Consider the following 56443-nt stretch of genomic DNA (forward strand, 5'->3'; position numbering starts at 1 on the left):
ACTCTGCGCCCAGGGCGGTGCCTTTCGGCGTGTCGCCGCCCTGGACGCAGAATCAACGCCGGGGGCTGGATTACTGTGTCGGGGCTGCGAACCGGTCGGTGTCGGCCACCGGCTCATCGTGTGGCGTGTGTGCCGCGATCCCGCGGATGTTCTTGTTGGGCCCCCACGGCCGGACCACCTGAGGCCACCAGAACCACTTGCCCAGCAGCGTCGCGATCGACGGCATGAAGAACGCGCGGACCACGAAGGTGTCGAGCAGCAACCCGATCGCCACCGTGGTGCCATACATGCCGATCGCCTTGAGATCGCTGAAGAACATGATGCCCATGGTGGCGGCGAAGACCATACCGGCCGAGGTCACCACGCCACCGCTGCCGGCCATCGCCCGGATATAACCGGTCTTCAGCCCGGCGTGGATCTCCTCCTCGAAGCGGGAGACCAGCAGCAGGTTGTAGTCCGAGCCGACCGCCAGTAGCACGATCACCGCCAACACCAGGGTCACCCAGTAGATGTGCTGACCGAAGATGTGTTGCCAGATCAGCACCGAGATGCCGAAGGACGCGGCGATCGAACTGGACGCGGTGCCCAGGATCACCACCGCGGCCACCAGACTTCGGGTGATCATCATCATGATCAAGAAGATCAACGTCAGCGACGCCACCACCGCGATCATCAGGTCGTATTTGGCGCCGTTACTCATGTCTTCATACAGCGCCGCCATTCCGCCGACGTACACCTTGGCATCCGCGAGAGAGGACTGCTTGAGGGCCTCCTGGGCGGCGATGCGCTCCGGCTCCACGCGGGCAATGCCCTCCTCGGTAGCCGGATAGGTCTGGTGGGTGACGAAGAAGCGTGCCGACTTGCCGTCCGGTGACATGAACAGTCGCAGACCGGTCTGGAAGTCCTTGTTGTCGAAGGCCTCCGCGGGCAGATAGAAGAAATCGTCGTTCTTCGAGTCGTCGAAACTCTGACCCATCATGATCTGGGTGTTGCTCAGATCCTCCATCTGGTCGACGAACGCCGAGAACGTGGAGTGCACGGTCAGCACCAGCCCGCGCATGATCTTCATCGTGTCGACCACGGCCGGCAGCAACTCGACCGCCTGCGGCAGCAAGCGGGCCGTCTTGGTGATGTCAGCGGACAGGTGGTGCAGTTGCTCGGTCAGCTGGTCGACGCCGTCGGTGGTGTCGAAGGTGCTCCGCAGCGCCCAGCACATCGGGATGTCGAAGCAGTGCGGCTCCCAGTAGAAGTAGTTGCGCAGCGGCCGGAACTGGTCGTCGAAGTCGGCCAGGTGGTCGCGGATCCGATCGGAGACCTCTACGGTGCGCTCGGTGACCTCGGCGGTGTCGTCGAAGGTCCGATCGACTTCCTGCAGGTAGCCGTACATCTGGATCAGCAACTCGATGTCCTTGTCGAGCTGCTGGGAGATCGTGTCGATGTCCTTGATCCGGTCCTTGAGCGTCTTCATGTTCTGGATCATCAGCTGATTGGACGCACTGAGCTGGAAGGGAACCGAACTGTGCTGCAGCGGAATCCCCAACGGGCGGGTGATGTCCTGGATCATGGCGATGCCGTGCACCCGCATGATGTTCTTGGCGACCCGGTCCAACACCAGCATGTCGGCCGGGTTTCGCATGTCATGGTCCGAGGTCACCATGGTGATGTCCGGGGCCATCCGGGCGGCTGAGAAGTGTTTCTCGGCGGCGGCGTAACTGACGTTGACCGGGGTGTCCTTCGGCAGGTATTTCCGGTCGTCGTAGCCGGGTTTGAAACCCGGCAGCGCGACCAGCCCGATCATGACGACCGCCAGGCTGGCCACCGCGATCGGAGCCGGCCAGCGCACCACCGAGACCCCGGCGCGGCGCCAGAATCCGCCCCGTTTGGCCGCTTTGGGGTCCAGCAGCCCGAAGCTGCTCACCACCACCAGCAGGGCCGGTCCCAGGGTGAGCGCCGCGGCGACCACGACGATCATGCCGACCGAGACTGGGATGCCCATGGTGTGGAAGTAGGGCAGCCGGGTGAAGTACAACACCGCCGACGCTCCGGCGATGGTCAGCCCGGACCCCAGCACCACAGGGGTGACGCTGCGCACGGTGGTGTAGTAGGCGTCGATCCGGTCCTCGCCGGCCAGCCGCGCCTCGCGGTAGCGGCCGATCAGGAAGATGCCGTAATCGGTGCCGGCGGCGATCGCGAGCATCACCATGATGTTGACCGCGAACGTGGTCAAACCCATCACGTTGTTGAACCCGAGGAACGCGACGACGCCGCGCGCGCAGATCAGTTCCAGCAGCGTCAGGAACAGCTGGGTCAGCATCGCCGAGATGGACCGGAAGACGATCAACAGCATGATCGCGATCGCGGCGATGGTGAACAAGGTGATCTTGACCAGGCTGGCGTCGCCGATCTCGCGCAGATCCGCGGTCAGCGCTGCCGGACCGGCGACGTAGGCCTGCACTCCGGGCGGGGCGGGGGTGTCGTCGATGTGCTTGCGGACCGCTTGCACCGAGTCGTTGGCCTCGGTCATGCCCTGGTTGCCGACCAGGTTGAGCATGATGTAGGCGGCTTTGGCGTCGGAGCTCTGCACGCCCGCGGCGGTCAGCCGGTCACTCCAGAAGTCCTGCGCGTGCTCGACGTGCTCCTTGTCCGCGACCAGCTTCTTGACGATCTCGTCGTAGTAGTGGTGAGCGTCCTCGCCGAGCTCGTCCTCGCCGACCACGACCATCATCACGGTGCTGTTGGACTTGTATTCCTGGAAGTTCTCGCCGACGAGCTGACTGGCGATCATCGACGGCGCATCCATCGGTGCCAGCGGGGCAGAGTGCTCCTCGGAGATCACTTCCAGCTGGGGCACAAGCACATTGACCAGGACGGTGAGCACGATCCAGGCGATGATGATCGGCACCGCGAAGATCCGCAGCATGTGCGCGAAGAACGGCCGCTTGACGTGCGGCTCCTGGTGTTTGTCGAGCTGCGCCCGGATCCGTTTGATCATCCGGACTTCACCAGGCAGAAGGTCTGGGCGTTGAGTCCGGTGGCGCGTCGCTCGTCGAGTAGCCGGTCGTCGATCTTGATCCGGCAGCCGATCTCACCGGTGTTGCCCTGCACGATCATGTTGGCCTGCACAGCGGGAAGCACGGTGACGACGGTGTAGGACCACGGCAGCGGTACGTCGTTGAGTTGATGGACGTTGGCCTCGGCGTCCCAGTAGTTGATGTCGGCGCGGGTGCCCGGCGGGCCGAATGCCTCGTAAGCCACGTACTTGGGGTTGAACTGCACGATCTCGATGCCCGCGCCGGCGTGGGGGTTGAGGTCCTGCGAGGCGAACACCTTGTGCAGCCGGCTCACGATGACGCCGGATATGAAGATGACCACGATAAAGACCAGCGGAATCCAATGCCGTTTGAGTATTGCGGCGATCGGGATCCTCTTCATACCACCGCCTTCCGCTGATCGATATTGCGGTCGAACGCCGGCAGCGGACACTTTGTTCCGGCCTCGCCCGGACTCGTCGAAGGCTGCCGCGAATTTCGCCCTCGGGCAGCATAACCTTCGTCTGACTAACGATCGCAATGGGTGCGCACCCCGGGCGTGCCGATTCCCAAGTCCCCGGCGGGGCGGCAGCGTTGCCGGCGTTTCAGTAGCATGGCCGCTGATGCACGGTCTGGTGAATGGCGTCCGATTCGGCGCAGTGGTCATCGTAGTAGCGCTGGCGCTCGCCAGTTGCAGCGGAAACGGCAGGTCCGGCGCGAAATCGGCGGAGTCGACCACCGCGGGGGCGTCCTGGTCGCGCCCGGATGCGCCGCCGGATCCCCGGACCCTGCTGACCGCCGGTGACCTCGCCATTTCCCAGGTTCCGTCCAGCGTGCTGATCTTCATCGAGAGCGAAACCAACGACGCCGGCACCTGGAAGGTGCGGGTGGTGACCCGCGACGGCACCGAACGGCAACTCAAGATCGGATCCGACGGGGTGTCGGTGCTGGTCGGCCCGACTGTCACCGATGACAGCGACGCCGACAAGGCCAAACGTCGCGCCAACCTGGACGGCGCCCGCCTGGACTACCGGGCCGCGGTGAACAAGGTGCTGACCGCGGTGCCCAATGGCTCGATCACCGAGCTGAGCCTGCTCGACATGAACGGCACCGTGGTGTGGGATGCCGACGTGTGGGACACCGAACTGGTCGAACACGACGTCACCATCGATGCGGCGTCGGGGGCGATCACCACCAACCGGCCGGTCTGATTCGACGGTCCAGCTCGGCTAACCGCCGGTGTAGGCCAGTCCAGCCGCTCAGCTGGCTGGGGCTGATTCGGCGGTCCAGCTTCGCCTCTCCTTCGTCAAGGCTCGCTAACCGCCGGAGCGGCCGGTGATCGGCGGCAGATCGGCCAGTGTGATGATTCCGGGCGCGGCCGCAACCACCGCCGGCACCGCGTTGGTCACCGGCATGGCGGTGTAGATCGAGCCCAAGCCGTTGAAGTTCGGCTCGTTCCAGTCCTTGGGCGGCAGGCAGTTGATGACGGTGCGCATGTTCGGCAGCCCGAATACCTGGATCACGTGGCCGTGCGCCACCGGCTTGGGCGGGGCGACATGGCTGCCCATGATCCAGTTGAACCCCACGCTGACGACATTGCGCTCACCGACCCAGCCGCGGTGGTAGCCGAAGACGCTGCCCACGGTTCCGGCCGGGATCTTCATGAAGCCCAGGTCGCTGTCGCCGGTGGCGGCGGTGAACTGCACGTCGAAGGTGATCTTGTCCAGCTTTGCGCCGATCGCGTCGGCCATCATGGCCGCGGACTCGGCGAACACCTCGCTTTCCCGGCGGACGCTCTCGGCCAGGCCGGGGGTGGCGGGATCTTGGGCGAATCCCATCGCCGCCATGGTGGCCGCGGACTCATACGTCGAGCAGTCCACCGATTCGGTGATTCGGATCTCGTCGACCCGTTCGCACGCTCCCGACAGCACCATGCCGACCATGTTGGTCAGTCCGGGATGGGCGCCACTGCCGAACATCGTGGAGTTCCCGGCTCGGCAGGCGTCCTCGATGCGCTTGCGGTCTTGCGGGGTCTGCTTGCCGCCGGTGATCCAGGCGGCCGTGGAGCACACGTTGATCCCGGCTTCTAACAGCCGAACCAACTCGTCGATGCTTGGCCACAGCGGGTTGTAGCAACAGGCGTCCGGCTTCAGCGCGATCAGGGCGTCGATGTCGTCGGTGGCGGTGACCCCGGTGGGTTCTGGCCAGCCGGCCAGCGTTGCGGCATCCACCCCGACCTTGTTCTTGCCGTGGGCGTAGACGCCGACCAACTCCATGTCGGGACGGCCGATGATGGCGTGCAGCGAACGCTGCCCGATGTTGCCGGTGGTCCATTGGATGACGCGCAGCGGTGTGCTCATGGCTCCACACCTTATTGGGATGCGGCGCGCCGCCGGTTGTGGCACCGTCGAAGTCCGTGACCGAGGTGACCGTGCGGACCGCGCAAGACGACGACTGGCCACAGCTCGCGCTGTTGGAGGCCGCCGGCTTTGGATCGTTCCCGCATCCGCAGCAAGTCGAGGCGCTTCGCACCCTGGTTCCGCCCGACGGTGCGGTGGTGGCCTGCGACGGCGCCGAGGTCATCGGCGTGGCGTTCTACCTCGACCTGCGGCTCACGGTTCCCGGCGGCGCGGTGCTGCCGGCGGCCGGCATCAGCGGAGTGGTCGTCGCGCCCACCCACCGCCGGCGCGGTGTGCTGCGCGCCATGTACGTCGAATTGCACCGGCGCATCGCTGATTCGGGATATCCGCTGGCGGCGCTGACCGCCAGCGAAGGCGGCATCTACGGGCGGTTCGGTTACGGCCCGGCCACCGTCGACCAGGAGCTGACCATCGACCGGAGGTTCGCGGTGTTCCACCCCGACGCACCCGACCCCGGCGGTGTCCGGCTGGTCCGGGCCGGTGATCACCGCGACGAGTTCGCCGCGATCTACGACCGTTGCCGCGAGCGCACCCCCGGCGGGCTGGTGCGCCCGACTGCGCTCTGGGACGACCTGCTCGCCGACCGGGAAGGCGACCGCGACGGGGGCACCGCGTGGATGGCGCTGCTGCACCCGCACGGTTACGCGCTGTATCGGGTGCACGGCACGACGTCTAAGACGGTGCGGGTGGCGGAGCTGCGGGCGGTGACCGCGGAGGCGCACGCCGCGCTGTGGCGGGCGCTGCTGGGCATGGATCTGATGCAGACCGTCGTCATCGGCACCTACCCCGACGATCCGCTGCCCTACCTGCTGACCGACACCCGGCTGGCCCGTACCACCGCACGCACCGACGAGGGGTGGCTCCGGCTGATGGATGTAGCGGCCGCGCTGCAGGCCCGCAGCTACGCTGCGGAGCTGAGCGCCGTTGTGGATGTGTCCGACGGGTTCCGCGGCGACGGTGGCCGGTTCGCGCTGGACATCCGCGACGGCCGGGCGCAGTGCACTCCGACCGACGCGCCGGCGGACGCCGAACTGGATCTCGACGTGCTGGGCAGCCTGTACCTGGGCACCCACCGGGCGACGGCGCTGGCCGCGGCGAACCGCTTGCGGTGCCGACAGCCCGGGCTGGCATCGCGGCTCGACGCTGCTTTCGTCAGCGCTGTGCCGGCTCAGCTCGGCTTCTTCTTCTAAAGCCGCTACAGCTTGGCCAAGTCGTAGTTGCCCAGGTTGCCCATCAGCGTGTGCAGCTGATCCTGCGATGAGCCCAGGGTGTGTTCGATCGCGGTGAGCCTTGCCGCGTAGTGGCCGACCGGGTACTCCCAGGTCATCCCGATCCCGCCGTGCAACTGGATGGCTTCCTGGGAGATGTGTCGCCCGGACCGGCCGATCTGCAGCTTGGCGCGTGCCGCGATCACCGGGTCGAGGTTGCCGTCGGCGATCGACATGGCCGCGTACAGGCTCATGCTGCGGGCCATCTCCAACGAGACGTACATGTCGGCGGCACGCTGGGTGAGGGTCTGGAAGGTGCTGAGCGTGACCCCGAATTGCTTGCGCGTCTTGAGATAGTCGGTGGTCAGCCGCAGTGCCTCTTCCATCACGCCCACCGCCTCGGCGCACAGCGCCGAGGAGATGCGGACAATGGCGTGCTCGATGGCCGTGCTGGCGTCGGTGGGCTCACCGAGCGGGGTGGCTGGCGTGTTGGCCAAGTCGATCTGGGCGCCGCGTCGGCCGTCGAAGGTGCGGTAGGGCTGGCGGGACAGGCCGTCAGCGCGTCCGTCGACCAGGAACAGTCCGGTCCCACCGTCCGGCAGGGCGGCGCTGACCACCAGGGTGTCGGCCCGATCCCCGGTCAACACCGGGTTCTTGCATCCACTCAGCTGCCATGAATCGCCTTGCCGCACAGCCGCAGTGGCCACCTGTCCGTGCTGCCCGCGGGTGCCCGGCTCGGTGTGGGCGAACGCCAGGATCTGATCGCCCTCGGCGACCGCTTCGAGCAGTTCGCGCTGCCGCGCGTCGCCGCGTTCGGCGATCAGCGCGCCCGGCCCCAGCGCTCCATGCACGACGGGCTCGGGGGCCACTCGCCGGCCGATCTCGGTGAGCACCACCATGATCTCCAGTGGGCCGGATTCGTCGGGGTCGAATCCCAGGCCGAGAATGCCGGTGTTGGCCAGTTGTTTCCACACCTGCGGGTTGAAGCCGGGATCGGCGTCGACGACCTGATTGCGGGTCTCGGTGTCGTAGCCCGACAGCATCGAACGGGTGGTGTCGCGGAGCAGGACCTGCTCGTCGCTGAGTTGGAAGTCCATGACCGTCGTACCTCCTACAGGCCCAGAATGGTGGACGCGATGATGGTGCGTTGCACCTCGTTGCTGCCGCCGTAGATCGACGTCTTGCGGTAGTTCAGGTAGGTCGGCGCGGCGCGCTGCGCCCACTCCGGAGAGGCAATGCCCTCACCCGCTCCGAACGGCAGCACGTCCGGACCGGCGAGCTCGACGAAGAGTTCGGTGACCGCCTGCTGCAGTTGGCTGCCGCGCAGCTTGAGCACCGACGACGCAGGGTTGGGCTTGCCGTCGGCGGAGTCACTCGACACCCGCATCTGAGTGAGTTCCAATGCCAGCAAGTCGTTTTCGATCTCCGCGAGCCGCGCCGCGAACAGCGGGTCAGTGAGTGCGCCGAGCTCCTTGGCGCGTTGCTTTACCTCGGCGAGCCGAACCTTGGTGCGGGTCACCCCGGCGATCCCGGTGCGCTCGTTGCCCAGCAGGAACTTCGCGTAGGTCCAGCCGTGGTTCTCCTCGCCGACCAGCTGATCGGCGGGCACTCGCACATCGGAGAAGAAGACCTCGTTGACCTCATAGCCACCATCGATGAGCTTGATCGGTCGCATGGTGACGCCCGGGGTGGACACCTCGAAAAGCAGGAATGAGATACCGGCCTGCTTCTTGGGCGCCTGCGGGTCGGTGCGGACCAGGCAGAAAATCCAGTCCGCGTACTGCCCCAGGGTGGTCCAGGTCTTTTGCCCGTTGACGATGTAACTGTCGCCGTCACGCACCGCCGTGGTGCGCAGCGACGCCAGGTCGGAGCCGGCGTCCGGCTCGGAAAACCCTTGACACCACCAGATATCGAGATTGGCGGTGGCGGGGAGGAAGCGTTCTTTGATGGCCTGGGAACCGAATTCGGCGATCACCGGGCCGACCATCTTGGCGTTGAAGGTGAGCGGTTCGGGCACCGACGCCAATTGCATTTCATCGAGCCAGATCTGGTGCTGGGTCAGCGTCCAATCTTTGCCGCCCCACTCGACCGGCCAGTTGGGCACCGCGAGACCGTGTGCATTGAGGATCTTCTGGGTGGCGACGATATCGTCGGGAAAGATCGAGTGGCCCTGCCGGCTGCGTTCCCGGATGTCCGCCGGGACCTCGGTGGTGAAGAAGGCGCGCATCTCGTCGCGGAACGCAGCCTCCTCGGCGGTCAGTGCCAGTCTCACGTCGGCCTCCCGGTGGGTGGGTGAACACAGGTTGATATGCACCCTAATCGGAACCCGCCTCGGGGCGCGGGGGAAGGTGCGGTCGCGTCCCGGAAACCAGGTGGAACCGGTGAACGCAGGCGCTACCGCGCGTTTTTGTAGGCTAGCGGTCATGAGACGGTCGCTCGTCGTACTGTGTGTCCTGCTCTTTTGCGCGGTGTCGTGTTCGGCGGAGGCGGCCGAGGAATCCCGGCCCACGCCGATCGCTTCGCCCCAGCAGGCCCCGCCCGCGCGGCCGGCCGCGCACATCGGGCAGACGTTGGACCTGATGCGCATCGGCGGGCAGAAGATCGCGGTGACGTTGACGGAGATCATCAACCCGGCCACGGTCCCGAACGGCTGGGGTGAACCCGGCAAGACCTACATCGCGACCAAACTGCGGATCGAGAACGCCGGAACGACGACCATCGTCGGCAACAGCAACAGCGACGTCTCGGTGATCGGTTCGGACCACCAGAGCTACCAGGCCGATTTCGCCACCGTGACCGAGTGCCAGGACTTCGCCTACGGCTGGTTCCTGCTCGCCGCCGGCTCGTCGAGCACCGGTTGCGTCGTGTTCGCGCTGCCCTCCGGGGTCACCGCGACGAAGGTGCGCTATGCACCGTCCTCGGGTATCTCCCATGACGTCGGGGAGTGGGTGACCCGGTAAAGCGTGGGCGCGATGCTGAGGCCGTAAGGCTCCGTTGCCTCGACTGTGCGGTTTGGTCGCCGAAATCGCGATGTTGCGACCGAAACCGCACACTCGGCCGCCGCGCGATCGCCCACGCGTGCGCAGCCCTCGGTAATGAGATTGCGCCGCGCCAGCTGGTCATTCAGGGTAGCCCACCCCGACCAGGGTCAGGCCCGGCGGCGGTGGTCGCCGACCGCGAGCGCCGGTGACCAGATTGCCTTCGCGCGCCCTGTCCAGCCGATGGTGGTTGTCGCGGCGCCGGTTGGCTCGCCCGCTGGCGAAGACCATCACGGGTTTCTGCACAACCGTGCGTTGATCCACAATTTTTGCCCCGACCCGCTATTGAGCCGGTAGCGCTGCCGGGAGCAGCACCTACCGTCGGCGCATGGCACCAGAACTACCCGGCCAGCGACTGCAGCGTCGCCTCGGCCTGCTGCCCGCCCCCGATCGCAGCACCGACACCCCCGAACCGGATGACGACGCCGACCCGAACTCCTTGCTGCCCCGCTGGCTGCCCGACGGCACGGCCGACACCGGTTGGCTCGCCAAAGTGCGGGCTGACCCGGGCCGGGCCGGGGCCATCACCCTGGCGGTGATCGCCGCGGTCGCGGTGCTCGTCACGGTGTTCACCGTGCTGCGCGATCAGCCCGCACCGGTGCGCAGCGCCAAACTGCCTCCGGTGGAGATGGTTTCGACCGCCAGCCCGCGCGCGGATGAACCCGCCGGGGCGCCCGCGGCGTCCGGCGCCGACCAGGTGGTGGTCAGCGTCGTCGGGTTGGTGCACAAGCCTGGGCTGGCGACGCTGGCGCCCGGCGCCCGGATCGCTGATGCACTTACCGCTGCCGGCGGAGCCCTTGACGGTGCGGACACGCTCGGGTTGAACCTAGCCCGCCCCCTGGTCGACGGCGAACAGATCGTGGTCGGGCTGGCGCCCCCGTCTGGACCGCCGGTACTCGGCAGCTCGGTCGGCGCGCCGTCGCAGGCCCCCGAGGCTCCCCGGACGAGCACCGCGTCGACGACGGCGCCGGCCAAACCAGAACCCAAACCCGGTGAACGGGTCAACCTCAACACCGCGACCGTCGAACAACTTGACGCGCTGCCCGGCGTCGGGCCGGTCACCGCGGCCGCCATCGTCGCCTGGCGGGAGACGCACGGCAAATTCGCCGACGTGGACCAGCTCGGCGACGTCGACGGAATCGGCCCGGCGCGCCTGGAGAAGCTGCGTGCCCTGGTCCGCGTCTGACGGTGACCCCTACGGCGGCCGCAGCAGCACCGGCGGCCCGGCCGGACGTTCGGTTGGTGCCGGCCGCGCTGATCGGCTGGTTGGTCACCGCGGCGGGCATCCAGTGGCAGATCGGCGGCACGCTGGCGGTGTTGTGCGCCGGGCTCGGCGCCTTATCGGGTGCGCTGGGGTGCTACGGCGCGCGGATGCGGCGGCCCGGTTGGCGGCTGGCCGGTGCGGCTCTGGCAGCGGCATCGACAGTGGGGGCAGGGTTCGGGTGGGCGGTCGCGCTGCGCACCGACGCGGTCAGCGCCCACCCGATCACCGCCGCGTTCGGCCGCACCGCCGCGGTGACGGTCACCCCCAGCGAGAGTCCGATGCAGGTCGGCGCCCGCCGGGTGATGTTGCGGGCCACCTTGCAGCGCCTTGATGGTGCCCAATCCTCCGGTCGGGTAGTGGTTTTCGCATCCGGCATGGAATTCGGCGAGGCGATGGTCGGTCAGCCGATGGCGTTCCGCGCCAAGATCGCCCGCCCCACCCGGCGTGACCTGACGGTCGCGACGCTGACCGCCTCCGGGGAGCCCACCTGGGGCCGGCCCGGGTTCATCGCCCGATCGGCTCATCAGGTGCGTGCCCGCTTTGCGGCCGCCGCCTGGCGAGTGCTGCCCAGTGAGCAGGCCCGGATGCTGCCCGCGCTGGTCCTCGGCGATACGTCGGCGATCACCGCTGCCACGGGGCGCGAGTTTCGGGCTGCGGGTTTGACGCACCTGATGGCGGTCTCGGGTGCGAATGTGACCATCGTCTGCGGCGCGGTGTTGTATTCGGCGCGCCTGGTCGGGCCGCGGGCCGCGGCGGTTCTGGCCGGGTTTGCGTTGCTGGCGTTCGTGATCGTTGTGCAGCCGACGGCCAGCGTGTTGCGGGCGGCGGTGATGGGGGCGATCGCGTTGCTCGGGGTGCTGTCGGCGCGCCGGCGCCAGGCGGTTCCGAGTCTGGCCACTAGTGTGTTGGTGCTGCTGGCACTGGCCCCGCACCTGGCCGTCGATGTCGGTTTCGCGTTGTCGGTGGTGGCCACTGCGGCGCTGGTGCTGATCGCACCGGTCTGGTCAGCCCGGCTGGTGGCCCGTGGCTGGCCGAAGCCGCTGGCCGCCGCCGTCGCCGTGGCCTGGGCCGCCAACCTGGTCACCGCGCCGCTGATTGCCGGTATCTCCGGCGGGCTCAGCCTGGTCAGCACGCTCGCCAACCTGGCGGTGGCGGTGCTGGTCGCCCCGATCACCGTGCTGGGTAGCGCGGCGGCGGTGCTGTGCGGATGGTGGCCGGCGGCCGCCGAGCTGTTGATCCGCTTCACCGGGCCCGAACTGTGGTGGGTATGCCGGGTTGCGCATTGGAGCGGCGGGTTTCCCGCCGCCACCGTGCCCGTGCCCGCAGGGATGGCGGGGGTCGTCGGGGTGAGCGCCGCCACATTGCTGATCGTGCTGTGCTGGCGGTGGCGGTGCTGTCGGCGGGTGCTGATCGCGTTGGCGCTGTGCCTGCTGGCCTGGTCGGTCTCGGAGGTGTTGACCGGCTGGGCGGGTGTCGGGGCTGCGTGACACGATTGGCGGGTGAGCCAACCGGTTTCGCCGCTGCATCTGATCCTCGGTGATGAGGAACTGCTGGTCGAGCGGGCGGTTGCGCAGGTCCTGGCGGGGGTACGCGCCCAGGCCGGCAGCACCGACATCCCGGTGGACCGGTTGCGGGCCGGTGAGGTCGAGGCGGGTGAGCTCGCCGAGCTGCTGAGTCCGTCGTTGTTCGCCGATGAACGCGTGGTTGTGCTGGAAGCCGCCGGCGAGGCCGGCAAAGACGCCGTGGCCCTGATCGGATCGACGGCCGCCGACGTCCCGGCGGGCACCGTGCTGGTGGTGGTGCATTCCGGTGCCGGGCGCGCGAAAGCGCTGGCCGGCCAGCTGCAGAAACTCGGCGCCCAGGTGCACCCGTGCGCCCGGATCACCAAGCCCGCCGAACGCGCCGACTTCGTTCGTGCCGAGTTCCGCCGGCTCAAAGCCGAGGTCGACGACGCCTGCGTCGCGGCGCTGCTCGACGCGGTGGGCTCCGATATCCGTGAGTTGGCCTCAGCCTGCTCGCAACTGGTCGCCGATACCGGCGGGCACGTCGACGCCGTCGCGGTGCGCCGCTACCACAGCGGCAAAGCCGAAGTGAAAGGTTTTGACGTCGCCGATCGGGCCGTAGTCGGCGACGTCGAGGGTGCCACCGAGGCGCTGCGCTGGGCGATGATCCGCGGCGAACCGCACGTGGTGCTGGCCGACGCGCTGGCCGAGGCGATCCACACCATCGCCCGGGTCGGGCCGAAGTCCGGTGACCCCTACCGGCTGGCCGGCGAATTGGGCATGCCGCCTTGGCGGGTGCAGAAGGCCCAGAAGCAGTCCCGGTATTGGTCGCGGGAATCGGTGGCTGCCGCGGTGCGGCTGGTGGCCGCCCTCAACGCAGATGTCAAAGGCGCTGCAGCCGACGCCGACTACGCCCTAGAAGCCGCGGTCCGTCAGGTCGCCGAGTTGGCCGCGCGCTAACGGGTGCCGAGCAGAGACGAACGCCCCCAGATTCCGACCGGAATGGGGGCGCTGGTGTCTGCTTGCGCGGGGATCAGAGCTTGTTGAGGGCCTGCGCCAGCGCCGACTTCTTGTTGGCGGCCTGGTTCTTGTGGATCACGCCCTTGCTCGCGGCCTTGTCCAGCTTGCGGCTGGTCGCCACCAGCAGCTCGCCGGCCTTCTCCTTGTCACCGGCCTCAGCGGCCTCACGGAAGGCGCGGATCGCGGTGCGCACCGCCGACTTCACCGACTGGTTGCGCAGCCGGGCGCGCTCGTTGGTCCGGTTGCGCTTCACCTGCGACTTGATGTTGGCCACGGAGTAGTTCCTTCGCAAAAGCTTGAGTTGGGTTCGCCTCCCGACGCGGGGGCAACGGCTGTTCAGGTTACCAGCTGGGCTGTCAACTCCCCAACTTGGCCCAAACGGCCGTCCCTCTGCTCAGCCTCCGACAACTACCTGGTGCAGGTCGTCGCCGAGCTCGATCGGCCCGTCGAACTCCGCGGCCGCCAGCGCGCGCCACTGATCCTCCTGCCCGGGCGCGATGGCGGGCACGTAATGGGTCAGCACCAGCGTGCCGACCCCGGCGCGCTGGGCGGTCACGGCGGCTTCGGCCACCGAGGAGTGGTAGTCGCAGATGTCGCGGATCCGCTGCTGGGGCAGCGCGGCGATGAGGTCCTTGCGGATCACGGTATGGACCAGCGCGCCGGCGCCGGCGGCCAACTCATCGAGGCTGGCGCAGGGCACGGTGTCCCCGGCCAGTACCACCGAAGCACCGGCGTGTTCGATCCGGAACCCGATCGTGGGCGTCACCGGCCGGTGATCGGTGGGCGCCACGGTGACCTGCACGCCATCGCGATCCCACACCGGACCGGCGGTGTGCTCGTGGACCTCGACCGGAGGAGGTGCCGTCAGGTCGGCGTGGTGGGCGATCCGGTAGCCGATGTCGTGCCCGAACGCCCGCAGCGTCGCCTCCACGACGTCTGCTGTGCCCGGCGGGCCGATGATCGGCAGCGGCGCGGGGTCGGGTGTAAACGTGGTGACCCACCGGGTGATCAGCAGGTCACCGAGGTCGGCGATGTGGTCACTGTGCAAGTGGGTGAGCAGCAGCGCCGACAGCGTGTTGGCCGACGCCCCGGCGGCGGCCAGGCGCTGCAACACCCCGCGCCCGCAGTCGATCAGCAGCGCCTGACCGCCGGCCCGGATCAGGGTTGACGGTCCGGCGCGGTCGGGGTCGGGGATCGGGCTTCCGGTGCCCAGCAGGGTGATCTCGATCGTCATGACGTCACATATGCCACAGATCGCCGCCCGGCGGTGGACGATCGGCCAAGTTTCAAGATCGCCTCCCCGCGTCCGGAAAATGGCCTAGCCTGGTGTGAAGCAGATCACTGCGGCGGGAGGCGTCAATGCGCATCGCGGATGTATTGCGGAACAAGGGCGCGGCGGTGGTGACCATCCATCCGGATGCCACCGTCATGGAGTTGCTGGCCGGTTTGGCCGAGCACAACATCGGCGCCATGGTGGTGATGGGACCCGACGGTCTGGAGGGGGTGGCCTCCGAGCGGGATGTGGTACGCCAGCTGCACGTCCACGGTGCCAGCCTGCTGGCGCGGCCGGTGTCGGCGATCATGACCCGATTGGTGGCGACCTGCACCAAATCCGACACCGCCGACGAGGTCAGCATGCTGATGACTGAGCACAGGGCGCGCCACATCCCGGTGCTCGAAGACGGCCGGCTGGCCGGGATCGTGAGCATCGGCGACGTGGTGAAGTCGCGGATGGAGGAGCTGCAGGCCGAGCGCGCGCAGCTGCGCTCCTACATCAGCCAGGGATAGCGGCGAACGCCACGCCGGAGCCGCCGGTCGTGGCGGGGTGCTGCCTGGGTTAGCGGTCGCCGCCCGCGGTAGGGCTCAACTCCACGCGTAGTCGCTGCGCAGCCGGGCGGCCACCACCTCGAACACCGTGCGTTCCAGGATGGCGCCTTCGCGCCGGATCGACTCCTCGGGGACGTCGAGCACGCGGTCCAGCCGTACCCAGCTGAGCCGGCGGCCTTCATCCCAGCTGCCCGCGCCGATCCCCAGCCAGTTGGCGTCTTCGGCGTGACGCGGCTGGCTGGACAACATCAGTCCCAGCAGCATGCTGCGGTCCCGTCCGACAACCAACACCGGCCGGTCCTTGCCCTGATCCGGATCGTCCTCGTAGGCCACCCAGGTCCAGACGATCTCGCCCGGGTCGGCGCGGCCGTTGAGGTCAGGGGCGTAGACCAGGCGGCGGGCACGGTGCGCGGTGGGGACGCTGCTGTTGGTGACCGGTCGGCCCGCCGGGATCGCCGGGGAGGCATCGGACCCTGCGCCGCTGAGGACCTCCAGGCCGATCTTGATGCCCTGCTCGATGCCGCGTTGGATGCGCTGCTGCACCAGCGGCGCCTGCTCGAGTTGGCGGATGAACCGTGGGGCTTCGTTGAACACCAAGTTCTCCGCGAAACGCTGCACCGTCTGCCACGGGGTCTTCCGTGGGGAAGCCATGATCGCAGCATAGGCGAAGTGTGCTTCGACGCGGACGTGCTGCGTCGTCAGCAGCACTACGGCCGCCAAATTTTATTGACGTAAACGTCAACACCGCGCACCGGGAATCTGTACGAAAACTGATGTGCCACTTGTATTGTCCCCAGAACGGCATCGGCGTACGGTCGGAGAATATTCGTTAATACGGGGGGCTTCTAAACGGTGGGGCGTAGCGGCTCGCGAGAGTTAGTCCGCCGCGATCATGCCCTGACAAGGGGAGGGGCCATGGTTGTTTCATCCAGCGTGCGACGTGTCGCTCTCCTGCGTGCGCCCACGGCTTACCAGGAGGTATTTGGGTTGCGCAATTATCCCGGGTTCTGCCCGCAACGATATTGGTGAAAACGACGCGGCCCCTTGGCTTTCCGTCGCGAAGGGTACGTGCGGTAATTCTCCGGCCGCAAGAGACAAGCAGTAGACATCTGAAAGGCATTGAGCATGAACACGCGCAAACTCGGTGTGGTCGGCGGCTTCACCGCCGGTGCGGCATTCGCATTGGCGCCGCTGGCAGCTGCCGACACCGACCCGTTGGCCCCCGTCGTGGCCAGCGAGGTGCAGTCGATGAATTTTCTGTTCGTAACCGACACCGTCCTAGGGGGTGTCCCCGGGAGCGCGCTCACCGAGGGGCCGCAGGGCTTCGCGATCATTAAGCCGGAGGCCGTATCGACGGTTCAGGACAATGGCTCGACGATGTTCGATCACCTGGTCTACGGACTCAACCCGTCGCTCGCCGGGCTCGCCTCCGACCCGGGCGCCTACAGCGTCTTCAACGGCGCGGTGGTCGCCTACGACGACGGCCTCAACTCGCTGATGTACGCGCTGGCGAACAACGGTGCTGTGCTCGATTGGGACAGCGGTGACCTGTTCGGCGGGGCCAGCGCGATGGAGATTGCCAACGGGGCCGCCAGCGGATGGGAAGAGTCCGGGTTGTACTTCCAGGCCAGCCTGGCCGACTTCTTGGGCTACCTCGGCGTCTTCGTGCCCTAGCCGTCCCTGAGAACCGAATGCCGGGGAGCGCACTTCCGGGGATTCGCCTTGCCGCCGGCATGTCCCGGCGTTAACTTAGTGTTTTGGTGGGTGCGCCGCTCTTGCTGCGGGTTTGCAGCTGCATGTGAGCCGATCGCCGGCCCCAAGGCGTGACCCAGGCTGGTTTTCGACGTGCCGATGATCCAACACACAGCACTTCCTGTAAGTGTCGGAGTTGCCCTTAACAAGGCGAGCCGTTAGGTTTTCATCAGCTTTCAGCGACGTGCTGGGGGACATCCGACGGCCGGCCTGGCTGGCGGAGGACATCGGGAAAGGCTATTGAGCATGAGCATTCGCAAGATCGGGGTAATCGGCAGCTTCGCGGCCGGTGCAGCCCTCGCATTGGCCCCGCTGGCGGCCGCCGACGACGACACCACCGAGTTCAACTGGAGCGGCATCGTCAACAGCCAGCACCAGTCGATGAACTGGCTCTTCAACACCGGTGCTGCCCTTACGGGCGCCAAGGAAGACGTCCTCCCGCCCACCGAAACCTACCCGTTCGCGACCATCACCCACGACAACTTGCTGGAGCAGGCGGCGTTCGGCCAGCTGATCTATGGCGTGAACTGGGAAGACGAGATGTCGTCAGGCGCCTCCGGCTCCTACAACCTGCTCAACGGCGCGCTGATGGAGTTCAACAACGGCAGCAACACCCTCCTGTGGGCGCTGATGAACGACGGCGAAAACCTCGACTGGGACAGCGGTGCGCTGTTCGGCGGGAGCGCCGCGGAGGCCATCGCCGCTGCTGCTGCCGAATCCGGCGACGGCTGGGGGCAGGCCAGTGACTACTTCGAGCTCGGTTTCAACGACATCCTGGGCTACTTCGGCATGGACTCGATCGACGCCTAAATCGTCGTAGGAACGCAAACCCCCGGAGGCTGCGCCCTCCGGGGGTTTCGTTTTGTTGCCCCGGCCTCGCTACCCTGACTAGACAGCAAGCCACCCGCTCACCAGGAGATTCCCATCAGCAGCTTCGCCGACCAGACCTTCACCGCGCCGGCGCAGATACGGAACTTCTGCATCATCGCCCACATCGACCACGGCAAGTCCACCCTGGCCGACCGGATGTTGCAGCTGACCGGCGTCGTCGACGACCGGTCGATGCGCGCCCAGTACCTGGACCGGATGGACATCGAGCGCGAGCGCGGCATCACCATCAAGGCGCAGAACGTCCGGTTGCCGTGGGAAACCAACGGCCAAAAACATGTCCTGCACCTGATCGACACCCCCGGCCACGTCGACTTCACCTACGAGGTGTCCCGGGCGCTGGAGGCCTGCGAGGGCGCCATCCTGCTGGTCGACGCCGCCCAGGGCATCGAAGCCCAGACCCTGGCCAACTTGTACCTGGCGCTGGACCGCGACCTGACCATCATCCCGGTGCTCAACAAGATCGACCTGCCCGCCGCGGATCCGGAGCGCTACGCCGCCGAGCTGGCTCACATCATCGGCTGCGAACCCGAGGATGTGCTGAAGGTCTCCGGCAAGACCGGCGAAGGCGTGGCCGAGCTGCTCGACGAAGTCGTCAGGCAGGTGCCGCCGCCCACCGGCGACGCCGACGCGCCCACCCGGGCGATGATCTTCGACTCCGTCTACGACATCTACCGCGGCGTGGTCACCTACGTCCGCGTCGTCGACGGCCGGATCACCCCGCGCGAGAAGATCGCGATGATGTCCACCGGCGCCACCCACGAGCTGCTCGAAGTCGGCATCGTCTCACCGGAGCCGAAAGCCACCCAGGGTCTCGGGGTCGGCGAGGTCGGCTACCTGATCACCGGGGTGAAGGATGTGCGCCAATCCAAGGTCGGCGACACCGTCACCACCGCGCGGGCCGGCGCCACCGAGGCGCTCACCGGCTATCGCGAACCCAAGCCCATGGTCTACTCCGGGCTGTATCCGGTGGACGGATCCGATTACCCGAATCTGCGTGATGCCCTGGACAAGCTGCAGCTCAACGACGCCGCGCTGACCTACGAACCGGAGACGTCGGTGGCGCTGGGCTTCGGCTTCCGGTGCGGCTTTTTGGGTCTGCTGCACATGGAGATCACCCGCGAACGCCTGGAACGCGAATTCGACCTGGACCTGATCTCCACCTCGCCCAACGTCGTCTACCGGGTGATCAAAGAAGGAAAAGGCGGCGAGGCCGACGAAATCATCGTCACCAACCCGTCGGACTGGCCGGAAGGCAAGGTCCGCAACGTCTTTGAACCCGTCGTCAAGACCACCATCATCGCGCCCAGCGAGTTCGTCGGCGCCATCATGGAGCTGTGCCAGTCCCGGCGCGGCGAGCTCGGTGGGATGGACTACCTCTCGCCGGAACGGGTCGAGCTGCGCTACACGATGCCGTTGGGCGAGATCATCTTCGACTTCTTCGACTCGCTGAAATCGCGCACCCGCGGCTACGCCAGCCTGGACTACGAGGAAGCCGGCGAGCAGGAGGCCGATCTGGTCAAGGTCGACATCCTGCTGCAAGGCGAGGCGGTGGACGCCTTCAGTGCGATCGTGCACAAGGACTCGGCGTCGGCCTACGGCAACAAGATGACGACCAAGCTCAAGGAGCTGATCCCGCGCCAGCAGTTCGAGGTGCCGGTGCAGGCCGCGATCGGCTCGAAAATCATTGCCCGGGAAAACATTCGGGCCATCCGCAAGGACGTGCTGTCCAAGTGCTACGGCGGTGACATCACCCGTAAGCGCAAGCTGCTGGAAAAGCAGAAGGAAGGCAAGAAGCGGATGAAGACCATTGGCCGCGTCGATGTGCCGCAGGAGGCGTTCGTTGCGGCACTGTCCACCGATAGCGGCGCTGCCGCCGGGGAGAAGGCTAAAAAGTAGTGGCCGCCCGGGCCGGAAGAACCGCTGCCGCAGCGGCGGCGCTCGTGCTGTTGGTCAGCGGGTGCACCACGGTGGTCTCCGGAACCGTCAGGCCGGCACCGGGACTGGCGCCCACCCCGGTCACCGGAATGGCAGTCCGGCAGGTGCTGCTCGACGACGCCGAGCTGTCGAAGCTGGCCGGTCAGCCCTTCCGCAGCGACCCCAACCTGCCGCCGCGGTTCGGTGGCATCGATGATCTGCCCGATGCCTGGGACGAGGCGGCCCCGGAAGACTGTGTCGGCGCCGCGGTGGGCGGACAGAAGAGCGTCTACGGCGCGGCCGGCGTACAAGATGTCGCCCACGAATTCTGGGACAGCACCTCCGCCGCTGACGACTCGCCGCTGACCGGAGTGGGTGAGGCGGTGATCGCACTGGCCACCGCTTCCGACGCCGACGCGCTGTTCGCCAAGTTCTCGCAGCAGTGGGGCCACTGCGACGGGGTCACGGTGGTCCGAAACGGTGAGGGCAGCGACGCCAGCGGCGAGATCACCGACGTCTCCATCACCGACACGGTGCTCACCGCCACCGTGCGGACCACCGTGGACGGTGAGGTGGGCTTGCGGGTGACGCGGGCGCTGGCGGCGCGGGTGAACTGCCTCGTCGACGTCGACGTGTTCTGGTTCGTCGGCGAGGACGACCACGCCGACGCCCCACCGCCGGGGGACACCACCGCCGCCGACCTGGCGCGGGCGATGCTGGACAAGATCCGCGGCCTCAGCGGTTAATTCCTGGCCGAACGTGAAGATGGCTTCACGGTGGACGGCGAACGTGAAGTCACCTTCACGCTGGGCCGCGCCGGTGGTGGCCCGTCAGTTGGGGGCGTTCGCCGGCTGGAACCCCCCGGTGGAGTCGGCCTCCTCCTCGGCGCGGATCACGTGCACGACGGCGTTGATCAGCGCCAGGTGGGTGAACGCCTGCGGGAAGTTGCCCAGGTGCCGGCCGGTGCGGGGCTCGATCTCCTCGGCGTAGAGGTGCAGCGGGCTGGCGAAGGAGAGCAGCCGCTCACACAGATGCTTGGCCTGGCTGACCTCGCCGATCTCCACCAGCGCCGAGACCAACCAGAACGAGCAGATGGTGAAGGTGCCCTCGGTGCCCGACAGTCCGTCGTCGGTCTCCTCGGTGCGGTAGCGCAGCACCAGACCGTCCTCGGTGAGTTCCTCGGCGATCGCCATCACGGTGGCGCGCACCCGCGGATCGTCGGCCGGCAGGAACCGGGTGAGCACCACCAGCAGCAGCGAGGCGTCCAGCGCATCGCTGCCGTAGCTCTGGGTCAGCACGCCGCGGGAATCCACCCCATTGGCCAGCACGTCGGCCTTGATCTCCTCGGCGATCGCCCGCCACTGCCGGGCATACGACACTTCGCCCTGCAGCTCGGCCAGCTTCGAGCCGCGATCCAGCGCCACCCAACACATCACCTTCGATGAGGTGAAGTGCTGCGGTTCACCGCGGACTTCCCAGATGCCGCGATCAGGCTCGCGCCAGTGCTCGATCGCCTCTTCCACCTGACGCTTGAGCACCGGCCACAGGGTTTCGGGGATCTGCTCGCGGGACTTGGCGTGCAGGTAGACCGAGTCCAGCATGGTGCCCCAGATGTCGTGCTGACGCTGGTTGTAGGCGCCGTTGCCGATCCGCACCGGGCGGGCGTTGTCGTAGCCGGACAGGTGCTCGAGTTCCTCTTCGGCCAGTTCGTGTTCGCCGCCCACGCCGTACATCACCTGCAGTGGACGCTGCTGGCCGTTGTTGGCGCCGGACACGTCGGCGATGAACGAGAAGAAGTCGTCGGCCTCGCGGTCCAGCCCGAGCGTGTAGAGGCCCCACAGTGCGAACGTCGAATCCCGCACCCAGGCGTAGCGGTAATCCCAGTTGCGTTCGCCCTGCGGAGTTTCCGGCAGCGACGTGGTCGCTGCGGCCAGCAGCGCGCCGGTCGGCGAATAGGTCAGCCCCTTGAGCGTCAGCGCGCTGCGCTGCAGATAGACCCGCCACGGATGGTCGGGGAAGTTGCCGATGTTGATCCACTGTCGCCAACACTCGGTGGTATTCCACATTTTGTCGGCGGCTTCGGCGTAGGTCTGCGGCGCGGGGTGTTTGGACCAGCTCAACGCCACGAAGACGTCGTCGCCCTCGGTCAGCCGGGTGCGGGCTCGCGCCTCGCGGCCTTCCAGGCCCAGCCGCAGATTCGTTGTCAACCGCAGTGTCGGGTGGGCGTCCGGGTCTTGGCGGGCTCGCGCGATCGCTTCGCCGTAGGCGTTGGACGAGTATTCCCAGGTGGCGCTGGTGCGGTGATAGTCGAACGCCGGCTCGCAGCTCATGGTCAACTCGACGGTGCCGCTGACGCAGCGCACAGTGCGCAGCAGGATGTGCTCGGCGTCCCAGTCGGTGGGCGTGCGCCGGTGGGTCTGGGACCGCGCCTCGATGTCGTGCCACTTGCCCATCACCAGTGCGTCACGCACGATCAGCCAGCCGGTGTGGGTCTGCCAGGTGGTCTCCATGATCGGACTGCCGGGAAGGTAGCGCCGCGCGGCGGGCACCGAAACCCCGTACGGCCCGAGCCGAAAGTGCCCCGCGCCGCGGTCCAGGATGGAACCGAAGACGCTGGGGGAGTCGGGCCGCGGCACGCACATCCACTCCACCGAGCCGGCCGCTGAGATCAGGCAGTTGGTTTCGCAATCCGACAGGAACGCGTAGTCGGCGATCGGGGGAAACGAGTTGCGGACCTGGCCCGGCGCCGCCGAATAGGGCACCGGTGCGGTGGCCGACAGCGGCGGGGTCACCCTGGCGGCGACGCGGACGTCCGAGGCTGGTGCAGTGACTTCGGGGGCGGTCTTGTCGGGTGCATCGCCCGGCGGGGTGTGCAGGACCATTCCGACATCATCTCTGGCGGCTTGGCGCACGTCCACCTGACCCGCCGCCTCCTGGTTTCGGCTGGCGTCAGGCATCGGTCGATGGCGGCCGACCCGCTGCGCCCGGCTCCGCTGTGCTTGCGATCGCCACGGTGCCGATGGCGCCGACCCGCTGCGATCGCCGCTAAAGTGGGCGAGATGGTTGGCTTCCTGAGCTGGTGGGACGGCGTGGAGCTGTGGCTGTCGGGGCTCGGTTTCGTGGTCCAGACCGCGGTGGTGATGCCGGTGGTGCTGGCGCTGGCCTACGGCCTGGCGGTGGTGCTGGACGCTGCGCTGGGGCAGGGCATCCGGGTGCTCGAACGCGTCCGGCACGACGACGGCGGGGCACGCTAGATGCCGCGCTCGCAGGTGACGTTGATTCTGGTCGGTTTGATCGTGTTGGTGATCGTCAGCTGGCTGTTGACCCGCTGAACCGCGGGGTTTATGCCGCGGTTCCAGCTTCGGCTCTCCTCCGTCGAGCCTCGCTGAACCGCGGGGTTTATGCCGCGGTTCCAGCTTCGGCTCTCCTCCGTCGAGCCTCGCTGAACCGCGGGGTTTATGCCGCGGTTCCAGCTTCGGCTCTCCTCCGTCGCTGAACCGCGGGTTCTGTTACGCTTCCCGGCATGCTCGCAGCGTCCGGTAATGGAGAGTGCCACGTCTTGGCCCTCATTGCCGTGGGAAATTGCGCTGTGGCCGACGTGCACTGTTGTCGCTGAACACCCGCCCGTCGCCGCCTTGATGTCGTAATGCCCGGCAGGTCATCCATGGGGCAACCATCTCCGCGAAGCGACAGGACCGAATCTGCTCAGCCTGCACTGAAAGGTCATCAATGCTTCACACCGTCAGAGGCGCCGCCCTGGCGCTGACCGCTGTTTTGATCGCCGGCTGCGGCGGGGGGCCCAGCGACGTGGTCGGTGGTGCCGAGCGGTCCGATGCACACACCACCCTGACGCTGGTGGCCTACGCGGTTCCCGAACCCGGCTGGAGCAAGGTGATCCCGGCGTTCTACGGCACCGAGGAGGGTGCCGACGTGCAGGTCGTCACTTCTTACGGCGCTTCGGGGGACCAGTCCCGCGGCGTCGCCAACGGCAAACCGGCCGACATCGTGAATTTCTCGGTGGAGCCCGACATCACCCGGCTGGTCAAGGCCGGCAAGGTGGCCGAGGACTGGAATGCCGACGTCACCAAAGGCATCCCGTTCGGTTCGGTGGTCACCCTGGTGGTGCGGCAGGGCAATCCCAAGCACATCAAGGACTGGGACGACCTGTTGGCCCCCGGCGTCGAGGTGATCACCCCCAGCCCACTGAGCTCCGGATCGGCCAAGTGGAATCTGCTGGCTCCCTACGCCGTCAAGAGCCAGGGCGGCAAGGATCCGCAGGCCGGCCTGGATTTCGTCGACAAGCTGGTCAGTGATCACGTCAAGCTGCGCCCGGGCTCCGGGCGAGAGGCCACCGACGTGTTCCTGCAGGGCAGCGGCGACGTGCTGATCAGCTACGAGAACGAGGCGATCGCCGTCGAGCGCAAGGGCAAACCGGTGGAGCATGTGAACCCGGCGCAGACCTTCAAGATCGAGAACCCGCTGGCGGTGGTGTCCTCCAGCCGGCACCTCGAGGCCGTCACCGCGTTCAAGAACTTCCAGTACACGACCGTGGCGCAACGCCTGTGGGCGCAGGCGGGCTTCCGTCCGGCCGACCCGGGCATCGCGGCCGAGTTCCGCGAGGAGTTCCCGGCGCCGGACAAGCTCTGGACGATCGCGGATCTGGGCGGGTGGGACGTCGTTGACACCGGCCTGTTCGACAAGGAAAACGGCACCATCACCAAGATCTACACCCGGGTCACCGGATGACGGCGATCGTGGTCAGCGAGGCGACCCGGCCCGGCGAGGGTGGGCCGCCGGTGCATGCCGGGTTCCGGCGCGAAGGCGTCTCACTGCGGGTCGGTGCCGCGGTGGTCTGGCTGTCGCTGATCGTGCTGGCGCCGCTGGCCGCGATCGCCTGGCAGGCCGCCGGCGGCGGTTGGCAGGCGTTCCGCCTGGCGGTCACCTCGCACGCCGCGCTGGAGTCCTTCCGCGTGACGTTGACGATCGCGGCCGGCGTCACCGTGGTCAACCTGGTGTTCGGCCTGCTGATCGCTTGGGTGCTGGTGCGTGACGATTTCGTCGGTAAGCGCTTCATCGACGTGATCATCGACCTGCCGTTCGCGTTGCCCACCATCGTCGCCAGTCTGGTGATGCTGGCGTTGTACGGTCCGGCCAGCCCGGTGCACGTGCATCTGCAGCACACCGCCGCCGGCGTCGGCCTAGCGCTGGCGTTTGTCACGCTGCCGTTCGTGGTGCGCGCCGTGCAACCGGTGCTGCTGGAGATCGATCGGGAGGTCGAGGAAGCCGCGGCGTCGCTGGGCGCCTCCGGCGCGACGATCTTTCGCACGGTGGTGCTGCCGTCGCTGACCCCGGCGCTGCTGACCGGTGCGGGCCTGGCGTTCTCCCGGGCAATCGGCGAGTTCGGTTCGGTGGTGCTGATCGGCGGGGCGGTGCCCGGCAAGACCGAGGTCTCCTCACAGTGGATCCGCACTTTGATCGAGAACGACGACCGCACCGGTGCCGCAGCGATCTCCCTGGTGCTGCTCGGAATTTCGTTCCTGGTGCTGCTGGCGCTGCGGGTGCTGGGCGCGCGGGTGACCAAGCGGCAGGAGCGGTCGGCATGACTCCGTCGCGCAAAGTCCGTTACCTCATCCGGTTCGTGGCGCTGGCTTACATCAGCCTGCTGTTGATCGTTCCGGTGTCGTTGATCCTGTGGCGCAGTTTCGCCCCCGGATTCGGGCAGTTCTTCGCCTACATCTCCACCCCGGCGGCCATCTCGGCGTTGCAGCTGTCGCTGCTGGTGGTGGCGATTGTGGTGCCGCTGAACGTCATCTTCGGTATCCCGACGGCACTGGTGCTGGCCCGCAACAAGTTCCGCGGCAAGGGCGCACTGCAGGCGATCATCGACCTGCCGTTCGCGGTGTCGCCGGTGATCGTCGGTGTCGCGCTGATCGTGCTGTGGGGCTCGGCCGGGTTGCTGGGCTTCGTGGAGAACGACTGGGGTCTCAAGATCATTTTCGGCCTGCCGGGCATCGTGCTGGCCAGCATCTTCGTGACGCTGCCGTTCGTCATCCGGGAAGTCGAACCGGTGCTGCACGAACTGGGCACCGACATGGAGGAAGCGGCAGCGACGCTGGGTTCGAGTTGGTGGCAGACGTTCTGGCGGATCACGCTGCCGTCGATCCGGTGGGGCCTGACGTACGGGATCGTGCTGACCGTGGCGCGCACCCTCGGCGAGTACGGCGCTGTGCTGATCGTCTCGTCGAACCTGCCCGGCAAGTCCCAGACGCTGACGCTGCTGGTCTCCGACCGTTACAACCGCGGCGCTGAATACGGCGCCTACGCCTTGTCCACACTGCTGATGACGGTGTCGGTACTGGTGTTGATCGTTCAGGTGGTGCTCGACATGCGGCGTGCCGGAAAGGGGAGCAGATGAGCCACGCGATCACCGTGCGCGGAGCCAACAAGCGCTACGGAGACTTCGTCGCCCTCGACAACGTCGACTTCGCGGTGCCGTCCGGTTCGCTCACCGCGCTGCTCGGCCCCAGCGGTTCGGGCAAGTCGACCCTGCTGCGGGCGATCGCCGGCCTGGATCACCCCGACAGCGGCACCGTCACCATCAACGGTGTCGACGTCACCGGGGTTCCGCCGCAGCGGCGCGGCATCGGCTTCGTGTTCCAGCATTACGCAGCGTTCAAACACATGACGGTGCGCGACAACGTGGCGTTTGGGCTCAAGATCCGCAAGCGGCCCAAGTCCGAGGTCAAGGAGAAGGTGGACAACCTGCTGGAAGTGGTGGGACTCAGCGGTTTTCAGACCCGCTACCCCAACCAGCTCTCCGGCGGGCAGCGGCAGCGGATGGCGTTGGCGCGGGCGCTGGCGGTGGATCCGCAGGTGCTGCTGCTCGACGAGCCGTTCGGCGCCCTGGATGCGAAGGTCCGCGAGGATCTGCGGGCCTGGCTGCGCCGCCTGCATGACGAGGTGAACGTCACCACGGTGCTGGTCACCCACGACCAGGCGGAGGCGCTGGACGTCGCCGACCGGATCGCCGTGCTCAATCAGGGCCGCATCGAGCAGCTCGGCACCCCGACCGAGGTCTATGACGCCCCGGCGAACGCCTTCGTGATGTCGTTTCTCGGCGCGGTGTCCTCGCTCAACGGCACCCTGGTGCGCCCGCACGACATCCGGGTCGGACGCACCCCCGAGATGGCGGTGGCCAACATCGACGGCACCGCCGAGTCCACCGGGGTGTTGCGCGCCGTGGTCGACCGGGTGGTGGCCTTGGGCTTCGAGGTGCGGGTGGAACTGACCAACGCCGCGACCAAAGTGCCGTTCACCGCGCAGATCACCCGCGGCGACGCCGAGGCGCTTGCGTTGGCCGAAGGCGACACGGTCTATGTGCGGGCGACCCGGGTGCCGCCGCTGAAGGAAGTGCCCGTCACGGACGCACCGATGCCTGCTTAGCGCCGGAATTTGCGCTGAGGCAGGGACAATCGCCGAATCAGCGGCGTGGCTGCGATCTCGCCGCGTCAGGCGGCGGCGTGGCCCGCGTTGAGCGCCGCTTCGACCCGGTCCAGCACGGTCGCCGCCACCAGACGGTGCGCGCCGAGCGGCTCGGCCATCGCGATTCCGGCTCGCTGGGCATAGGCGGCGATCCCGTCGGTGATCCTGCCGTGCGCTAAGAACCACGGTGCGATCATCAGCCTGGTGGCCCCGCGCGCCTTGAGGCGTTCAACGGCTTCGGGCACTGACGGTCCCTGCGTGGCGAAGGCCACTTCCACTCCAGCCCAACGGGTTCCGCGAGACAACGGTGTGGCGACGCGGGCGGTGCGCGCATTGGCGGCAGCGTGCGAGGAACCCACCGCGACCACCACCACGCCGAGCTCCGGGTCGAACCGGGATGCCCCCGCGGCCGTCAGCCGCTCACCGAGCACCTGCACCAGCCGGTCATCCTCGCCCAGGGTCGGCGCCACCTGCACCGCAGCCCCGCACTGCGCGATCACTCCCGGGATGTCGATGCGGGCGTGATAGGCGCTGGCCAGCAGGAACGGGACCACGATGGTCGGGCCGCTGGAACTGGTGTCCAGCACATCGCGCAGGCTGGGCGTGCTGTGCTCGCAGAACGCCGCGCGCACTGTGAATTCCGGTGCGACCCGACGCAGATGCCCGGCGATCGCGTGGGTGTTGGCCGCCGAGCGCGGATCCCGGCTGCCGTGCGCCGTCAAGACCAGCGTCGTCATGCGCCGCTCCTCGCCCCCTCGCCGCTGCGCGGCTGGGGGTGCCCCCAGATCGCTGCGCTCTGCATCGTCGCGACGCGCGTGGTCACGAGGCGTGCAGCCCGCATTCGGTCTTGGCTAGGCCCGCCCAGCGTCCGCTGCGCGGATCGGCGCCTGCCGCGGGTTTGATGGTGCACGGTGCGCACCCGATCGACGGGTATCCCTCGTCGATCAGCGGGTTGACCAGCACATTGTTGGCGGCGATGTAGGCGTTCATGTCCTCGTCGGTCCACGCCGCCAGCGGGTTGACCTTCACCAGGCCGAACTGCTCGTCGAAGCTGATCAGCGGAGCATTGGCGCGGGTCGGCGCCTCCACCCGGCGCAGCCCGGTCACCCACGCCGAGTAGCCGCGCAGCGTGCGGGCCAAGGGCTCAACCTTGCGCAGCCGGCAGCACAGCGCCGGGTTGGATGCGAACAGGTCTTTGCCGTGCGCGGCGTCCTGTTCCGCCACGGTCTGATCGGGCGTGACGTTGACCAACGAGATGTCGTACATCGCCTCCACCGCATCGCGGGTGCCGATGGTTTCAGCGAAGTGATAGCCGGTGTCGAGGAACAGCACCGGAACCCCGGCGCGAACCTTGGCTGCCAGGTCCACCAGCACCGCGTCGGCCATATTGGACGCCACCACGTAGTTGCAGGTCGCGCCGCCACGGGGCCCGTTCACCCCGCCGAAGTTCGCGTCGGTCCACTCCAGCAGTTCGGTAGCAGTGGCACCGTCGAGCTCCGCGGCGCCCTTGGCGGCCAGCTCACGCAGTTCGTCCTCGGTGTGGGGCCTCATCGCAGGTCGCCCTCGTCGGCCCGCACCGCCCACTGGGCGAATCGCTCACCGGCGTTGCGGCCCTTGATGAAGTTGCGTACCACCCGGTCGATGTAGTCGCCGAGCTCGTCGCTGAACACCTTGTGCTGGCGCAGTTTACGGCCGAACCCGCTGTCGGCGCCCAGGCTGCCGCCCAGGTGCACCTGAAAGCCCGGGACCGAGTTGCCGTTGCCGTCGTCGATCATCTGGCCCTTGAATCCGATGTCGGCCACTTGGATTCGGGCACACGAGTTCGGGCACCCGTTGATGTTGACGGTGATCGGCACGTCCAGCAGTGCGTTGAGATCATCGAGGCGCTTTTCGAGCTCGGGCACCAGAGACTGCGCACGCACCCGCGTCTCGACGAATGAGAGCTTGCAGAACTCCAACCCGGTGCAGGCCATCAGGTTGCGTCGCCACGGTGACGGGTTGGCCGGCAGGCCCAGCGCGTCCAGTTCGGTGAGCAGCCCGTCGAGCTTCTCGTCGGGAACGTCGAGAATGATCAGCTTCTGGTACGGGGTGAACCGTGCCCGGTCCGAACCGACCTGCTCCATCAGCTCGGCCACCTTGAGCAGCGTCGCCCCGTTCACCCGACCGGAGATCGGGGCCACCCCGACCGCGTTGCGGCCGTTGCGGGTCTTTTGCACCCCGACGTGGTCGATGGTGGCGGTGGGCTGGGCGGGAGCCGGCCCGTCGATCAGTTTGCGGCCCAAGAATTCGGTCTCGAGAACATCGCGGAACTTTTCCGGGCCCCAGTCCTTGAGCAGGAACTTCAGCCGGGCCTTGGACCGCAACCGGCGGTAGCCGTAGTCGCGGAACAACCGGGTGACGGCCTCCCAGACGTCGGGCACCTCCTCGAGCGGGACCCACGCGCCGAGGCGCTGCGCCAGCATCGGGTTGGTCGACAGGCCGCCGCCCACCCACAGGTCCAGGCCGGGGCCGTGCTCGGGGTGGTTGACGCCGATGAAAGAGATGTCGTTGATCTCGTGGGCGACGTCGGGCAGTCCCGACACCGCGGTCTTGTACTTGCGCGGCAGGTTGGCGTACTCGGCTTTGCCGATGTAGCGCCGGACGATCTCGTCCAGGGCGGGGGAGGCGTCGAGCACCTCATCGAGTGACTCCCCGGCCAGCGGTGATCCCAGCATGCCGCGCGGGCAGTCGCCGCACGCCTCCATGGTCTGCAGCCCGACCGCGGCCAGCCGGTCCCAGATCTCGGGAACCTTCTCGATCTCGATCCAGTGGTATTGCAGGTTGTTGCGGTCGGAGATATCGGCGGTGCCGCGGGCGTACTCCACCGAGATCTCGCCGAGGGTCCGCATCGCGGCGGCCGACAAGGCCTTGCCGTCGCAGCGCACCCGCATCATGAAGTACTTGGCCTCCAGCAGGTCGGCGTTCTCGTCGCCGGTGAAGGTGCCGTCGTAGCCCTGTTCGCGCTGGGTGTAGAGCCCCATCCAGCGGAATCGGCCGCGCAGGTCGTCCTTGGTGATGGAATCGAAGCCCTGCTTGGAGTAGACCTCGAGGATTCGTTCCCGGACGTTGAGGGCCGGGTCATCCTGCTTGAACTGCTCGTTGTGGTTGACCGGTTCGGTTTCGCCGAGCGCCCACTGGGCCTCGCTGCGCTTGGCCCTGCTCGGAGGAGCGGACGAAGTGGCGGTCATGATTCTCCTTCACAAAGGAGCTGGCGGGATTGACGCGGATAACCGGCGACTGTCTCCGGCGGCGCAGATCCGGCGGCCAGCTGGAAAGTACAGGTGGGCGGTTCTACGACATCAAGGCAGACAGCGACAGCTGCAAACCCGCTTGAGATCGATGTGCCGCCGAGCCACCAAGGCAACCCCGGACGCGGTGCAGTAGGCGGCAGTCACGCGGCCGATTATGCCATGGATGCCGAAAATCTTCCTTACCGGCGCAAAGTTGTGATCAGCGTGCGCAAAACTCATTGGGGGCCCGACGGCGACGCGGTCGGGGCGGGAGGGCCGGATCGGGACAGACCGGGACCGTGCGGACCCGGATGCGGAGCCGCACGCAACAGCTGATTGGAAGCTGATTGGAAGGCGGGTGGGACAGGTGAGTGTCGTCGACTTCGGGTGGGAGTTGTGGGAACCGCCGCCGGTACCGGAACCGTCCCCGCGGGCTAACGGACGCGCCGTGCTGCGGCGCTGGCTGGCGATCGCAACGCTGCTGGCCGGCGTGGGCGGCGGCGGCTGGTTGGCCGTCCAGCACTACGAAACCCACCAGGCCGGCGAGCAGGCGCTGCAGGCCGCCCAGGCATATGTGTTGCGGCTGACGGACATTGATGCCGACGACGTCGACCGCAGCTTCGCCAACATCGCCGAAGGGTCCACCGGTGAGTTCAACCGCATGCACGTCCGGTCCGGGGCGAAGCTGCGTCAGCTGCTGATCGACAACAAGGCGACCGCGCGCGGCCACGTCGCCGAAGCGGTGGTCAAATCCGCCGATCGAAGCCACGCCGTGGTGGTGTTGATGGTCAACCAGGCGGTGCGCAACGCCGACAACCCCGAACCGGTGATGGACCGCAGCCGGATCCGGATGACCATGGACAAGGTCGACGGCCGCTGGCTGGCCAGCAAGGTGGAGTTGGTATGAGGAAATTCACAGCGCTGATCGCCGGCGTGCTGCTGGTCGGTGCCGCCGAACTGACCGGCGCCGCCAACGCCGATCCGATCAACTGGGAAGCCATCGCCAGATGCGAATCCGGCGGCAATTGGGCGGCCGACAGCGGTAACGGCGACTACGGCGGCTTGCAGATCAGTGCGGCCGCCTGGGACGCCAACGGCGGGGTCGGGTTGCCGTCGCAGGCCAGCCCGCAGCAGCAGATCGCCGTCGCCAAGCGCATCATGGCCAACCAGGGGCCCGGTGCCTGGCCGACCTGCGCGTCCCGCGGTGTTTCTGCCACCAGCGGCGCCGGGGCGGCGCCGGTGGGGTCGCTGACCCACTATCTGTCGGCGCTGTTCGACGACACCGCGGGACTGGACGCTCAGGCCGGCTGAGGCGCACTGCGCCGCCCCGCGGCCCGTGGGATGATCGGGCCCTATGATGCCCACCCCGACCGCGGCGACGCTGCCCGAGGTGCACCGCGGCCATGACGGCCCGTTCGGGGTGTATGTGCACGTGCCGTTCTGTTTCACCCGCTGCGGCTACTGCGACTTCAACACCTACACTCCGGCGGAGTTGGGCGGCGCCAACCCCGACGCCTGGGTGGCGGTGCTCGCCCGGGAACTGGAGTTGGCCGCCGTTCGCCTGGGAGGCCCGCGCGCTGACACCGTATTCGTCGGCGGCGGCACGCCGTCGCTGCTGGGCGGTGCGCGGTTGGCACTGGTGCTCGAGCACGTGCGGGAACACTTCGGACTGGCCGACGACGCCGAGGTCACCACCGAGGCGAACCCGGAGTCGACGTCGCCGGAGTTCTTCGACACCATCCGCGCCGCCGGCTATACCCGGGTGTCGTTGGGAATGCAGTCGGTGTCCCCGCGGGTGCTGGCGACCCTGGACCGCATCCACTCGCCGGGCCGCCCGGTGGCCGCCGCACGGGAAGCGTTGGCCGCGGGCTTCGAACACCTCAACATCGACCTGATATACGGCACCCCCGGCGAGACCGACGACGATCTGCTGCGTTCGGTGGATGCCGCCCTGGAAGCAGGTGTCGATCACGTCTCGGCCTACAGCCTGATCGTCGAGGACGGCACCGCGCTGGCCCGGCGGGTGCGGCGCGGGGAACTGCCCACCCCCGACAACGACGTGCTGGCGCATCGCTACGAACTGGTCGACGACACCCTGCGTGCCGCCGGGATGGACTGGTACGAAGTGTCCAACTGGAGCCGGCCGGGCGCGGCCTGCCGACATAATCTCGGCTACTGGGGCGGTGGCCGGTGGTGGGGCGCAGGCCCGGGCGCGCACGGTTACGACGGCGCCCTGCGCTATTGGAATGTCAAGCACCCCAACACCTACGCGCAACTCCTGGGGGAGATGACGTTGCCCGTCGCGGGCTTCGAGGAACTCACCGCATCCGACCGGCACACCGAAGAGGTGATGCTGCGCATGCGGATGCGCCAGGGATTGCCGCTGGCGGTTCTGGATCCGGCCGAACGCGAACGCGCCAGAATGGCTGTCGGTGACGGTCTGTTGTGCACCGAGGGGGACCGGCTGGTGCTGACCGACCGCGGCCGGCTGCTGGCCGACGCGGTGGTGCGTTCGCTGCTGGGCTAACCGAGGTCAGGCTTTCGCGGCGGGTTCGATGGGGGCGCTGTACCGAGCTCGGCCACCTGGTGTGGTGCCCGGCCTAGGGCAGCAACGGTGGGGCTGGTCAGCCGCTGAACCAGCCGCGGCCGCCGTCCCAGCTGCCGCAGATGCCCTGGATGCAGCCGTGGCCGAAGCCGCCCTGGCCGGGAATGAAGCCGCCGCAGCCCTGCCAGCCGGCGTCGTGGCCGCAGCCGCTGCCGCCGCCGTTGCCATCGGGGCCGCCGGCACCGTGCGGTTGGGCGACGACGCTGTGGTTTGCCGAACCCGCAGGTGCGGTCGCCAGTATCACGCCGGTCGGGGCGAGGGCGATCGCCGTTGCGGCTCCGGCAACGAACATCGGTGCGATGAGTTTCCGAATACTTAGCATGACTCTATATTCCACACGAATGCGGTCGCTGCCAACCGTTGTGTGGGGACCGATACCGAATCGTGAACGCCTGTAACACATCACCACTACCGCTCAGCGGTGCTCGACGTCACCGACCTCGGCGAGCCCCGGGCGGCGCCGGCTGGATCCAAATCTGCGGACAATCACGCATCGAAGTAGCGCAAGATCTGCCGTGGAATCGTCACGGACACGGGATTCACAGCAATCCTGCCTTGGCGTTCGCGGGAAAGCTTCCCGGCGGCCGTTTGCGCCTCCGTAGCACTGCCAAAGACATTGATAGCCAACATGGTTCAGGATGGTCGGAGGTGCGGGTCCGACCGGCCGGGACGGAAGATACAGCCGGTTAGCAATATCGCGACACGTTATTTGCTTGGATGCCGCAAATGCGGATACACTGCGCTTTCGAGTCCGCAAACGAGGAGTCGTGGCGCAGTCAGATGGAGGGCCGATCGGATGGCAGTTCAACGGGCGCAAGGCGCCGAGGACCGGGCCCGCGGGGCCGGCGGGCGGGTGCTGGACTTTCTCGGGCGCCAAGCGTGGATGGACCGGCCGAGCTACCGGCTGGAAAACGTGCTCAGCTTCGCGTTCAACGCGTTCGGCGGGGCGCGGAACCGGGTGACCAATTTCTTGAACGGCGTCTGGCTCGGCCACCCCGTGCATCCGCCGCTGGCGTCGCTGACCACCGGTGCCCTCGGGACGACGGTGGCCCTGGATGCGCTGGGCCTGCTGCCGGGCAGGGCGTCGACCGAGGCGCTCGACGCGTCGCGATTCGCCCAGCGCGCCCTGGGCCTGGGGATCTTGGCCAACTTCGCCTCCGCGGCCACCGGCGTGACCGACTGGCAGCACACCCACGAATCCGACCGGCGGATCGGCCTGGTGCACGGGGTGCTGAACCTCGTCGCCACGGGCCTTTACATCCAGTCCTGGCGGGACCGGCGCCGTGGCCGGCACGGGCGGGGCATCGTGACCAGTGCGGTCGGCTACGCAATCACCAGCGGCAGCGGGTTTTTGGGCGGTGCGCTGGTGTTCGGCTCCGGGATCGGTATGGACCAGTCCGGTGAACGCCTGCGTATTGACACGTGGACGCCGCTGCTGCCGGAGGCCGAACTTCCGGCCGGCAACAAGCCCACGCGGGTCGATGTCGACGGTGTCGGGGTGGTGTTGTGCCGTGACGGCGACAACGTCTCGGCGTTTGCCGCCCGGTGCCCGCACCTGGCAGCCCCGATGGAGGACGGTTGGGTCGACCGCGGCCGTCTGGTCTGCCCGTGGCATGGCTCGCAGTTCGACCTGCACACCGGTGTGGTGCTGCGCGGACCGGCCGCCGCCCCATTGCCCTGCTACCAGGCGCGGGTGAAAGACGGGATGGTCGAGCTGCGCGAGGGTGTAGCGACTCCGCTCGGCGTCGGCCGGGTGAGGTACCTGGACCCGAAACCCGGCCAGTGTCCGGAAATCGCATCGGCGGAGGAGATCGCACAGTGAGCAACGCCTACGACGTTTTACGCGATCACCACAACGTGCTGCGCGGCTTGGGCGCCAGGTTCAGGGCCGCCCCGGTCGGATCGGCCGAGCGTCAGGAGATCCTCGATGAACTGCTGCGGGAGTTCACCATCCACATGAAGATCGAGGACGACATCTACTACCCGGCCTTGGCGGCGGCCAGCAGGCTCATCGCGATCGCGCACGCCGAGCACCGGCAGATCTACGACCAGCTCGCCGTCGCGCTGCGGACGCCGGCCGGCTCGCCACGGCACGTCGAGGAGTGGGATTCCTTCCTCACCGTGTTGGAAGCCCACGCTGACGAAGAGGAGCGTGACCTGGTACCGCCGCCCGCGCCGGTGGAGCTGACCGAGGCCGAGTTGGAAGAGCTGGGCAATCGGATGGCCGCCGAGATGGAGCGGCAGCGCAACTCCAAGTTCGAGCAGCTCCGCGTGAAGGTGCGAGCCAGGCTGCTGCAGGCGTTGTAACCGGCGGCCGGGCCACGATCATGGGCCGGGCGGGCACTGGTTGATAGGTTAGGCTACATTTACTAATTGTGTCCGAGCTCGGTGTCGAAACGGTTCCCGAAACGTCGCGGTCGGTTCTGCTTCCGCCGGGCGTCGACCCGGCCGATCTGGCAGCCGAACTGGCGGCGGCGCTGCCGGAGTGCGACGGCGAGGAGTACCTGCTCTACGAGCGCGACGGTAGCTGGACGTTGGCTATCGGCGTGCGCGCCGCAGTCGAGCTGGACAGCGACGAGTTGCGCACCGTCCGGGACGGGGTGATCCGTCGCGAGTCCTGGCAGGGCCGGCCCGCCGTGGTGCTCGGCGAGGCGGTGGATCGGCTGCTGCTGGAGACGGACCAGGCGTTCGGCTGGGTCGCCTTCGAGTTTGGCGCCTACCACTTCGGGCTGCAGGATCGGCTGGCCCCGAAAACCGCTCTGGCGCGAGTGTTCTGGCCGCGCACCCGCATCGTGGTCACCGCCGAGAAGGTGCAGATGTTCGGCGCCGGCGACCGAGACGCCGCGGCGCTGGAGCGGCTGCTGGCCGACGGCGTCCCGGCCCTCGCTGAGCCGACCCGGATCGAGGTGGATGCCGACGCCGCCGGCTATCGTCAGCGGGTTGCCACTGCAGTCGGCGAGATCTGCGCCGGCCGTTATCGCAAGGTGATCCTGTCGCGCTGCGTCGACGTGCCGTTCGTGCTGGACTTTCCGTCGACCTATCGGCTGGGGCGGCGGCACAACACCCCGGCCCGGTCGTTTCTGTTGCGGCTCGGTGGGATTCGCGCGCTCGGCTACAGTCCGGAACTGGTGGCCGAGGTGCGTGAGGACGGCGTGGTGGTCACTGAGCCGCTTGCCGGGACACGGGCGCGCACCGGCGATCCCGCGGTCGACGGGCCGGTTCGCGCCGAGCTGCAGTCCGACGCCAAAGAGATTGTGGAGCACGCGATCTCGGTGCGCACCTCGATGGATGAGATCGGCGAGGTCGCCGAACCCGGTAGCGCCGCGGTCACCGACTTCATGACGGTGCGGGAGCGGGGGAGCGTTCAGCATCTGGGCTCGACGGTCTCCGGTCGGCTGGACCCGTCGCGGGATCGGATGGACGCACTGGAGGCGCTGTTCCCGGCGGTCACCGCGTCGGGCATTCCCAAGCCCGCCGGGTTCGACGCCATCCTGCGCCTCGATGACTGCCCGCGGGGCCTGTATTCCGGTGCGGTCGTGATGTTTACCGCCGCCGGCGGGCTGGATGCCGCGTTGACACTGCGCGCCGCCTACGAGCGCGACGGACGGACCTGGTTGCGGGCCGGTGCAGGTGTCATCGACGTATCCCGTCCCGAGCGGGAGTTCGAGGAGACCTGCGAGAAGCTGGCGACGCTGGCGCCGTACCTGATCGCTCACCGCTGAGCCGCGCTGTGACGTTCCTGCACGCAGATACCCCGCCGGGTATCATGGTGGTTTCGCGGAGAGGAGCTCACATGGTAGGCGACGACGACAGCGTCAAGTCGGTGTTGAACCGGTTGCGCCGCGCGCACGGCCAGCTCGCCGGGGTGATCGCAATGATCGAGAGCGGCCGGGACTGCAAGGACGTGGTCACCCAGCTGGCTGCGGTCTCGCGGGCGCTGGACCGGGCGGGTTTCAAGATCGTCGCCAGCGGGCTGCGGGAATGCCTCGCCGGAGAGTCCGGCAGCGGCAACGCTCCGTTGTCCGAGGATGAACTCGAGAAGCTGTTCCTCGCGCTGGCCTGACCCGCCGGTCAGTGCAGCAGCGAATCGGCGAGCAGGCCGCTGACCATCGACTCGATGGTGGACTCGATGGACGACGCCAGGGTGGCGGTGACCGATGCGACCGCCTGGGTGCGGAACCGCACAAGCATGCCGATCAGCTCGGCGATCTCGGTGTCGGCCGGCAGCGGCGAACCGGGCTGAATGCGGGTCAGCACGTGTTCAGCGCCGGCCCGCACCAGCATCTGGCTGATGGCGTCGATGTGCGGTAGCGACTGCTCATAGAGGTCGATGAGCTTGTCGATGCCAATGCCGTAGCCGCGGACCTCATTGAAGGCATCGATCAATTTGGGGCGGGTGATGGTGGCCAGCGAGTCGTCGGCCCCACCGAGGCGGATCACTCCGAGCTCTACCAATCGCCGCATCGCCGGCGGGTCACCGATGCGTCGCTCGGCCTCGGCGCGAGACACCGTCTCAGGCCGCTCGGTGGTCCAGGTACCGGCGATCGCACTCTCCAGGCCCAGGATGTCACCCAGGTCCTTGCCCTGTTCCCAGGCGCCCACCATCTCCTTGACGTGGGCGATGGTGTAGCCGCGGTCGAGCATCGAGGTGATCAGGCGCAGCCGGGTCAAGTGGGTGTCGTTGTATAGCGCGATCCGCCCGACTCGTCGCGGCGGCGGCAGCAGATCCCGGTCCCGATACACCCGAACGTTGCGGGTGGTGGTGCCGGCCAACCGCGCCAAGTCGTCGATCCGGTACTCCCGCGACGCCGTGTTGCCGCCCGGGTGGCGCACCACGATCTCGAAGAGCTGGGTCACCGCAGCCTCGATCACCTCGCGAGACTCGCGCCGCACCCGGCGGGGGACCCGCCGCAGGTTGGCCAGCACGCCGGCGATGGAGTCGGGCTTGGCGGGACGGTCCGGTGCGCTCATGCCACCGCGTGGTAATCGGAGAGGCGAAAACTGCGCATCTGCCGAAGATACTGCGTTGCAAACCCTGGGTACATCGACGCGTTGAAACCGTCCTCGGTCAGATACCAGCTGCGACAGCCCGACATCCAGGTTGTTCTGCCCAGGCGTCGCTGGATCCGTTCGTTGTGCCGGCGCTGCACGTTGTCCCGCACGTCCAGGTAGCGCAGGTTCCGGCCGCGGATCGCGCCGACGGCGCGCACCACGTAGTCGATTTGACCTTCGACGTACACCAGCAGTGAATTATGGCCGGGCCCGGAGTTGGGGCCGGTCATGAAGAACAGATTCGGGTAGCCGTGTGCCTGAATGCTTTTGAAGGCCTTGCCACCGCCGCTCCAGTCGGTGGCCAGTGACCTGCCGCCCAGCCCCGTGACCGGAAACGGAGGTCCGGTCAGGTGCACGTCGTAGCCGGTCGCAAACACCATGGCGTCGAGGTGGTGTTCCACGCCGTCGCTGGTGCGGATGCCGGCCGGGCTGATCGTGGCGATCGGCCAGTCGATCAGCTTGCAGTTGTCGCGCTGCAGCGCCGGGTAGTAGTCACTGGAGATCAGCATGCGCTTGCAGCCGGGTGTGAAGTCCGGGGTGAGCTGGCGGCGTAGCCACGGATCCTTGACCGTCGCCCGTAGGTGGGCTTTGCCGAGTTGCGCGACCAGGCCGCTGAGCGGGGTGTTCCACACCAGTGCGGTGGCGCTGGCCTCATGCCCCCAAAACAGGGCCTGCCGGGCGAGCTGTTGGGCGGCGGGGACCTTGGCGAACAACGCCTGGACGCTCGCCGGCATCGCCATGTCCAGGCGGGGCATCACCCAGCCTGGGGTGCGCTGAAAGACTTTGACGAATCCGGCCTGCTCGACCAGCTCCGGGATGATCTGCACCGCGCTGGCGCCGGTGCCGATGACCGCGACCTTCTTGCCGGTGAAGTCGTAGTGGGGGTCCCAGCGGGCGCTGTGGATCTTGTGGCCGGTGTAGGTCTCCAGGCCGCGGATGGCCGGGAAGCTGGCGTCGGGCAGCGGGCCCGAGGCCAGCACCACGGTGCGGGCCCGAAACTTCTTACGCCCGGCCGAAACCGTCCACGTGCCCTTGCCTTCGTCGAATGCCAGTCCGGTGACCTCGGTGCCGAACCGGATGTGCCGGCGCAGGTCGAAGCGGTCGACCATGTCCTCGATATGCGCACAGATCTCGTCCGCCGATGGGTAGGCCCGCGACCAAGCCGGATTGGCGACGAACGAGAACGAATAGAGCAGCGACGGAATGTCGCACGCCGCACCGGGATAGCGGGTGTCGCGCCAGGTGCCACCGACCCGGTCGCTGCGTTCCAGGATCACGATCTCGTCATCGCCGGCAAGTCCCGACTCGGCGAGTTTGATCGCTGCGCCGATCCCGCTGAAGCCGGCGCCCACGATCAGTGTCTGGTAGACGTGCGCGCGCGCCACGTCAGGCCGCCGGCTCATGGGTGAGCTCTTTGAACCAGCTCGGGATGGGCTTGAGCAGTCGCTTGGGATAGAAGCCGGAGACCCACACCGCCGGGTTGGCCAGCAGGTGATACGGGCTGTCCGGGTTGGCCATCCAGCCCGAGTAGCGCTTGACCACCTGGTAGGCCGGTACCCGACGGGTGTGTTCGCCGCGTTCACCGAACTGCGTGAAACGCATCAACGCCGAGTAGAGCCGCTGGGGATCCAAACCCATCCCGATCACCTCGTTGCGGATCCGGTTGAGCAGCGGAATCGAGATCAGTGCCCCGACGATCAGGGACGGGGAGGCGACGGTGCCGACGAACTCGATGGCCAGCCGGCGGGCGTCGGCGTGCCCGATCATCTCCAGCACCTCGAAATCAACGGCGATGTGGCGGGATTCGTCGTTGTTGATCTTCTCGAACACCTGGTGACAGACCGGGTCGTCGACCTCGTCGAGCAGAAACTTGAGCAGCGCCCCGTCGAGTGCGACCTCCAGCATCGGAATCACCGTGCCCAGCACCGACAGCGGCAGGTCGTCGGAGTAGTCGTCGAGCCACTGCATCGCCAGCCGGATGTTGACGTTGGGCTCGGGCATCTCGCCGTCTTCGAGCATGCCCCAGCGCTTCATCAGCGCCAGCTCGGCGTTGGCGTGACGTTGCTCCTCGGCATGGAAGTAGCGGTAAATCTCGGCCAGCGTCGCGGTGGGCGCCTTGCGCGCCATGGCCGCGAAGCCGCGGGCGCCGATGTTCTCGATCCAGCACAGGTCTGCCATGAATTTCTTGAGTTTCGGCGCCATCTCGGGGCGGATCAGCTCGGCTCCCGGTGCGTCCCAGTCGATATCGGCCAGCGCCCACTGCCGGTCCTTGATCTTGGCGAGCATGACGTCCATGTCGAGAGCCATCTGCTTCTCCTTCAGTCGGTCCGGCCCGGCAAAGCCGCGCTCGCACGGAATGCCAGCCCGATGGTTCGAGTGAATGTCTCTGGTGCGAAACGTTTGATGTTCCAACCGATCTTGGCGTCCAGCTGCGGCATGCAATAGAGGCCACCGCGGTCGTTGGTGTCCAGGCAGTCGCGGGCAACGCGCTGCGCCGACAGCCCGGTCCAGCGCATCAACAGGTTGGCGGCCTCGCTGGATTGCGCGCTGATCCGGCCGGATTCGACGATGTTGGTCTTGACGAACGTCGGGCACAGCACGGTGACACCGATTCCCGTCCCGGATAATTCGGCCGCCAGGGTCTCCGACAGGGACAGCACCCCGGCCTTGCTGACGTTGTAGGCCGCCATATCCGGGGCGGCACCGAACGACGCGGCGGAGGCGACGTTGATGATGCCGCGGGGTTGATCGAACCGCGCCTCACGCAGGAGCGGGGTGAAGACGTGACAGCCGTGGATCGGGCCCCACAGGTTGATGCCCAGGGTCCAGTCCCAGTCGTCCAGCGCCATCTCGCCGATGGGCTGCCCGCCGGCGCCGACACCGGCGTTGTTGATCACCAAGCTGGGGGGTCCGCCGAACCAGACCTGCGCAGCTTCGGCCAGCGCGGTGACGGCATCGATCTGCGAGACATCGCACTGGACGGCGGTGGCACGCCCGCCCGTGGCGGCGATGGTGTCGACGGTGCGCTGAGCGGCGTCATCGTCGATGTCGCTGCAGACCACGGCGCTGCCGCGGCGCGCGAGTTCGATGGAGAAGGCGGCGCCGATGCCGCTGCCGGCGCCGGTGACGACCGCGGAGGCTCCATGGCTGCGTTTCGGCGATCGCCCGAGAATCATGTGATCGAGTCAACTGCCAATGGTGACATTAGTCAATGGCAATGTTGTGGGCCGGGTTCGGACAGTGACGCCCAAACCCGGCCCGTTGCCCACACGCGACGGCGCAGGCGGTGGTACCGCTAGCTGAAGAGGCCGGTGAGCCAGTCCAGGTCGAACAGGTTGGCGTCCGCGAGCGCCCCGCCGGCGTCGGGGTCCACGACCTCGTCGACCGGCAGGTTCGCGGTCAACGCCTCGGCGATCTTGCTCGGCAGGTAGTCGAGGAAGTAGGAGACGGTGCCCTGCTCGGTGAGCAGGCCCCACCACTGGCCGGTGTTCTCGCCGGTTTCGGAGTCCCAGGTGATGTAGCCGTTGAGCAGTGCGTCGAACGGGTCCTGCGCCACGTGCTCGATGCCGTCGGGTACGCCGGTCAGATTCTCCGACAACGCGAATTGGAAGCCGGTGAGCGGTTCGAACAGGTACTTGAAGGAGGTCTTCCAGAAGTTGAAGTCGCCGAAGACTTCCTGCACGTTTGCCCAAACATGGGTCATGTCGGCGCCGATGCCCATGACGCCGGGCACAAATTCGCCGGTGCCACGCACGGTGTGGTCGAAGAGCGGCTGGAAGATGCCGTTCATGTTGTACAGGATGTCGTTGTTGATCAGGTTCCAGGCGCTGAGGGTGTCGCCCTGCTGGAGGAACTCGGTGACCTGCGGGATCAGGTTCTCCAGGCCGATGACCCGGCCGCCACCGGACCACATGACTTCGAGGCCTTCCTGCACCCCGGCGAAGCTGTTCTGGGCGACTTCGCTGTAGTAGCTGCCGAGTTCGCCGAGGGCCGTGCTGAGCGGGTTCGGCTGGTTGAGCAGGTCCGTCAGGTACTCGAGGTTCTCCGAGGTGGTGTTCGCCAGCTGCACGGCAGCTTGGTGTGCCCCCAGCGGGATCAGCGGCGCGACGGGGTTGACGGCGATCACACCGGCACCGGCCAGCGCGACACCGACGGCCAGGAGCCGGTTGGTGCGGGGGGTCGAAAGAAAGTCGGATGCGGCACCGCGATCGAGGGATCCGTCCGCAAGAGCGAGCTTCATTGCTTCTCCTTATCGTGTCCTCATCTGGCATGAGGTTGCTGTGCATGTAGAACGCGGGCTTACCTTAGACAGATCCGTGAGCGCGAGGCAAGCCTTACCTAACCATGTGTCGACGGTCACAAACTAGGGTAAGGCTAACCTTACTTTCGATGGTCGTGTAGCGTCCCTCGACATGAGTTCTTCGCCGAACGATGCCGTCAGCGCCGCGCTGCGTGAGATCCTGCGCGACGACCTGAATGTCGACCTCAACCGGGTGACACCGCAGTCGCGGCTGGTCGACGACGTAGGCCTGGACTCGGTGGCCTTCGCGATCGGCATGGTCGCCATCGAGGACAAGCTCGGCGTGGCACTGTCCGAGGAAGACCTGCTGACCTGCGACACGGTGGGGGACCTCGAGGCCGCCATCCGGGCGAAAGCGCCCGCCGACGCGTGAGCGTGCTGGCAAGCGCCCTGACCCGGGCGATGACCACCTCGAACCAGGACCTGGTGATCTTCGATTCCGGCAGCGGTACCTGGCAGCATCACCCGTGGGCGCAGGTGCACTCCCGCGCCCAAAGCGTGGCGGCGAAGATTCTCGACTCGGATCGCACCGGCGCGGTCGGGCTGGTCGGGGAGCCGACGGTCGAGCTGGTCGCCGCGATCCAGGGCGCCTGGCTGGCCGGGCGCAGTGTGTCGATCCTGCCCGGACCGGTCCGTGGCTCGGAACCGCAGCAGTGGGCCCGCGCCACGCTGAACCGGTTCAGCGGCATCGGTGTCGACACCGTCTTCAGTCACGGCGCACCGCTGCAGTTGCTGGATGAGCCCGACGCCGGGCTCGCGGTGCACGACGTCGCCGCCGCGGCCACCGAGCGTTCGGCCGCCTTCACGCCGGTAGCCGCCGCACCGGAGGCGCCGGCGGTGCTGCAGGGCACGGCCGGGTCCACCGGAACCCCGCGCACCGCACAGCTGTCGCCGGCCGCGGTGCTGAGCAACGTCAGCGGACTGCTGGCCCACGTCGATATCGAACCGTCCTCCGACGCCGGTTGTTCGTGGCTGCCGCTCTACCACGACATGGGCCTGACCTTCCTGCTCAGCGGTGCGCTGGCGGGATGCCCGGTGTGGCTGGCGCCCACCGCGGCATTCGCGGCCTCGCCGTTTCGCTGGCTGACGTGGCTGCACGAGAGCGCGGCGACCATGACCGCGGCGCCCAACTTCGCCTACAGCGTGTTGGGCAAATACGCGCGCCGGATCCCGGACGTCGACCTGGGCCGGGTGCGGGTGGCGATCAACGGCGGCGAACCGGTCGACTGCGCGGCGCTGCAGCGGTTCGTCACCGAGCTGGCGAAGTTCGGTCTGGACCCGGGTGCGGTCACCCCGTCGTACGGGCTTGCGGAGGCCACCTGCGCGGTGACTGCGCCACGGCCGGGCACCGGCCTGCGCTATGACGAAATCGCTGGCGCCGGCGATGATTCCGCGCCGCGTCAGCACGCGATCCTGGGGGTGCCGATCCCGGGCATGCAGGTCCGTATCGCGCCGGCCCCCGAGCACGACGTCGACCTAGGTCGCGAGGTCGGCGAGATCGAGATCCGCGGCACCTCGATGATGTCCGGCTACGTCGGCGAACCGGCCCACGACCCGGACTCCTGGTTCCCCACCGGTGACCTCGGCTACCTCACCGACGAGGGCCTGGTGGTCTGCGGTCGCGCCAAGGAGATCATCTCGGTGGCCGGACGCAACGTGTTCCCCACCGAGATCGAACGGGTCGCCGCCGAGATTCGGGGCGTGCGGGAAGGGGCGGTGGTGGCCTTTGGAACCAGTGAGGCCACCGATGACGTCCGCCCGGGCCTGATCGTCGTCGCCGAATTCCGGGGCCCCGACGAGGCCGGCGCCCGCAGCGATCTGGTCGCCCGGGTCGCCTCGGAGTGCGGGGTGGTCCCGGCCAAGGTGGTGTTCCTGGCGCCCGGATCCCTGCCCCGGACGTCATCGGGCAAGTTGCGGCGGCTGGAGGTCAAACGCAACCTGGAGGTTATGACGTGACTGGCTCGGACATCGACACCTATCGCGGCCTGCTTGACGAGGTCTTCGACCAGCAGGTGGTGGATTGGACGGCAGAAGCCGAAGTCAGTGGGCGCTTTCCGCGCAAACTGATCGAGCACCTCGGCCAGGCAGGGGTTTTCACCCAGAAGTGGGCTGACGCCACGCCCACCGACGTGGCCAAACTACTGGAGCTGGCATACGCGCTGGGGCGGCTGGGGTCGGCCGGCATCGGCGTGGGGGTGAGCCTGCAGGATTCGTCGATCGCGATCCTGCACCGGTTCGCGCGGTCGGAGTACCTCAAGGCCATCTGCCAGCAGGCCATCCGGGGCGAGGTGGTGCTGTGCATCGGCGCCTCGGAGGAGTCCGGGGGATCGGACCTCCAGCGGGTGCAGACCGAGGCGCGTTCGGTGCGTGACGGTTTCGAGGTGCGCGGCCGCAAGAAGTTCGTCTCGCTGTCGCCCATCTCCGATCACATCCTGGTGCTGGCGCGCAGCATGGACCACGACGAGAACAGCCGGCACGGCAACGTCATGATGATCGCGGTGCCGACCGAGCAGGTGCAGGTGCACGAGCCGTTCAGCAAAGTCGGAGCGGCGCCGCTGGACACCGCCCCGGTCGACATCGACACCTGGGTGCCCGCCGACGCTCTGATCGCCCGCCCGGGCACCGGACTGGCCGCGATCTCCTGGGGGCTGGCGCACGAACGCATGTCGATCTCCGGGCAGGTCGCCTCGTCGTGTCAGAAGGTGCTCGGCATCACCCACGCCCGCATGATGCACCGCAAGCAGTTCGGCTCGAGCCTTTTCGAGCACCAGGCGTTGCGGTTGCGGCTGGCCGACCTGCAAGCGCGGGTCGATCTACTCCGGCACGGGCTCAACGGTTTCGCCGCCGAGGGTCGGCTCGACCTGCGGACCTCCGCGGCGATGAAGGTCACCGCGGCGCGGCTGGGAGAAGAGGTGATCGCCGAGTGCATGCATATCTTCGGTGGCGCCGGCTACCTGGTCGACGAGACACCGATCGGACGCTGGTGGCGCGACATGAAACTGGCTCGGATCGGCGGCGGCACCGATGAGGTGCTCTGGGAACTGGTAGCCGCCGGGATGCGCCCCGACTACGACGGCTACGCCGAGCTGTTCGACAGCGGGTCGTCGGGGTAGCGCAGCACCGCGTACAGCGCCATCCGGCGATAACCCATGTCGTGTTCGCCGAGGAAGGTGCCGCCGACATATTCGGCCAGCCGCCGCATCGCGGTGTTGCGGTACTCGGGTTCGAACATCATCCGCCGGCACTGCGGCTCCACATCGAAGACGTAGGACATGATTCGCGGCAACAAGATCGCCGCGAACCCCCGGTTGACCACCGTCGTATCGGCGACGGCCGCGTGAATGCCCAGGTCATGCGGATCAGCCGCGTAGTAGCGGGCGATGGAATCCTTTGCGGCCCGGTAGATTTCGATGTAGCCGCCGTCTTCTCCGTGGCGGCTGACGATCAACGGCCGGGAATAGCTGCCGGCGACCTGGGCGCCCAGATAGGCGTGCCAGCGCTCCGGCGGCCAGGCCGATTCCCAGGTCTGGGCCAGGTGGGGCCGGTTCATCCATTCCGAGACCATCTCCGCATCGGCGTCCGGGTCGGCCACCCGGATCGCATAGGGCTCGGCCAGCACCGGGATCGGGGGCGCCGGGACGCGGCGAATCTCGTCGGAGATGTCTGTCAGTTCCCGGTGCAGGATCGGTGGGGCGTCAGTCATAACGAACGGTGAGCCTACCCGAGGCCCTACCCGGTTTAGTGAGGGTAGGGTAACCTAGGTCGGGCTTGGCGGCGCGAGCGCCGGGTCCCACCCCGCGGGGCGGGAAACCGTTGGCGAAAGGACCTTGATGGCGCGCGGTTTGCAGGGCGCGATACTGCGGGGCTTCGGCGCCCGCGACCACATCGCAACGGTGCTCGAGACCAGCTGGATCGCCCCGCACTGCGTCAGAGTCTGGATGCATTCACCGACCCTGTTCACCGACGCCACCGTCGAACCCAGTGCGTGGCTGCGGTTCTGGTTCCCCGATCCGGACGGCTCGAACACCGAGTTCCAGCGCGCCTACACCATCGCCGAGGGAGACGCGGAAACCGGACGCTTCGCGGTGGACATGGTGCTGCACGAACCAGCCGGGCCCGCGACCCGGTGGGCGCGCACCGTTGAGCCCGGAGCGCGCATCGCGGCGATGTCGCTGATGGGCTCGGCGCGTTTCGAGGTGCCCGACGAGCAGCCCGCCGGCTACCTGTTGATGGGCGACTCGGCGTCGATCCCGGGGATCAACGCCATCATCGGAACCATCCCCTCCGACGTGCCGATCGAGCTGTACCTCGAGCAGCACGAGGACAACGACCTGTTGATCCCGCTGCGCGAGCATCCCCGCCTGCGGGTGCACTGGGTACCGCGTCGCGACGCAAACTCCCTGACCGCCGCCCTCGAATCCCGCGACTGGTCGGACTGGTATGCCTGGGCGACCCCGGAAGCCGCGACGCTCAAGGCCTTGCGGGTGCGGCTGCGTGACGAGTTCGGCTTCCCCAAATCCGAAATCCACGCGCAGGCCTACTGGAATGCCGGACGCGCCATGGGCACCCAACGCGCCCTGGAAACTGCGATGGCCGAACCGGAACCGTCGTCACCGAACGACGAGCAGGTCGTCGCTGAAGGCGAGCCACAGCGTGGTCGCTGGCGCGCCCAGGCCGCGGGCCGGCTGCTGGGCCGGCTGAAGATCCCGCTGATCGTCTCGGGCGTGCTGCAGGCTGTCATCACGCTGCTGCAGCTGGCCCCGTTCGTGCTGCTGGTGGAGCTGGCTCGGTTGCTGGTCTCCGGCGCCGACGAGTCGCGGCTGTGGACGCTTGCCATCGCGGCGATCTCCCTGCTCGGCCTGGGTACGCTGCTGGGGGCGGGACTGACGCTGTGGCTGCACGTGATCGACGCCCGGTTCGCCAGCGGGTTACGGAACCGGCTGCTCAGCAAGCTCTCTCGGCTGCCGCTGGGCTGGTTCACCGCCCGCGGCTCCGGATCGATCAAGCAACTCATCGCCGACGACACCCTGTCCCTGCACTATCTGGTCACCCACGCCATCCCGGACGCCGTCGCCGCGGTCGTCGCACCGGTGGCGGTGCTGGTCTATCTGCTCGTGGTGGATTGGCGGGTGGCGCTGGTGCTGTTCGTCCCGGTGCTGATCTATCTGGTGCTGATGTCGGTGATGATGACCCAGTCCGGGCCCAAGATCAGCCAGGCGCAGCGCTGGGCGGAACGGATGAACGGCGAAGCCGGCACCTACCTGGAGGGCCAGCCGGTGATCCGGGTGTTCGGTGGTGCTGCCGCCTCGACCTTCCGCCGGCAGTTGGACGACTACATCACTTTCCTGGTGGATTGGCAGCGCCCATTCATCGGCAAGAAGACACTGATGGACTTGGTCACCCGCCCGTCGACCTTCCTGTGGTTGATCGTGCTGACCGGCACCCCGCTGATCGTGACCGGTCGGATGGACCCGGTGAACTTGCTGCCGTTCCTGTTGCTGGGCACCACCTTCGGCGCCCGGCTGTTGGGCATCGGGTTGGGGGTCGGCGGTATCCGCGGCGGGATGCTGGCAGCCCGGCGGTTGCAGATCGCGCTGGACGAGCCCGAGCTGGTGGTAGGTGAGCCGGAATCGGCGCCGGCGCAGACCTCGTCCGGGACGGTGCGCTTCGAGTCCGTCAGCTTCGGTTACCGCCCCGGCGTGCCGGTGATCTCCGATGTGTCGCTGACGCTGCGGCCGGGCACGGTGACCGCGCTGGTCGGCCCGTCGGGGTCCGGCAAGTCGACACTGGCCGCGCTGCTGGCCCGCTTCCACGATGTCGAGTCGGGCGTGATTTCGGTTGACGGGCAGGATATTCGGTCATTGTCCGCCGATGAGCTCTACCGCCGGGTCGGTTTCGTGTTGCAGGAGACCCAGCTGGTGCACGGCAGCGTGCGGGACAACATCGCGCTGGCCGTCCCGGACGCCACTGACGAGCAGGTGTGGGCCGCCGCCCGCGAAGCACAGATCCACGAGCGCATCCTGCGACTGCCCGACGGCTATGACACCGTGCTGGGCGCGGCCGCCGCGCTCTCCGGCGGTGAGCGCCAACGGCTCACCATCGCCCGCGCCATCCTCGCCGACACGCCCGTGCTCATTCTGGACGAGGCCACCGCATTCGCCGACCCGGAATCGGAATACCTGGTGCAGCAGGCCCTGAACCGGCTGACCAAGGACCGCACCGTGCTCGTCATCGCCCACCGTCTGCACACGATCACCGGCGCCGACCAGATCGTGGTACTCGATCACGGCGCCATCGCCGAACAGGGCACCCACGATGAGTTGCTCGCCGCGGGCGGACGCTACCTGCAGCTGTGGGAGACCGGGCGCCGGGCCGTGGTCGCCGGAGCGGAGGCGACACGGTGATCCGCACCCTGATCCGGCTGATTCCGCACGACCGCCGCGGCCGGCTGTTCAGCTACACCGGGCTGACGCTGTTATCGGTGGCGGTGCGCGCGGTAGGAACCGTACTGCTGGTCCCGTTGGTGGCGGCGCTGTTCTCCGAGAACCCGCGCGGTGCGCTAACCTGGCTGGGCTGGCTGACCGTGGCGACGGTAGCCGGCTGGGTGATCGACTTCACCTGCGCGCGAATCGGATTCGATCTCGGATTCGCCGTCCTCGATCACACCCAACATGACGTCGCCGACCGGCTGCCGGCAATCCGGTTGGACTGGTTCACGCCCGCCAACACCGCCGACGCGCGGCAGGCGATCGCCGCCACCGGACCCGAACTCGTCAGCCTGGTTGTCAACCTGCTGACCCCGCTGATCAGCGCCGTCCTGCTGCCGCCGGCGATCGCGGTGGCGCTGCTCGGGGTGTCGTGGCAGCTGGGTCTGGCCGCCCTGGGCGGCGTGCCGCTGTTGCTGGGGGCGCTGTGGGCGGCCAATCGGCTCAGCGCCCGCGCGGATGCCACCGCCGGGGAAGCCAACACCGCGCTGACCGAGCGCATCATCGAGTTCGCCCGCACCCAGCAGGCACTGCGCGCGGCACGGCGGGTCGAACCCGAACGCAGCACCGTCGGTGCAGCCCTGGCCGCCCAGCACGGCGCGGCGATGCGGCTGCTGCTCATGCAGATTCCGGGTCAGCTGCTGTTCAGCCTGGCCAGCCAGGGCGCGCTGATCCTGCTCGCCGGCGCCACCACCGTGCTGACTGTGACCGGCACTTTGAGCGTTCCCGAAGCCATCGCGCTGATCGTCGTGACCGCCCGCTACCTGGAACCCTTCACCGTCATCAGCGAACTGGCGCCGGCGCTGGAGTCGACGCGGGCGAGCCTCGAGCGGATCCGGGCCGTGCTCACCGCACCGGTGCTGACGGTGGGAGACGGCGCGCTGCCCGACGGTGCCAAGGCGCCCCGCATCGAGTTCGACAATGTCACCTTCGGCTACGACGCGGCCGGTACGCCGGTGCTCGACCGGGTCAGTTTTGTGCTGGAGCCGGGCACCACGACCGCCATCGTGGGGCCGTCCGGTTCGGGCAAGAGCACCATCCTGGCCCTGATCGCCGGCCTACACGAACCGACCAGCGGGCGGGTTCTGCTCGACGGTGTGGACGCCACCGAGCTGACTGCTGCGGCGCGGCGCACGGCGAGCAGCATGGTGTTTCAGCATCCCTACTTGTTGGACGGCACGATCCGGGACAACATCCTGGTGGGAGACCCCGGCGCCGATCCGGAGGCGTTCGGGCGGGCGGTCGAACTCGCCCGGGTAGACGAGCTGACCGGCCGGTTGCCCGATGGCGCCGAGTCGGTGGTCGGGGAGGCCGGCGCGGCGCTGTCCGGCGGGGAACGCCAACGGGTCAGCATCGCGCGAGCCCTGCTCAAGCCGGCACCGGTACTGCTGGTCGACGAGGCGACCAGCGCCCTGGACACCGAGAACGAGGCGGCGATCGTCGACGCGCTCAGCGCCGAACTGCGCCCGCGCACCCGGGTGATCGTCGCGCACCGGCTGGCGAGCATCGCCCAAGCCGATCGGGTGCTGTTCCTCGACGACGGCCAGGTCGTCGAGGACGGCACCATTGACCAATTACGGTCTGCCGGTGGGCGTTTCGACGAGTTCTGGCGGCAGCAACACGATGCCGCCGGCTGGCGGATCAGTACCGCGTGAACGCCGAGGACGATCCCGAGGTCCGGATCCGGGAACTGGAGCGCCCACTGTCGGACTTCGCCGAGGCTGCGGAACTGACCGTTCCGTCGGTGGGCGTCGAGGGGCAGGTGTCGTCGCCGCCGGGACGGGGGATCGCTGTCGCGATCGGTGTGATTGCGGCGGCTCTCGCGATCGCCGCCGGCGGGGCGGTGTTCCTGATCATCGGCGGCTCGACGAGCACGGCACCGGGGCACCCAGGCGCTGCCCGGGATCCGGCGCCCGAACCAGCTCCGCCGTCTGCGCCTGCGCCGCCCGTAGCGGCGTCGCCGGCCATCGCGGTGCCTGATCGCGACGTCACCATCACCATCCTCGGGGCGGGCGAGAACAAGACGTTGGCCTGCTCCGGCCGTTACGTCTCGGTGAGCGGGGTCAACAACACCGTCGTACTCACCGGCCAATGCGCCGGCCTGACCGTGTCGGGAATCGGCAACGTCATCACCGTCGACTCGACGCCCAAGGTCGCGGCATCTGGCCTCAACAACCGGGTGACCTACCGCTTCGGGAAGCCGGAGGTGATTACGTCGGGGTCCGACAACGTCGTCGCGCGAGGCTGAGGCGTCGACTTCGGCTCAGCTGAGCTGGCGGGCCAGAGCCTTCTTGTCGATCTTGCCGACCGCCGTCGTCGGCAGCGTGGGCAGCGTCGCCAGCTGATCGACGCGGACGTGGGTGGCCGTGCCTTGGGCTTCGAGATGCTGGTTCAGCTCTGCCAGCGACAGCGGTGCCCCATGGAAAACAACCGCGACGCAGACCTTTTCACCCAAGTACTGATCCGGCAGGCCGATAGCGGCAGCCGATCGGATCGCCGGATGGCTCAGCAGGTGCGTCTCCAGCTCATCGGCCGCGATGTTCTCGCCGCCGCGGACGATGACGTCCTTGATCCGCCCGGTCACCTCCAGATAGCCGTTTGGCCGGCGGCGAACCCGATCCCCGCTGCGGTAGAAGCCGTCCGGGCTGAAAGATCGCTCATTGGCCTCCGGCGCGTTGTAGTAGCCGTTGATCGTGTACGGCCCGCGGACCAGCAGCTCGCCCTCGGTCGTTTCGGTGCCGTCCTCGTCGACCACCCGCAGTTCGTCGTCGGCGCAGAGCGGCCGGCCCTGGCTGGTGTCCAGCAGCTCGGCGGCGTCGCCGGGCCGGGTGTAGCAGAGCAGCCCTTCGGCCATGCCGAACACCTGTTGCAAGCCCGGGGTCAGCACCTCGCGGATCCGGCGGGCGTCGCCGGCGGCCAGCTTGGCGCCACCCACCTGCAGCAGCCGCAGCGTCGCGGGCTTCTGCGGTTCCCAATCGCAGGCCTGCGCCCACAGCGTGGCCAGTGCCGGCACCAGTGCGGTGACCGTTACCCGATGCCGGGCGATGGTGGCGAAGGCTGCCTCCGGGCTGGGATCGGCGCCGAAGACGGTGGCCGCACCCACCGACATGGCGCCCAGCAGGCCGGGACAGGCCAACGGGAAGTTGTGGGCGGCCGGCAACACCGCCAGGTAGACGTCATCGGCGGTCAGCTCGCACAACGCCGCGCTGGCGGTGGCGTTGTAGCGGTAGTCGTCGTGGGTGCGGGGAATCAGCTTGGGCAGGCCCGTGGTGCCGCCGGAGACCAGCAGCACCGCAGGCGCGGCCGGATCCGGGCTGAATCGCGGCGCCGGCGGGTCGGCGGCCGTGCCGTCGATGATGATCCGCCGCAGCCCCAGTTCGGCGGCCATCGCCGGGTAGTCGAATCCCGCTGTGGCGTCTGGGATTACGATCCCGACCGCGTCGCTGACGGCGGCCAGATGCGCGATCTCGGCGGCGCGGTGCCCGGGCAGGCACAGCACCGGGATCGCGCCTACTCGCAGCAGCCCGAACAGCGCCACCGCGAACGGACAGCCGTTGGGCAGTTGTAGCAGCACTCGATCGCCGGGGGCGATATCCAGTCGGTGCAGGCCTGCCGCTGCCTTTTCGGCCGCGGCGTCCAGTTGTGCGTACGACAGGGTCGTGTCGGCGTCGACGACCGCCACACGGTCTGGCCAGCGCGCGGCGGCATCGTCGAGCAGCGACGCCAGCGGGCGGCCCTGCCAGTAGCCGGCGGCGCGGTAGGCGGCGGCCCGCTCGGGCGGAAACGGTATGAACCCGTGCATGTGACTCCCTGGCTTGCCGACGGTGGACCGTAGATAGAGTAGCTTCGACGAAATTAGGGCAGCCTTTACTAACGAAGGGTGGGGTGAGCGCGGTGGGGCCGGACGATATTCGCGCGCAGGTCGCTGAGCTGCTTGGCGTCCCGGCCGGCACCCTCGATACCGATGCTGACCTGGTCGGACAGGGCCTGGACTCGATCCGGATGATGAGCCTGGCGGGCCAATGGCGGCGCCGGGGCCTGGACGTCGACTTCGCCGCGCTGGCCGCCGAACCCACCGTCGCCGCCTGGACCGCCCTGGTTACCGGTGCGTCGTCGTTGCCCACCCCGGGCCCCGAACCCGAGGACGACACCGCGCCGTTCCCGCTGGCGCCGATGCAGCACGCGATGTGGGTGGGCCGCGACGACGACGTGGCACTCGGCGGCGTAGCCGGACACCTCTACGTCGAATTTGACGGGCCCGGACTCGATCCCGAGCGGTTGGCTGCCGCCGCCGAGGCGCTGGCCGCCCGGCACCCGATGCTGCGGGTGGAGTTCCTGCCCGACGGCACGCAGCAGATCCGGGCCGATGCCGGCTTGCCGGTCGCGGTGCAGGATCTGCGCGGGCTGGACGCCGACGAGGTTTCAGCGCGGCTTGCTTTGACCCGCGATGCCAAATCGCACCAGCAACTCGACGGCGCCGTCTTCGAACTCACCGTGTCGCTGCTCCCCGACGGCACCGCACGGCTGCACGTCGACCTAGACATGCAGGCCGCCGACGCGATGAGCTACCGCACCCTGATGGCCGACCTGGCCGCCGCCTACCGAGGCGCGACGCTGCCCGCACTGGGCTATACCTATCGGCAATACCGGCTTTCGATGGCCGATCGGCAGCTCGACGACAGTCACCGGCAGTGGTGGACGCAGCGCATCCCCGAGCTGCCCGACCCGCCCAAGCTCCCGCCACCGGCCGGTGCCCCCGGCGATTCACACCGCAGCACCCGGCGCTGGTACTGGCTGGACCCGGCCGCGCGCGACGCACTGTTCGAACAGGCCCGCGCCCACGGTGTCACCCCGGCGATGACGCTGGCGGCCTCGTTCTCACACACCTTGGCCTGCTGGTCGGACGCACCGCGCTTCCTGTTGAACGTGCCGCTCTTCGGCCGGGAACCGCTGCACGACGACGTTGACCGGCTGGTCGGCGACTTCACCTCGTCGCTGCTACTGGAGGTGGACCTGAGCTCTGCGGCCACCGGTGCACAGCGTGCCCACGCCGTGCAGGACGCCATGCGCACCGCTGCCGCGCACGCCGACTACCCGGGCCTGGCGGTGCTGCGTGATCTGGGCCGCCACCGCGGCACCCAGGTGCTGGCGCCGGTGGTGTTCACCAGTGCGCTCGGGCTCGGCGAGTTGTTCGCCGCCGAGGTCACCCAGACCTTCGGCACCCCGGTGTGGATCATCTCCCAAGGCCCCCAGGTGCTATTGGACGCGCAGGTGACCGAGTTCGACGGCGGCGTGCTGGTGAATTGGGATGTCCGCGAAGAGATGTTCCCGCCCGGCGTGATCGACGCCATGTTCGCCCACCACATCGCCGACCTGACCCGGCTGGCCCGGGGTGACGGCTGGGACGAGCCGGCCCCGGATGCGTTGCCGCCAGCCCAGGCCCAGGCACGTGCCGCGGTCAATGCCGGCACCGCTGAACCGAGCGGGGAAACCTTGCAGGACAGGTTCTTTCGACATGCCGCGGTGGCGTCCGACGCGGTCGCGGTGCTACACGATGGCGGCGAGCTGAGCTACGGGGAGCTGCGGGCCCAGGCGCTCGCGGTGGCTTCTGCGCTCCACGAACGCGGGGTGCAGCGCGGTGACACCGTGGCGCTGCTCGGGCCCAAGGGCGTCGAGCAGATTCCGGCACTGCTGGGCATCCTGGCCGCCGGTGCGGTGTATCTTCCGATTGCTGCGGATCAGCCGCGCGAGCGGGTGGACCGCATCCTGGCCCTGGGCGGCGCGGTTATGGCGTTGGTGACCGGGGAAACGGTGCCGGCGCTGCCGATTCCGGTGGTGAGTGTGCAGGATTGCCTGCAACGGCCCGCTGCAGTGGACCCGGTTCGCACCGATCCGTCCGAGCTGGCCTACGTGGTGTTCACCTCGGGTTCCACCGGCGAACCCAAGGGCGTTGAACTCACCCACGACGCCGCGATGAACACCATCGAAACCCTCAGTGCCCGCTTCGGATTCGGCCCGGACGATCGCAGCCTGGCGCTGCTGACCTTGGATGCCGACATGTCGGTGCTCGACGTCTTCGCCATGCTGCGCGCCGGGGGAGCGATCGTGATGGTCGACGAGGCCGACCGCCGCAGCCCCGAGGTCTGGGCGCAGTTGGTGCAGCAGCACCGCGTCAGCGTGCTCAATCTGATGCCCGGCGCGCTGGAGATGCTGGCAGCAATCGGCGCCGAATTGCCTTCGGTGCGTGCGGTGTTGACCGGCGGTGACTGGGTACGCCCCGAGCTGGCGTGCCGCTTTGCCGCCGTCGCGCCTGGGGTGCGGTTCGCCGGGTTGGGTGGTGCGACTGAAACCGCCATCCACGCCACCATCTGCGAGGTCGACGGCGATCCGCCGGCCGACTGGGCCTCAGTGCCCTACGGCACCCCGCTGCCCAACATCGCCTGCCGCGTCGTCGGCGCCGACGGCACCGACCGCCCGGATTGGGTGACCGGGGAGCTGTGGGTCACCGGACGCGGCATCGCCTCCGGATACCGGGGGCGGCCCGACCTGACCGCTGAGAAGTTCGTCGAGCACGACGGCCGGATCTGGTATCGCACCGGCGATCTGGCCCGCTACCGGCCGGGCGGCATCCTGGAATTCGTCGGCCGCGCCGATCACCGGGTCAAGATCAGCGGGTACCGCATCGAACTCGGCGAGGTCGAAGCGGCGCTGCGACGGTTGGCGGGGGTCGCCGAGGCCGTGGTGGTCGCGCTGCCTGAGGCCGCGGGCCGCGAGGTGCTGGCGGCGGCGGTCCGGGTTGATGATCCGGCGGTCGACGTTGCCGGCCTGCGGGCCGGGTTGGCCGAAGCGCTGCCCGAGCACATGATCCCGCGGCAGCTGCAGGTGGTTTCGGCGATTCCTTACACGGTGGCCGGCAAGATCGACCGGCGCGCGGTGACGGCCGAGCTGGCCGCGGGATACGCCGCCGGCGACGGCTACCGGGAGCCGGAGGGTCCGTTGCAGCGCGCCCTGGCCGCGATCATCGCCGACGTGCTCGGTGCCGATCGGGTCGGTGCCGACGATGACTTCTTCGCGCTCGGCGGGGATTCGGTGCTGGCCACCGCCGCAGTGGCACGCATCCGCACCTGGCTGGATGCCCCCGGCGTGGTGGTCGCTGACATCTTCGCGACGCGGACAGTGGCGGGGCTGGCTTCGCGACTGGCCGCTGGTGAGACCGATCCGGACCGATTGGATGCGGTCGCGGAGGTTTATCTGGAAGTGGCGCAGTTGGATTCGGCGGAGGTGGCCGAGGCGCTAGCGGAGGTCGAGTGACCTCTTCGCCGCAACTCGGCTAGCAGGCACCACGGTCGTTCTGGCTAGCGATCAACCTGCGCATGGTTACTGTT

The 56443-nt window shown here is 68.0% G+C and carries 52 protein-coding genes and 1 pseudogene; 31 read left to right on the forward strand and 22 right to left on the reverse strand.

What is annotated here, in order from left to right:
* Positions 1–70: 70 nt before the first annotated feature.
* On the reverse strand, positions 71–2992 hold the full coding sequence (locus AC5Y4Q_RS16690; RefSeq protein ID WP_064921281.1) for an MMPL/RND family transporter: 2922 nt from the start codon (positions 2990–2992) through the stop codon (positions 71–73).
* Complete coding sequence (locus tag AC5Y4Q_RS16695; RefSeq protein ID WP_064921282.1) at positions 2989–3432, reverse strand: MmpS family transport accessory protein; 444 nt, start codon at positions 3430–3432, stop codon at positions 2989–2991. Before AC5Y4Q_RS16695 ends, AC5Y4Q_RS16690 begins: the two co-directional genes overlap by 4 nt.
* A gap of 220 nt (positions 3433–3652) precedes the next feature.
* Here AC5Y4Q_RS16695 and AC5Y4Q_RS16700 point away from each other — a divergent pair, with 220 nt between their 5' ends.
* Positions 3653–4240: a PepSY domain-containing protein gene (locus AC5Y4Q_RS16700; RefSeq protein ID WP_064921283.1), complete on the forward strand. Its 588-nt coding sequence runs from the start codon at positions 3653–3655 to the stop codon at positions 4238–4240.
* A 105-nt stretch (positions 4241–4345) separates the two neighbouring features.
* On the opposite strand, the gene AC5Y4Q_RS16705 is transcribed toward AC5Y4Q_RS16700, so the two are convergent.
* Positions 4346–5389: an NAD(P)H-dependent amine dehydrogenase family protein gene (locus AC5Y4Q_RS16705; protein ID WP_125224578.1), complete on the reverse strand. Its 1044-nt coding sequence runs from the start codon at positions 5387–5389 to the stop codon at positions 4346–4348.
* A 65-nt stretch (positions 5390–5454) separates the two neighbouring features.
* Between AC5Y4Q_RS16705 and AC5Y4Q_RS16710 the strand changes: the two genes are divergently transcribed.
* Complete coding sequence (locus AC5Y4Q_RS16710) at positions 5455–6639, forward strand: enhanced intracellular survival protein Eis (protein WP_499959726.1); 1185 nt, start codon at positions 5455–5457, stop codon at positions 6637–6639.
* Between the two features lie 5 nt (positions 6640–6644).
* Here AC5Y4Q_RS16710 and AC5Y4Q_RS16715 read toward each other — a convergent pair whose 3' ends face one another.
* The gene (locus AC5Y4Q_RS16715) at positions 6645–7754 is read right to left on the reverse strand and encodes an acyl-CoA dehydrogenase family protein (protein ID WP_064921286.1); all 1110 of its coding nucleotides are present in this window, start codon (positions 7752–7754) and stop codon (positions 6645–6647) included.
* A 14-nt stretch (positions 7755–7768) separates the two neighbouring features.
* Positions 7769–8929 carry an acyl-CoA dehydrogenase family protein gene (locus tag AC5Y4Q_RS16720; protein WP_064921306.1) on the reverse strand — a complete coding sequence of 387 codons (1161 nt, stop codon included), beginning with the start codon at positions 8927–8929 and terminating at the stop codon, positions 7769–7771.
* Positions 8930–9080: 151 nt separating this feature from the next.
* On the opposite strand from AC5Y4Q_RS16720, the gene AC5Y4Q_RS16725 reads away from it, so the two are divergent.
* Positions 9081–9617, forward strand: coding sequence for a DUF4352 domain-containing protein (locus AC5Y4Q_RS16725; protein WP_064921287.1), 537 nt, complete (start codon positions 9081–9083; stop codon positions 9615–9617).
* A gap of 159 nt (positions 9618–9776) precedes the next feature.
* Here AC5Y4Q_RS16725 and AC5Y4Q_RS16730 read toward each other — a convergent pair whose 3' ends face one another.
* Positions 9777–9941, reverse strand: a complete 165-nt coding sequence (locus tag AC5Y4Q_RS16730; RefSeq protein ID WP_165604363.1) for a hypothetical protein — start codon at positions 9939–9941, stop codon at positions 9777–9779.
* A gap of 82 nt (positions 9942–10023) precedes the next feature.
* On the opposite strand from AC5Y4Q_RS16730, the gene AC5Y4Q_RS16735 reads away from it, so the two are divergent.
* Genes AC5Y4Q_RS16735 through holA form a run of 3 tightly spaced genes read left to right on the forward strand, consistent with a single transcriptional unit; the run spans position 10024 to position 13421 of the window.
* Positions 10024–10881, forward strand: a complete 858-nt coding sequence (locus AC5Y4Q_RS16735; protein WP_125224579.1) for a ComEA family DNA-binding protein — start codon at positions 10024–10026, stop codon at positions 10879–10881.
* A gap of 2 nt (positions 10882–10883) precedes the next feature.
* On the forward strand, positions 10884–12446 hold the full coding sequence (locus AC5Y4Q_RS16740; RefSeq protein WP_125224580.1) for a ComEC/Rec2 family competence protein: 1563 nt from the start codon (positions 10884–10886) through the stop codon (positions 12444–12446).
* Positions 12447–12458: 12 nt separating this feature from the next.
* Positions 12459–13421: a DNA polymerase III subunit delta gene (gene holA / locus AC5Y4Q_RS16745; RefSeq protein ID WP_125224581.1), complete on the forward strand. Its 963-nt coding sequence runs from the start codon at positions 12459–12461 to the stop codon at positions 13419–13421.
* A 73-nt stretch (positions 13422–13494) separates the two neighbouring features.
* On the opposite strand, the gene rpsT is transcribed toward holA, so the two are convergent.
* Entirely contained in the window at positions 13495–13755 is a 261-nt protein-coding gene (gene rpsT, locus AC5Y4Q_RS16750; protein WP_064921292.1) for a 30S ribosomal protein S20, read from the reverse strand.
* A gap of 120 nt (positions 13756–13875) precedes the next feature.
* Positions 13876–14715 (reverse strand): ribonuclease Z, encoded by an 840-nt coding sequence (locus AC5Y4Q_RS16755; RefSeq protein ID WP_125224582.1) that lies wholly within the window; start codon positions 14713–14715, stop codon positions 13876–13878.
* Positions 14716–14840: 125 nt separating this feature from the next.
* Between AC5Y4Q_RS16755 and AC5Y4Q_RS16760 the strand changes: the two genes are divergently transcribed.
* Positions 14841–15269 (forward strand): CBS domain-containing protein, encoded by a 429-nt coding sequence (locus tag AC5Y4Q_RS16760; RefSeq protein WP_064922341.1) that lies wholly within the window; start codon positions 14841–14843, stop codon positions 15267–15269.
* Between the two features lie 75 nt (positions 15270–15344).
* Here the strand turns inward: AC5Y4Q_RS16760 and AC5Y4Q_RS16765 are convergent, their stop codons facing one another.
* Complete coding sequence (locus tag AC5Y4Q_RS16765) at positions 15345–15959, reverse strand: type II toxin-antitoxin system PemK/MazF family toxin (protein WP_065019376.1); 615 nt, start codon at positions 15957–15959, stop codon at positions 15345–15347.
* A 474-nt stretch (positions 15960–16433) separates the two neighbouring features.
* Here AC5Y4Q_RS16765 and AC5Y4Q_RS16770 point away from each other — a divergent pair, with 474 nt between their 5' ends.
* From AC5Y4Q_RS16770 to AC5Y4Q_RS16785, 4 genes are all read left to right on the forward strand, one after another.
* The gene (locus AC5Y4Q_RS16770; protein WP_065019370.1) at positions 16434–16982 is read left to right on the forward strand and encodes a hypothetical protein; all 549 of its coding nucleotides are present in this window, start codon (positions 16434–16436) and stop codon (positions 16980–16982) included.
* Between the two features lie 324 nt (positions 16983–17306).
* Positions 17307–17870 carry a hypothetical protein gene (locus tag AC5Y4Q_RS16775; RefSeq protein ID WP_064922339.1) on the forward strand — a complete coding sequence of 188 codons (564 nt, stop codon included), beginning with the start codon at positions 17307–17309 and terminating at the stop codon, positions 17868–17870.
* Positions 17871–17978: 108 nt separating this feature from the next.
* Positions 17979–19847, forward strand: a complete 1869-nt coding sequence (gene lepA, locus AC5Y4Q_RS16780; protein ID WP_082952656.1) for a translation elongation factor 4 — start codon at positions 17979–17981, stop codon at positions 19845–19847.
* On the forward strand, positions 19847–20611 hold the full coding sequence (locus AC5Y4Q_RS16785) for a sensor domain-containing protein (RefSeq protein ID WP_064922336.1): 765 nt from the start codon (positions 19847–19849) through the stop codon (positions 20609–20611). Before lepA ends, AC5Y4Q_RS16785 begins: the two co-directional genes overlap by 1 nt.
* Before the next feature lie 84 nt (positions 20612–20695).
* On the opposite strand, the gene AC5Y4Q_RS16790 is transcribed toward AC5Y4Q_RS16785, so the two are convergent.
* Positions 20696–22657, reverse strand: a complete 1962-nt coding sequence (locus AC5Y4Q_RS16790; RefSeq protein ID WP_109535685.1) for a glycoside hydrolase family 15 protein — start codon at positions 22655–22657, stop codon at positions 20696–20698.
* A 267-nt stretch (positions 22658–22924) separates the two neighbouring features.
* On the opposite strand from AC5Y4Q_RS16790, the gene AC5Y4Q_RS16795 reads away from it, so the two are divergent.
* From AC5Y4Q_RS16795 to AC5Y4Q_RS16820, 6 genes are all read left to right on the forward strand, one after another.
* Entirely contained in the window at positions 22925–23119 is a 195-nt protein-coding gene (locus tag AC5Y4Q_RS16795) for a hypothetical protein (RefSeq protein WP_064922345.1), read from the forward strand.
* 269 nt (positions 23120–23388) lie between these two features.
* A complete protein-coding gene (locus tag AC5Y4Q_RS16800; protein WP_419179703.1) occupies positions 23389–23481 on the forward strand; it encodes an Ms4533A family Cys-rich leader peptide in 93 nt (30 codons plus the stop codon).
* Positions 23482–23594: 113 nt separating this feature from the next.
* Positions 23595–24611 carry an extracellular solute-binding protein gene (locus AC5Y4Q_RS16805; protein WP_064922335.1) on the forward strand — a complete coding sequence of 339 codons (1017 nt, stop codon included), beginning with the start codon at positions 23595–23597 and terminating at the stop codon, positions 24609–24611.
* On the forward strand, positions 24608–25468 hold the full coding sequence (gene cysT / locus AC5Y4Q_RS16810; protein WP_064922334.1) for a sulfate ABC transporter permease subunit CysT: 861 nt from the start codon (positions 24608–24610) through the stop codon (positions 25466–25468). The genes AC5Y4Q_RS16805 and cysT overlap by 4 nt, the downstream gene beginning before the upstream one ends.
* The gene (gene cysW, locus AC5Y4Q_RS16815) at positions 25465–26280 is read left to right on the forward strand and encodes a sulfate ABC transporter permease subunit CysW (RefSeq protein ID WP_064922333.1); all 816 of its coding nucleotides are present in this window, start codon (positions 25465–25467) and stop codon (positions 26278–26280) included. The genes cysT and cysW overlap by 4 nt, the downstream gene beginning before the upstream one ends.
* Entirely contained in the window at positions 26277–27308 is a 1032-nt protein-coding gene (locus AC5Y4Q_RS16820; protein ID WP_064922332.1) for a sulfate/molybdate ABC transporter ATP-binding protein, read from the forward strand. Before cysW ends, AC5Y4Q_RS16820 begins: the two co-directional genes overlap by 4 nt.
* Positions 27309–27373: 65 nt before the next feature.
* On the opposite strand, the gene AC5Y4Q_RS16825 is transcribed toward AC5Y4Q_RS16820, so the two are convergent.
* From AC5Y4Q_RS16825 to AC5Y4Q_RS16840, 4 genes are all read right to left on the reverse strand, one after another.
* Entirely contained in the window at positions 27374–28084 is a 711-nt protein-coding gene (locus AC5Y4Q_RS16825; RefSeq protein WP_064922331.1) for a sirohydrochlorin chelatase, read from the reverse strand.
* Between the two features lie 82 nt (positions 28085–28166).
* A complete protein-coding gene (locus AC5Y4Q_RS16830; RefSeq protein ID WP_064922330.1) occupies positions 28167–28898 on the reverse strand; it encodes a phosphoadenylyl-sulfate reductase in 732 nt (243 codons plus the stop codon).
* The gene (locus tag AC5Y4Q_RS16835; RefSeq protein WP_064922329.1) at positions 28895–30574 is read right to left on the reverse strand and encodes a nitrite/sulfite reductase; all 1680 of its coding nucleotides are present in this window, start codon (positions 30572–30574) and stop codon (positions 28895–28897) included. The genes AC5Y4Q_RS16830 and AC5Y4Q_RS16835 overlap by 4 nt, the downstream gene beginning before the upstream one ends.
* Positions 30575–30685: 111 nt before the next feature.
* The gene (locus AC5Y4Q_RS16840) at positions 30686–30856 is read right to left on the reverse strand and encodes an Ms4527A family Cys-rich leader peptide (protein ID WP_419179704.1); all 171 of its coding nucleotides are present in this window, start codon (positions 30854–30856) and stop codon (positions 30686–30688) included.
* 127 nt (positions 30857–30983) lie between these two features.
* On the opposite strand from AC5Y4Q_RS16840, the gene AC5Y4Q_RS16845 reads away from it, so the two are divergent.
* From AC5Y4Q_RS16845 to hemW, 3 genes are read left to right on the forward strand one after another with little or no spacing between them, the layout of a single operon-like run.
* On the forward strand, positions 30984–31523 hold the full coding sequence (locus AC5Y4Q_RS16845) for an Rv1363c family protein (RefSeq protein ID WP_234786524.1): 540 nt from the start codon (positions 30984–30986) through the stop codon (positions 31521–31523).
* A complete protein-coding gene (locus AC5Y4Q_RS16850; RefSeq protein ID WP_499959703.1) occupies positions 31520–31927 on the forward strand; it encodes a transglycosylase family protein in 408 nt (135 codons plus the stop codon). Before AC5Y4Q_RS16845 ends, AC5Y4Q_RS16850 begins: the two co-directional genes overlap by 4 nt.
* Positions 31928–31973: 46 nt before the next feature.
* The gene (gene hemW / locus AC5Y4Q_RS16855; protein WP_499959705.1) at positions 31974–33143 is read left to right on the forward strand and encodes a radical SAM family heme chaperone HemW; all 1170 of its coding nucleotides are present in this window, start codon (positions 31974–31976) and stop codon (positions 33141–33143) included.
* A gap of 97 nt (positions 33144–33240) precedes the next feature.
* Here the strand turns inward: hemW and AC5Y4Q_RS16860 are convergent, their stop codons facing one another.
* Positions 33241–33543, reverse strand: a complete 303-nt coding sequence (locus tag AC5Y4Q_RS16860) for a hypothetical protein (protein WP_064922327.1) — start codon at positions 33541–33543, stop codon at positions 33241–33243.
* A 561-nt stretch (positions 33544–34104) separates the two neighbouring features.
* On the opposite strand from AC5Y4Q_RS16860, the gene AC5Y4Q_RS16865 reads away from it, so the two are divergent.
* The 4 genes from AC5Y4Q_RS16865 to AC5Y4Q_RS16880 all read left to right on the forward strand — a co-directional run bounded on the left by AC5Y4Q_RS16865 (position 34105) and on the right by AC5Y4Q_RS16880 (position 37284).
* Positions 34105–35043 carry a Rieske (2Fe-2S) protein gene (locus tag AC5Y4Q_RS16865; protein ID WP_428844275.1) on the forward strand — a complete coding sequence of 313 codons (939 nt, stop codon included), beginning with the start codon at positions 34105–34107 and terminating at the stop codon, positions 35041–35043.
* Complete coding sequence (locus AC5Y4Q_RS16870) at positions 35040–35528, forward strand: hemerythrin domain-containing protein (RefSeq protein WP_064922325.1); 489 nt, start codon at positions 35040–35042, stop codon at positions 35526–35528. The genes AC5Y4Q_RS16865 and AC5Y4Q_RS16870 overlap by 4 nt, the downstream gene beginning before the upstream one ends.
* A 68-nt stretch (positions 35529–35596) precedes the next feature.
* Entirely contained in the window at positions 35597–36943 is a 1347-nt protein-coding gene (locus tag AC5Y4Q_RS16875) for a salicylate synthase (protein ID WP_064922324.1), read from the forward strand.
* 71 nt (positions 36944–37014) lie between these two features.
* On the forward strand, positions 37015–37284 hold the full coding sequence (locus AC5Y4Q_RS16880; protein ID WP_064922323.1) for a metal-sensitive transcriptional regulator: 270 nt from the start codon (positions 37015–37017) through the stop codon (positions 37282–37284).
* 8 nt (positions 37285–37292) lie between these two features.
* Here the strand turns inward: AC5Y4Q_RS16880 and AC5Y4Q_RS16885 are convergent, their stop codons facing one another.
* The 5 genes from AC5Y4Q_RS16885 to AC5Y4Q_RS16905 all read right to left on the reverse strand — a co-directional run bounded on the left by AC5Y4Q_RS16885 (position 37293) and on the right by AC5Y4Q_RS16905 (position 42513).
* Positions 37293–38192 (reverse strand): MerR family transcriptional regulator, encoded by a 900-nt coding sequence (locus AC5Y4Q_RS16885; RefSeq protein ID WP_064922322.1) that lies wholly within the window; start codon positions 38190–38192, stop codon positions 37293–37295.
* Positions 38189–39676 (reverse strand): flavin-containing monooxygenase, encoded by a 1488-nt coding sequence (locus tag AC5Y4Q_RS16890; RefSeq protein WP_109535683.1) that lies wholly within the window; start codon positions 39674–39676, stop codon positions 38189–38191. Before AC5Y4Q_RS16890 ends, AC5Y4Q_RS16885 begins: the two co-directional genes overlap by 4 nt.
* A complete protein-coding gene (locus tag AC5Y4Q_RS16895) occupies positions 39660–40580 on the reverse strand; it encodes a ferritin-like domain-containing protein (RefSeq protein ID WP_125224588.1) in 921 nt (306 codons plus the stop codon). Before AC5Y4Q_RS16895 ends, AC5Y4Q_RS16890 begins: the two co-directional genes overlap by 17 nt.
* An 11-nt stretch (positions 40581–40591) precedes the next feature.
* On the reverse strand, positions 40592–41449 hold the full coding sequence (locus tag AC5Y4Q_RS16900) for an SDR family NAD(P)-dependent oxidoreductase (protein ID WP_064922319.1): 858 nt from the start codon (positions 41447–41449) through the stop codon (positions 40592–40594).
* A 119-nt stretch (positions 41450–41568) separates the two neighbouring features.
* Positions 41569–42513: a hypothetical protein gene (locus tag AC5Y4Q_RS16905; protein WP_064922318.1), complete on the reverse strand. Its 945-nt coding sequence runs from the start codon at positions 42511–42513 to the stop codon at positions 41569–41571.
* Positions 42514–42682: 169 nt separating this feature from the next.
* Between AC5Y4Q_RS16905 and AC5Y4Q_RS16910 the strand changes: the two are divergent.
* The 3 genes and pseudogenes from AC5Y4Q_RS16910 to mbtN form a co-directional block, all read left to right on the forward strand.
* A pseudogene (locus AC5Y4Q_RS16910) lies at positions 42683–42946 on the forward strand (acyl carrier protein); the annotation flags it as partial.
* A complete protein-coding gene (mbtM, locus tag AC5Y4Q_RS16915; RefSeq protein ID WP_064922316.1) occupies positions 42943–44529 on the forward strand; it encodes a long-chain-fatty acid--ACP ligase MbtM in 1587 nt (528 codons plus the stop codon). The pseudogene AC5Y4Q_RS16910 and the gene mbtM, both read left to right, overlap by 4 nt.
* Positions 44526–45686 carry a mycobactin biosynthesis acyl-ACP dehydrogenase MbtN gene (gene mbtN / locus AC5Y4Q_RS16920; RefSeq protein WP_064922315.1) on the forward strand — a complete coding sequence of 387 codons (1161 nt, stop codon included), beginning with the start codon at positions 44526–44528 and terminating at the stop codon, positions 45684–45686. Before mbtM ends, mbtN begins: the two co-directional genes overlap by 4 nt.
* Here mbtN and AC5Y4Q_RS16925 read toward each other — a convergent pair.
* On the reverse strand, positions 45650–46276 hold the full coding sequence (locus AC5Y4Q_RS16925) for a GNAT family N-acetyltransferase (RefSeq protein WP_064922314.1): 627 nt from the start codon (positions 46274–46276) through the stop codon (positions 45650–45652). The genes mbtN and AC5Y4Q_RS16925 overlap by 37 nt on opposite strands.
* A 127-nt stretch (positions 46277–46403) precedes the next feature.
* On the opposite strand from AC5Y4Q_RS16925, the gene AC5Y4Q_RS16930 reads away from it, so the two are divergent.
* The 3 genes from AC5Y4Q_RS16930 to AC5Y4Q_RS16940 are packed head-to-tail and all read left to right on the forward strand — an operon-like array spanning position 46404 to position 51306.
* Entirely contained in the window at positions 46404–48977 is a 2574-nt protein-coding gene (locus AC5Y4Q_RS16930; RefSeq protein WP_499959711.1) for an ABC transporter ATP-binding protein/permease, read from the forward strand.
* On the forward strand, positions 48974–50713 hold the full coding sequence (locus AC5Y4Q_RS16935) for an ABC transporter ATP-binding protein (RefSeq protein ID WP_064922342.1): 1740 nt from the start codon (positions 48974–48976) through the stop codon (positions 50711–50713). The genes AC5Y4Q_RS16930 and AC5Y4Q_RS16935 overlap by 4 nt, the downstream gene beginning before the upstream one ends.
* Positions 50710–51306, forward strand: a complete 597-nt coding sequence (locus AC5Y4Q_RS16940; RefSeq protein ID WP_499959714.1) for a DUF3060 domain-containing protein — start codon at positions 50710–50712, stop codon at positions 51304–51306. Before AC5Y4Q_RS16935 ends, AC5Y4Q_RS16940 begins: the two co-directional genes overlap by 4 nt.
* A gap of 15 nt (positions 51307–51321) precedes the next feature.
* On the opposite strand, the gene AC5Y4Q_RS16945 is transcribed toward AC5Y4Q_RS16940, so the two are convergent.
* On the reverse strand, positions 51322–52860 hold the full coding sequence (locus tag AC5Y4Q_RS16945) for a (2,3-dihydroxybenzoyl)adenylate synthase (protein WP_082952655.1): 1539 nt from the start codon (positions 52858–52860) through the stop codon (positions 51322–51324).
* Between the two features lie 83 nt (positions 52861–52943).
* On the opposite strand from AC5Y4Q_RS16945, the gene AC5Y4Q_RS16950 reads away from it, so the two are divergent.
* A complete protein-coding gene (locus AC5Y4Q_RS16950) occupies positions 52944–56369 on the forward strand; it encodes a non-ribosomal peptide synthetase (protein ID WP_064922310.1) in 3426 nt (1141 codons plus the stop codon).
* The last annotated feature ends 74 nt before the right edge of the window (positions 56370–56443 follow it).

It is taken from the genome of Mycobacterium sp. NGS16 (genome assembly GCF_059813225.1).

Excerpts from the sequence above, each read along its gene's own strand:
- AC5Y4Q_RS16800 (WP_419179703.1), top strand. The coding sequence starts at position 23,389 with ATGCTCGCAGCGTCCGGTAATGGAGAGTGCCACGTCTTGGCCCTCATT.
- AC5Y4Q_RS16900 (WP_064922319.1), bottom strand. The coding sequence starts at position 41,449 with ATGATTCTCGGGCGATCGCCGAAACGCAGCCATGGAGCCTCCGCGGTC.
- AC5Y4Q_RS16760 (WP_064922341.1), top strand. The coding sequence starts at position 14,841 with ATGCGCATCGCGGATGTATTGCGGAACAAGGGCGCGGCGGTGGTGACC.
- AC5Y4Q_RS16735 (WP_125224579.1), top strand. The coding sequence starts at position 10,024 with ATGGCACCAGAACTACCCGGCCAGCGACTGCAGCGTCGCCTCGGCCTG.
- AC5Y4Q_RS16755 (WP_125224582.1), bottom strand. The coding sequence starts at position 14,715 with ATGACGATCGAGATCACCCTGCTGGGCACCGGAAGCCCGATCCCCGAC.
- AC5Y4Q_RS16695 (WP_064921282.1), bottom strand. The coding sequence starts at position 3,432 with ATGAAGAGGATCCCGATCGCCGCAATACTCAAACGGCATTGGATTCCG.
- AC5Y4Q_RS16690 (WP_064921281.1), bottom strand. The coding sequence starts at position 2,992 with ATGATCAAACGGATCCGGGCGCAGCTCGACAAACACCAGGAGCCGCAC.
- AC5Y4Q_RS16715 (WP_064921286.1), bottom strand. The coding sequence starts at position 7,754 with ATGGACTTCCAACTCAGCGACGAGCAGGTCCTGCTCCGCGACACCACC.
- AC5Y4Q_RS16805 (WP_064922335.1), top strand. The coding sequence starts at position 23,595 with ATGCTTCACACCGTCAGAGGCGCCGCCCTGGCGCTGACCGCTGTTTTG.
- hemW (WP_499959705.1), top strand. The coding sequence starts at position 31,974 with ATGCCCACCCCGACCGCGGCGACGCTGCCCGAGGTGCACCGCGGCCAT.
- AC5Y4Q_RS16770 (WP_065019370.1), top strand. The coding sequence starts at position 16,434 with ATGAACACGCGCAAACTCGGTGTGGTCGGCGGCTTCACCGCCGGTGCG.
- cysT (WP_064922334.1), top strand. The coding sequence starts at position 24,608 with ATGACGGCGATCGTGGTCAGCGAGGCGACCCGGCCCGGCGAGGGTGGG.
- AC5Y4Q_RS16705 (WP_125224578.1), bottom strand. The coding sequence starts at position 5,389 with ATGAGCACACCGCTGCGCGTCATCCAATGGACCACCGGCAACATCGGG.
- AC5Y4Q_RS16840 (WP_419179704.1), bottom strand. The coding sequence starts at position 30,856 with ATGAGTTTTGCGCACGCTGATCACAACTTTGCGCCGGTAAGGAAGATT.
- cysW (WP_064922333.1), top strand. The coding sequence starts at position 25,465 with ATGACTCCGTCGCGCAAAGTCCGTTACCTCATCCGGTTCGTGGCGCTG.
- AC5Y4Q_RS16825 (WP_064922331.1), bottom strand. The coding sequence starts at position 28,084 with ATGACGACGCTGGTCTTGACGGCGCACGGCAGCCGGGATCCGCGCTCG.
- AC5Y4Q_RS16945 (WP_082952655.1), bottom strand. The coding sequence starts at position 52,860 with ATGCACGGGTTCATACCGTTTCCGCCCGAGCGGGCCGCCGCCTACCGC.
- AC5Y4Q_RS16820 (WP_064922332.1), top strand. The coding sequence starts at position 26,277 with ATGAGCCACGCGATCACCGTGCGCGGAGCCAACAAGCGCTACGGAGAC.
- AC5Y4Q_RS16885 (WP_064922322.1), bottom strand. The coding sequence starts at position 38,192 with ATGAGCGCACCGGACCGTCCCGCCAAGCCCGACTCCATCGCCGGCGTG.
- AC5Y4Q_RS16860 (WP_064922327.1), bottom strand. The coding sequence starts at position 33,543 with ATGCTAAGTATTCGGAAACTCATCGCACCGATGTTCGTTGCCGGAGCC.
- AC5Y4Q_RS16865 (WP_428844275.1), top strand. The coding sequence starts at position 34,105 with ATGGACCGGCCGAGCTACCGGCTGGAAAACGTGCTCAGCTTCGCGTTC.
- AC5Y4Q_RS16700 (WP_064921283.1), top strand. The coding sequence starts at position 3,653 with ATGCACGGTCTGGTGAATGGCGTCCGATTCGGCGCAGTGGTCATCGTA.
- AC5Y4Q_RS16830 (WP_064922330.1), bottom strand. The coding sequence starts at position 28,898 with ATGAGGCCCCACACCGAGGACGAACTGCGTGAGCTGGCCGCCAAGGGC.
- AC5Y4Q_RS16930 (WP_499959711.1), top strand. The coding sequence starts at position 46,404 with ATGGCGCGCGGTTTGCAGGGCGCGATACTGCGGGGCTTCGGCGCCCGC.
- AC5Y4Q_RS16895 (WP_125224588.1), bottom strand. The coding sequence starts at position 40,580 with ATGGCTCTCGACATGGACGTCATGCTCGCCAAGATCAAGGACCGGCAG.
- AC5Y4Q_RS16765 (WP_065019376.1), bottom strand. The coding sequence starts at position 15,959 with ATGGCTTCCCCACGGAAGACCCCGTGGCAGACGGTGCAGCGTTTCGCG.
- AC5Y4Q_RS16725 (WP_064921287.1), top strand. The coding sequence starts at position 9,081 with ATGAGACGGTCGCTCGTCGTACTGTGTGTCCTGCTCTTTTGCGCGGTG.
- AC5Y4Q_RS16850 (WP_499959703.1), top strand. The coding sequence starts at position 31,520 with ATGAGGAAATTCACAGCGCTGATCGCCGGCGTGCTGCTGGTCGGTGCC.
- AC5Y4Q_RS16835 (WP_064922329.1), bottom strand. The coding sequence starts at position 30,574 with ATGACCGCCACTTCGTCCGCTCCTCCGAGCAGGGCCAAGCGCAGCGAG.
- AC5Y4Q_RS16890 (WP_109535683.1), bottom strand. The coding sequence starts at position 39,676 with ATGAGCCGGCGGCCTGACGTGGCGCGCGCGCACGTCTACCAGACACTG.
- AC5Y4Q_RS16795 (WP_064922345.1), top strand. The coding sequence starts at position 22,925 with ATGGTTGGCTTCCTGAGCTGGTGGGACGGCGTGGAGCTGTGGCTGTCG.
- AC5Y4Q_RS16775 (WP_064922339.1), top strand. The coding sequence starts at position 17,307 with ATGAGCATTCGCAAGATCGGGGTAATCGGCAGCTTCGCGGCCGGTGCA.
- AC5Y4Q_RS16880 (WP_064922323.1), top strand. The coding sequence starts at position 37,015 with ATGGTAGGCGACGACGACAGCGTCAAGTCGGTGTTGAACCGGTTGCGC.
- AC5Y4Q_RS16925 (WP_064922314.1), bottom strand. The coding sequence starts at position 46,276 with ATGACTGACGCCCCACCGATCCTGCACCGGGAACTGACAGACATCTCC.
- AC5Y4Q_RS16905 (WP_064922318.1), bottom strand. The coding sequence starts at position 42,513 with ATGAAGCTCGCTCTTGCGGACGGATCCCTCGATCGCGGTGCCGCATCC.